A 57,671-nucleotide genomic window follows, 5' to 3' on the forward strand; every position below is an offset into this window, starting at 1 on the left:
GAGAAGCTGCTCGCCGTTGCGCAGCAGCAGGATCAGCTCGATCCGTGACTGCGCGGCGACCATCCGCGCGATCGGCGCGGGTCGGGGATCGGGGCTGAACTGGCCGGGCTCGAATCGACCCGAGGTGGTGCTGCGGCCCGTGGTGCCGTCTGTGCGGGTCATCCGCGCAATTCCCGTCCGGTGAGGTCGAGGAAGACGTCCTCGAGGCTGCGGGTCTCGACACGCAGGTCGGTGGCCAGCACGTTGATCCGTGCGCACCAGGCGGTGACCGCGGCGAGGACCTGCGGGGTGACGGCACCGGCGACGAGGTAGGTGCCGGGGTTGACCTCGCTGCAGACGTATCCCTCGGCCAGGATCGACTCGAGCAGCGTGAGATCGAGGCCGCGCGGCGCACGGAACCGCAGTTCGTTCTCCGCGCCCCGGCTGGTGACCTCCTCGGGGGTGCCGTGCGCGACGATCTCACCGCGGTCGATGATCACGAGATCGTCGGCGAGCTGTTCGGCCTCGTCCATGAGATGCGTGGTGAGCAGAACCGAGACGCCGTCCTTGCGGAGCCGATCGATCAACTCCCACACCAGGATCCGCGCCGCGGCGTCGAGCCCCGCGGTCGGCTCGTCGAGGAAGACGAGCTCGGGGCGGCCGACCAGCGCGCACGCGAGGGCCAACCGCTGCTGCTGGCCGCCCGACAGGCGCCGATACGGTGTGCGCTGGGCGTCGACGAGACCGAGCGTGCGCATCAACCAGTCCGGGTCGATCGGGTTGGCCGAGTAGGCCGCACAGAGCCGCAACATCTCGCCCGCCCGGGCGCCGGGGTAGGCGCCGCCACCCTGCAGCATCACGCCGATCCGCGTGCGCAGGCGGTCGTTGTCGGCGACCGGGTCGAGGCCGAGGACGCGCACCTCGCCGGAGTCGGCGACGCCGAACCCCTCGCAGATCTCGACGGTGGTGGTCTTGCCCGCGCCGTTGGGGCCCAGGAGGGCGAGAACATGCCCGCGATGGAGTTCGAGGTCGAGTCCGTTGACCGCGGTGACGTCGCCGTAGCGCTTGACCAGCCCCCGGACCTGCAGAGCCGGTGCGTCGCCGGCGGTGATCCCGGACACCCCCGACGAGGGGGCGAGCGGGGGGTGCGGCGGACTCTTCACAGGGCCAACACTATTCGTCGGCCACCCGTGGCCGCCAAACGGACTCTCGAGGGTGACCGCGCGATCCGGCTCAGGAGACGCGCTCCGCGGCGGGCGTCGAGGCGCGGGCGGTGGGATTCGCGGTGTCGTCCGGGGCCGGGGGGTCGACCGGCGGTGGGGTCGGTCGCTCGTCACGCCGTCGTCGTTGCCACGGCATCTTCTCGAAGAACAGCGCCGTGAGCACCGCGGTCAGCAACACCGAGGCGATGATCGCCTCGGCGAGTTGGAAGCCGCGCGTCCCCGCGCCGGTCGGGAGCACCACGACCGCGATGATGGCCGACACCGCGATGGCCGCGATGCGGAACCAGCGGCCGGTCGCCCACGCCGCGAGCGGAATGATCGCCCACAGCAGGTACCAGGCCTGCACGAACGGGAAGAACAGCACGAACGTCGCCATGGCGATACCGAGGGCGCCGATGGGGTGGAGTCGGCCGGCGAGTGCGGCGAGGAGCCACCGCACGATGAACAGCCCGGCGATGAGCTGACCGACGGGACGTGCGACGTCGAGCATCGCCTGGGTGTGGTCACCGAGACCGACGAGGACCCCGACGCGACCACCGGTCACCGACAGCAGGGTGGGCATCGACATCCACGAACGCACCACGTCGCCGGTGCTCAGCGTGGAGGTCCAGCCGAAACCGAGGCCGGTGCCCAGACAGATCGACACGACGACGGCGGCGAGGATCGATGCGAGGACGCCTGCGGAGGCGGCCAGCGCCCAGAAGGGCCGGCGCGATCGTTGCCACCATTCGGCTCGCGGCGCATGACGCAGCGCGGGCAGCGTCGCACCCCAGCGGCGGGCCAGCGCGATGCCGACGAATCCGAACGCGAGCATCGAGGAGATCTTCACCATCGACGAGGCGGCCATGGTCGCCGAACCGGCGATGAGCAGCCATCCGGTGGCCGACGGCAACCACGTCCCGGCGCGGCGGAGGCGGTGCGGGCTGTCGATCGCGCGGAAGCACAGTTCGATGCCCGCCAACATGAGACCGAGCATCAGGGCCTCGTTGTGGATGCCGCCGACCAGATGCAGGATCAGGAGCGGGTTCATGGCGCCCAGCCACAGGGCGGCGACCGGCGACACCCCGCAGCGCCGCGCGAGACGGGGGAGCGCCCACACGATCAGCGCGACACCGGCCAGGGCGATGATGCGGTGTCCGAGGATGGCCGCCGACAGGTTGTCGCCGACGATGCCGGTGATGCCCTTGCCCAGCCAGAGGAACAACGGTCCGTAGGGCGCCGGGGTGTCGCGCCACAGGTTCGGCACCGACCGCGTCAGCACGTCGCCCACCCCCAGTCCGCGGACGGGACTCACCACGTAGGGGTCCATGCCGCGGTAGGCGATCGCGCTCTGGGCGAGGTAGGAGTAGATGTCCTTGCTGAGCATCGGCGGCGCGAGCACGATCGGGGCGATCCAGACCAGCAGGGTGCGGTCGGCCTGTCGACGGGTCATGCGGCGTTGCGGGGCGGTGCCCCCGACGACCTCGACGGTGAGCCGACCGACGGCGAACCGGCCCAGCATCAGCCAGGCGAGCACGAGCACGATGGTCCCGCCGATGGACAGGGTCAGCGCGGTGGTCCACATGCGCGACGGCAGCGACAGCAGTCGCATCCCGGCGATGGGGTTCTGGAGCACGGGCAGGGCGCCGGTACCCAACGATCCGACGAGGATGAGGATGGATCCGACGGCGCCGAACAGTCGGATCCGGAGCAGGGTGCGACTCTCGACGGGGTCGAGGCCACCCACCTCGGGCTCGGCGCCGTGCAGCCGGGCCATGGTGACGCCGTAGTCGCCGGTGGTGTCGCGATCGGGTTTCGTCGCCTTGGCGGGCCGACGCAGACCGAGGTATCCCGTGACCGTACGGAAGCGTTCGACCGCGGTCACCGCGAGACGCTCCCGACGGGGCGCAGCGGTGCCGTCGGGCGGCGACTGCGGTGTGGGATCGGGCACAAGTCCAGACTCTATCGGGCTTTCTCGATGCTCTCCGAAACCGCGCGTACTGCGGTGTTCGGCGCAGGTGGGGCCCTGGCCGGGCGCCCCCACGGCAGGCAAGGTAACCCTTGCTGGCGTGCCGTCGGCAATTAGGTGACACTTGTGTTGTGAAAACCACCGGGACAGCTGTCCCCGCACGCGACGACGAGGGGCACACGTCTGCTTCCTCGCCGGTGGGCGTCGTGCGCGACGGTGGTCCGGTCTCGGTCAGTTCCGACGGACAGACCCGGACCGCGGTCGTGTCGCTGCTGGTGGAACGCGGTCCGGCGACGGCGGGCGAGATCGGCGACGAACTGGGCATGAGCGCCGCCGGGGTCCGACGCCATCTCGATGCGCTGATCGCCGCGGGCGAGGTCCGGGCGACCACCGGCTCGGGTCGTCACGTCACCCGCGGACGGGGCCGTCCGGCCAAACAGTTCCAACTGACCGCGCACGGTCGCGGCAAGCTGCACCACTCCTACGACGACCTCGCCGGCGCAGCGATGCGCCGTCTCCGTGATCTCGGCGGCGACGCCGCGGTCCGCGAGTTCGCCGACGACCGGATCGACGCCGTCCTCGCCGGTGTCGAGACCGCCGCGGGCGCCGTGACCGACACACCCGATCCCGACGCGGTCGTCGAGACCGCCGAGCGGATAGCCTCGGCGCTGACCGAGGCGGGCTTCTCGGCCAACACGCGGCGTGTCGGTGCGGGTGTGCAGATCTGTCAGCACCACTGCCCGGTGGCGCACGTCGCCGCCGAGTTCCCCGAGCTCTGCGAGGCGGAGACCGCCCGCTTCACGCAGCTGCTCGGAACCCACGTCCAGCGCCTGGCGACCATCGCCAACGGCGACTGCGCGTGCACCACCCACGTCCCGCTGGCGGCGAACACCGCCCACCGGATCGACAGCCTGCCGCAGACCGACGCACAGCTCGCGTCGGCCACCGGCATCAACCGAGAGGACTCTCGATGACAGTCACCGATCCCCGCACGCCGGTCGCCCCGGCTCTGACGCAGGAAGAGACGATCGACTCGCTCGGTACCTACGGGTACGGCTGGTCGGACTCCGATGTGGCCGGTGCCAGCGCGCAGCGCGGCATCAACCCCGCGGTCGTCACCGACATCTCGTCGAAGAAGAGCGAGCCCGAGTGGATGCTCGCCGCCCGTCTCAAGGCGCTGCAGACCTTCGAGCGCAAGCCGATGCCGAACTGGGGCAGCGACCTCGACGGCATCGACTTCGACAACATCAAGTACTTCGTGCGCTCCAGCGAGAAGCAGGCCGCCACCTGGGACGACCTGCCCGCCGACATCAAGAACACCTACGACAAGCTCGGCATCCCCGAGGCGGAGAAGCAGCGTCTGGTCTCCGGTGTCGCCGCGCAGTACGAGTCCGAGGTCGTCTACCACTCGATCCGCGAGGACCTCGAGCAGCAGGGCGTGATTTTCCTCGACACCGATACCGCGCTCAAGGAGCACCCGGAGATCTTCCGCGAGTACTTCGGCTCGGTGATCCCCGCCGGCGACAACAAGTTCTCCGCGCTGAACACCGCAGTGTGGTCGGGTGGCTCGTTCATCTATGTGCCCAAGGGTGTCCATGTCGACATCCCGCTGCAGGCGTACTTCCGCATCAACACCGAGAACATGGGTCAGTTCGAGCGGACGCTGATCATCGTCGACGAGGACGCCTACGTCCACTACGTCGAGGGTTGTACCGCGCCGATCTACAAGACCGACTCGTTGCACTCCGCGGTCGTCGAGATCATCGTGAAGAAGGGTGGTCGCTGCCGCTACACGACCATCCAGAACTGGTCGAACAACGTCTACAACCTGGTGACCAAGCGCGCGAAGGCCGAGGCCGGCGCAACCATGGAGTGGGTCGACGGCAACATCGGCTCCAAGGTCACCATGAAGTACCCGGCGGTGTGGATGACCGGTGAATACGCCAAGGGCGAGGTCCTGTCGGTCGCGTTCGCCGGTCCCGGCCAGCACCAGGACACCGGTTCGAAGATGGTGCACCTCGCGCCGAACACCTCGAGCAACATCGTGTCGAAGTCGGTCGCCCGTGGCGGCGGTCGTGCGTCGTACCGCGGTCTGGTGCAGGTGAACAAGGGCGCGCACGGGAGCCGGTCGACGGTGAAGTGCGACGCGTTGCTCGTCGACACGATCAGCCGTAGCGACACCTACCCGTACGTCGACATCCGCGAGGACGACGTGACGATGGGACACGAGGCGACCGTCTCGAAGGTCAGCGACGACCAGTTGTTCTACCTGATGAGCCGCGGCATGACCGAGGACGAGGCCATGGCGATGGTGGTCCGCGGGTTCGTGGAGCCGATCGCGAAGGAACTCCCCATGGAGTACGCGCTCGAGCTCAACCGGCTCATCGAACTCCAGATGGAAGGATCTGTCGGTTGAGTCAGGCACAGACCCCCGGCGGTGTCGTCGACGCCGTCCGCGGTGAGAACCCGACGGGCATCGCACACCCGGTCACCAACAAGGGCGAGCTGTTCACGTCGTTCGACGTCGATGCGTTCGAGGTGCCCGGTTCGCGTGACGAGGCGTGGCGGTTCACCCCGTTCCGCCGTCTGCGCGGCCTGCACACGGGCGCGGCGGTCGCGACCGGCTCGGCCACCATCACCGTCGACGGTGTCGCCGACGGCGTCAGCGTCGACACCGTGGACCGCACCGACGACCGGCTCGGTCAGGGCGGCGTCCCGTTCGACCGCATCGCCGCCCAGGCCTACTCGTCGTTCGACACCGCGACCGTCATCACCGTCGCGAAGGACACCGAACTCGACGACCCGGTCACGGTGACCATCACCGGACCCGGCGTCGACGAGGTCGCCTACGGACACGTGCAGGTCCGGCTGGAGCGGTTCGCCCGCGCCGTGGTCGTCATCGACCAGAACGGCAGCGGCACCTACGCCGAGAACATCGAGTTCGTGGTCGCCGACGGTGCGCACCTGACCGTCGTGAACCTGCACGACTGGGCCGACGACACCGTGCACGTCGCCGCGCACCACGTGCGCCTGGGCCGCGACGCGACGATCCGTCACTTCGCGATCAGCCTCGGCGGCGACCTCGTCCGGCTGTCCCCGCTGGTGCACTACGACGGTCCCGGTGGCAACGCCGAGATGTGGGGCCTGTACTTCGCCGACGCCGGGCAGCACCTCGAACAGCGCCTGCTGGTCGACCACTCGCAGCCCCACTGCACGTCCCACGTCGTGTACAAGGGTGCGCTGCAGGGTGATTCGACCGACCGGGCGCGTGAGGCGCACACGGTCTGGATCGGTGACGTGCTGATCCGGGCCGCGGCCGAGGGTACCGAGACCTTCGAGGTCAACCGCAACCTGCTGCTCACCGACGGCGCACGCGCCGACTCGGTCCCCAACCTCGAGATCGAGACCGGCGAGATCGTCGGCGCGGGACACGCGAGCGCCACCGGGCGCTTCGACGACGAGCAGCTGTTCTATCTGCAGGCGCGCGGCATCCCCGAGGACCAGGCCCGCCGTCTCGTGGTGCGCGGCTTCTTCGGCGAGGTCATCGCGAAGATCGGCGTGCCCGAGATCCGCGAACGGCTCGAGAACGCCGTCGAGGCCGAGCTGCAGATCGCCGGCGCCTGACCGGTACCGGGCCCGACGTCGCGCCGCACGCGCACAACGACTCATCACCACATCACCCCAGAGGAACCTGATCACCGTGGCAACACTCGAAATCCGTGACCTGCACGTCGATGTCGCATCCAGCGACTCCGACGCCGAATCCATCCACATCCTCAAGGGTGTCGATCTCACCATCTCGTCGGGCGAGACCCACGCGATCATGGGCCCCAACGGGTCGGGCAAGTCGACGCTGTCGTACGCCATCGCCGGCCACCCCAAGTACGAGGTGACCCAGGGATCGATCACCCTCGACGGTGAGGACGTCCTCGCCATGACGGTCGACGAGCGCGCCCGCGCGGGACTGTTCCTCGCGATGCAGTACCCGGTCGAGGTGCCCGGTGTGTCGATGTCGAACTTCCTCCGCACCGCGGCGACCGCGGTCCGTGGCGAGGCGCCGAAGCTGCGGCACTGGGTCAAAGAGGTCAAGGAGTCGCTGAGCGAGCTCGAGATCGATCCGTCGTTCATCGAGCGATCGGTGAACGAGGGCTTCTCCGGCGGCGAGAAGAAGCGCCACGAGATCCTGCAGCTGGGCATGCTGAAGCCGAAGATCGCCATCCTCGACGAGACCGACTCCGGCCTCGACGTCGACGCGCTGCGCGTGGTGTCGGCCGGCGTCAACAGCTACCGGGAGCGCGAGAACGGCGGGGTGCTGCTGATCACGCACTACACGCGCATCCTGCGTTACATCAAGCCCGACTTCGTGCACGTGTTCGTCGCCGGCAAGGTCGTCGAATCCGGCGGTCCCGAGCTGGCCGACGCGCTCGAGGAGAACGGCTACGAGAAGTTCACCTCCGCACCCGCGCAGGCCTGATCCACCGCGAACCCCGACGGAGGTCATCGACGTGACGAGCACGGTCTCGACCGACACCCGCACCGCCCCGCTCGACGTGGCGGCCCTGCGCGCGGATTTCCCGATCCTCGGACGGACGGTCCGCGACTCCAAGCCGTTGATCTACCTCGACTCCGGGGCGACGTCGCAGCGGCCGGTGCAGGTGCTCGACGCCGAACGCGACTTCCTGGTGACCTGTAACGCCGCGGTGCATCGTGGCGCTCACCAGTTGGCCGAGGAGGCCACCGACGCCTACGAGGACGCCCGGGCGATCATCGCCGAGTTCGTCGGTGTCGGGGTCGACGAGATCGTGTTCACCAAGAACGCGACCGAGTCGATCAACCTCGTCGCCCACACCCTCGGCGACGACCGGTCGGCCGGGATCTTCGGCGGCAAGCCGCTCGGACCCGGCGACACGATCGTGGTCACCGAGCTCGAACACCACGCCAACCTCGTGCCGTGGCAGGAACTGTGTCGACGCACCGGGGCCACCCTGCGGTGGTACGGCGTCACCGATGAGGGCCGCATCGATCTCGACTCGCTCGAACTCGACGACACGGTGAAGGTGCTGGCGTTCACCCACCAGTCGAACGTGACCGGCGCCGTCGCCGACGTCGACGAGATGGTCCGGCGGGCTCGTGCCGTCGGTGCGCTCGTCGTGCTCGACGCCTGCCAGTCGGTGCCGCACATGGCGGTCGACTTCGCCGCCTCCGACGTCGACTTCGCCGCGTTCTCCGGACACAAGATGTTCGGACCCTCCGGGGTCGGTGTGCTCTACGGGAGAGCGTCTCTGCTGGACCAGCTCCCGCCGTTCATCACCGGCGGCTCGATGATCGAGACCGTGTCGATGGAGGTGTCGACCTACGCCGCGCCTCCGCAGCGGTTCGAGGCCGGCGTGCCCATGACCTCGCAGGTGGTCGGGCTCGGCGCCGCCGTGCGCTACCTGCAGACGATCGGCATGGGTGCGATCGCCGCACACGAACACCTTCTCGTCGAGCACACCCTCGACCGGTTCGCGTCGCTCGACGGCGTCCGCGTCATCGGTCCGACGTCGACCGACGAGCGCGGGGGAGCGGTGGCGTTCGTCGTCGACGGCATTCACGCGCATGATCTCGGTCAGGTGCTCGACGACGAGGGCGTCGCGATCCGGGTCGGCCACCACTGCGCGTGGCCGCTGCACAAGCGGTTCGGCGTGGCGGCGACGGCGCGTGCGTCGTTCGCGGCCTACAACACTCTCGCCGAGGTCGACGCGCTCGCGGAAGCGATCGTGACCGCCCAGCGTTTCTTCGGGGTGGAGGCGTCCGCATGAGAATGGAACAGATGTACCAGGAGGTGATCCTGGACCACTACAAACACCCGCACGGCCGCGGCCTGCGGGAACCGTTCGGCACCGAGGTGCATCACGTGAACCCGACGTGCGGCGACGAGATCACCCTGCGGGTCACCTTGTCCGACGACGCCGCCACGGTCACCGACATCTCCTACGACGGCCAGGGATGTTCGATCTCGCAGGCTGCGACGTCGGTGCTCTACGACCAGGTGGTCGGCATGAGCGTCGACGACGCGCTCGACACCGTCGCGGCGTTCAACGACATGATGACCTCGCGCGGCAAGTCCGACGGCGACGAGGACGTGATCGGCGACGGCATCGCCTTCGCCGGTGTGAGCAAGTACCCGGCGCGCGTGAAGTGCGCGCTGCTCGGCTGGCTGTCGTTCAAGGACGCTCTCGCACAAACGCTGGCACGGCAGTCCGCAGAAAGGAACTGACATGAGTGACACACAGACCCCCGCCGAGGTGACCACCTCGCTGCCGTCCATCGACGACGTCGAGGAGGCCATGCGCGACGTGGTCGACCCCGAACTCGGCATCAACGTCGTCGACCTCGGCCTGGTCTACGGCATCGACGTCGATTCCGACGCCAAGGCCAAGATCGACATGACCCTCACCTCGGCGGCGTGCCCCCTGACCGACGTGATCGAGGACCAGTCGCGTGCCGCCGTGGTCAGCAGCGGACTGTGCACCGAATTGGAGATCAACTGGGTCTGGCTGCCGCCGTGGGGACCGGACAAGATCACCGACGACGGGCGCGAACAGCTCCGGGCCCTGGGCTTCACCGTCTGACCCTGCTCGATCGGCGGTGGATCCTCACACCGGCCCCGAGCGGCCCGATCCTTCCCACGCGACGTCGGAACCGACTGCGACGTCGAACTCGGACACGTCTTCTGACGCCGACGCGCCCCCAGGTCTGAACGAGAGGCGCGCGCGCCGACGGCGACGGTGGCAGCAGCCGTCGACCCCGGAATCACGTGTCGACCGGTTGATCCGGGAGGCGCACGAGCGCGGCGATTTCGATGACCTGCCCGGACTGGGGAAGCCCCTCGATCTGCGCGGTCTCGACGACCCCGACTGGTGGGCCAAGCAGAAGATCCGCGACGAGGACCTCGACTCGACGACGCTGCTGCCGGCCGCGCTGCAGTTGCGACGCGAACGGCAGGAGTACCCGGAGTCGTTGCGCGACATCCGCGACGAGGAGGCCGTGCGCCGCATCCTCGTCGATTTCAACCGCAGGGTGAAGCACGAGCGACTGGCACCGTCGCTCGGTCCGGCGTCACGCATCGTCGTGTCCACCATCGACGTCGAGGACATGGTCGAGCGTTGGCGAGCGCTGCTGCGCCACAGGCATCGATGACGCTCCATCGGTGGCGGTCTAACAGTTGTAGTGGTAACAATGATTGTTATGACTACAAATGATTTACCGCAGAGCTTTCACCGTCCTCTCGACCGCATCCTGCTGATCGGCGCCTCCCGCGGCCTGGGTCTCGCCCTGGCCGACGAATGGTCGCGTCTCGGTCGGGAGGTGGTGGCCACCGTGCGCGGGACCGATCGCACACCGCTGCACGACCTGGCCGATCGCGACGACCGGTCGATCGAGATCGAGACCGTCGACATCACCGCGCCCGAGCAGATCGCCGCGCTGCACGAGCGTCTGTCGGATCGCACCTTCGACCTGGTCTTCGTCAACGCGGGCGTCACGAACTCCCCCGAGGGCACCGTCGCCGAGACGACCGACGAGGAGTTCGCGCGCGTGATGATCACCAACGCCCTGAGCCCCCTGCGGGTCGTCGAGACCCTGGCCGATCTGGTGGAGCGGGACGGCACGATCGGCGTCATGTCGTCCGGGCAGGGGAGCGTCACCAACAACGTGCACGGTGGCCACGAGGTCTACCGCGGGAGCAAGGCGGCCCTGAACACGTACATGCGCAGCTACGCGGCGCGCCATGGGGACGAGAAACGATCGCTGGTACTCATGGCCCCGGGGTGGGTCCAGACCGATCTCGGTGGCACCGACGCCCGCCTGACGGTCGACGAGTCCATCCCTAACGTCGTGCGGACGATCGACGCGCTCGCCGGGACACCCGGTCTGCGCTACGTCGACTACCTGGGGCGGACGGTGCCGTGGTGAACGACGACGTCACCGACGGCGAACGGGTGTGGTCGCTCATGTACCGCTACGTCGAGGCCCAGAATCGACGTGCCGAGCTCGCCGACACCCTCGGTTTCCGACTCGGAGGCGGCCGCGGCAAGGTGCTGTTCGGGCTGCGTGAGCACCCCATGACGCTGCGCGAACTCGCCGAGGCGAACAACGTCGACGCCCCCTACACGACGCTGATCGTCGACAAGCTCGAACGCCACGGGCTGGTCGAACGACGTCCGCACCCCGACGACAGACGGCGCAAGCTCGTCACGCTCACCGATGCGGGCCGGGCGGCCGTGGAGACGGCCGACGCGGTGCTGGCACGACCACCGGCCTCGGTGGCGGCACTGTCCGGCGACGAGCTCGACCACCTGGCCGGGCTCCTCAGCCGGCTCCTGGCCGCTGACAGCCCTCACGCGATCACGCACCAGGCCGCCACCGACCATCCGACCGCCGACGATCCGACCGCCGACGATCCGACCGCAGAAGACGACTAGTCACCACCGCGGCAGGGCGGTGGCTCCCCGCGCGACCCGCAGACCCAGGCGCGGCCTGGCGAACCACGCCATCGTCATCATCGCCGCCATCACCCCGGACAGGTCGTCGCGGCCGCTGAGATAGGCACGCTGCCGCTCGGGGGGCATCGCGAAGAACGCGTCGAAGAACGCGACCGTCGAGGGCCCGTCGAGCTGCAACAGCGCGTTGAGACCTCTGCGCCGCAGCGCGTGGACCCCTCGCGCACCGGTGGGCCACAGCGCCTCGCCCACATCGTGGCCGCCCACCAGTGCCTCGACGACGGTGTCGGTCCATCGCAGTGATGTCGCGACGCTGTAGCCCGTCGCGGGGTGCATCAGGCCACCCGCCGCGCCGTGCGTGGTGGGTCGGTGCTCCCAGGGCCGCGCACCCCCGGCGGTGAGGGCGAAGTGCACGCGCTCGATCGCGTCGTCGCTCTCGTACCTTCCGACGTCGACACCGGACCGGGCCAGTCGGCGGTGCAGCCGCGTGCGCAGGTCACCCACGCCGATCGCCGGGTCGCCGGCCAGACAGGTCTCCTCCACCAGGACGCGACCGGCCGAGACCGGCACGACGTAGAGAAAACTCGGTTGCCCACCCGCCCAACCGTGTTCCGAACGCCAGTCCATCAACACCGCGTGGTCGCCGTCGAGCAGCGGCTCCGCGGCGGTCGCGGGCAGGAACACGCCGTAGGCGGTCTGCGCGGGCCCCGCAGTGGACATCGCACCCCGGGCGTCGACCACCGTGGCCGCGACCACCGGGGGTCCGTCGGCGAGCTCGACGCGGTCGGCGGCGACGTGACCGGCGGTGCCGGCGACCACCGTGACGCCGTCCAGGGTGAGGGTGTCGACGAAGGTCTCCGAGAGCACCGAGTAGCCGCGGTCGATGCGGTGCCGGCCGGGGGAGTAGACCGCAATGGACGGCACGGCGTGCTCGACGGCACCGGGGTCGAGCCAGGTGGGCAGTTCGTCGGTCCACGCCGAATAGGTCGCCCGCCACGGCCGGTGCGGTGCACGATCGATCAGCGCGACATCGAGACCGGCGCGAGCGGCGCGATGGGCGAGGGCGCGGCCGGCCGCAGCGGCGCCGACGACGGCGAGATCGTGACGGCGCAACCGGGGGTCAGCCACCTGCGGCCAACATGCCCCCGTCGATACGGATCGTCTCACCGGTGATCCAGCTCGACTCGTCCCCGACGAGGAAGGCCGCGAGCGACGCCACGTCCTGCGGGACACCGAGACGGCGGAGCGGGTACCGGGAGGCGACGGCCTCCTCGTCGGCCGCGTAGAGGGCCTCGGCGAACCTCGTCTTGACCACGCTCGGCGCGATCGCGTTCACCCGGATGCCCGGACCGAGCTCGGCGGCGAGTTCCTCGGTGAGTCGGATGACCGCGGCCTTCGATGCGCCGTACGCCGCGATGACCCCGGTCGATCGCAGGCCCGCGGTGCTGGCGATGTTGACGATCGCGCCGCCGCGTTCACCCATCCCGGCCCGGTGGCACTCCTGGATGTACCCCAGCATCGCGACGACGTTCACGTCGAAGATCTTGCGTACCGCGTCGAGGTCGGCGTCCATGAGCGGGCCGTAGACCGGGTTGATGCCGGTGTTGTTGACGAGGATGTCGACCGTTCCGGTGTGCGCCGCCGCGGCGGCCACCGCCGCCGCGCGATCCTCGGCGGACCCGGAGTTGCCGACCGAGACGGTCACGGTGGCCCCGGGAACCTCGGCGCGGATCGACTCCGCCGCCGCCTCGAGTGCGTCGGCCTTGCGGGCGGTGATGGTGACCTCGGCCCCACGTCGGGCGAGCTCGGCCGCGATCGACAATCCGATACCCCGGCTCGCGCCGGTCACCAGGGCCGACTTCCCTGTCAGCGCCGGTCCGCCCGAGGGGGCTGCAGCGTCGTTTCCAGGGGTGGGGGATGTTGATCCGGTCACATCGGCAACCGTAGTCGAGCCTGTGAGCTCCCACCGCCGACGACGGTGGGAAAAGAGGCGCTGAACACCGCGTAAAGTCAGTCGACGTGATCACGGCAACCGACCTCGAGGTACGCGCGGGCGTCCGCACGCTCCTCAGCGTCCCGGGACCGGGGATCCGCATCCAGCCCGGCGACCGCATAGGCCTCGTCGGGCGCAACGGCGCCGGCAAGACGACGACACTGCGCGTGCTCGCGGGCGAGGGCGAGCCCTATGCGGGCTCGGTCAGCGTCATCGGCGAGATCGGCTACCTCCCCCAGGACCCCAAGGAGGGGGACCTGTCGATGTTGGCCAAGGATCGCGTGCTGTCCGCTCGTGGACTCGACACGCTGTTGCGTGATCTGGAGAAGCAGCAGGCGTTGATGGCCGAGGTGGCCGATCCGGACGCCCTCGACCGGGCGGTACGCAGGTACGGCGAGCTCGAGGATCGGTTCTCCTCGCTCGGCGGGTATGTCGCCGAGTCGGAGGCGGCACGGATCTGCAACAGCCTGAGCCTGCCCGACCGCGTACTCGAACAACCGCTGCGCACGCTCTCCGGTGGTCAGCGCCGACGGATCGAGTTGGCGCGCATCCTGTTCGCGGCGTCCGACGGCAGTGGCGGGAAATCGAACACCACCCTGCTGCTCGACGAGCCGACCAACCACCTCGACGCCGATTCGATCGCGTGGCTGCGGCAGTTCCTGCACAACCACGAGGGCGGACTGGTGGTCATCAGCCACGATGTCGACCTGCTGGCCGATGTCGTCAACCGTGTGTGGTTCCTCGACGCCGTGCGCAGCGAGGTCGACGTCTACAACATGACGTGGAAAAAGTACCTCGACGCCCGCGCGACCGACGAGCAGCGCCGCAAGCGTGAACGCGCGAACGCCGAGAAGAAGGCCGGGGCCCTGCGTGTGCAGGCCGCGAAGATGGGCGCCAAGGCGACCAAGGCTGTGGCCGCGCAGAACATGCTCAAGCGCGCCGACAAGATGATGAACGAGCTCGACGCCGAGCGGGTGTCGGACAAGACGGCGAAGATCCGCTTCCCGGAGCCCGCGGCGTGCGGCAAGACGCCTCTGATGGCGTCGGGGTTGACGAAGATCTACGGCTCGCTGGAGATCTTCACCGGTGTCGACCTCGCCATCGACAAGGGATCACGCGTGGTCATCCTCGGCCTGAACGGCGCGGGCAAGACCACGCTGCTGCGGCTGCTGGCCGGCGTCGAGAAGCCCGACACCGGGTCCCTCGAACCGGGGTTCGGCCTCAAGATCGGCTACTTCGCCCAGGAACACGACACCCTCGACGACCGGGCGTCGGTGTGGGAGAACATCCGCCACGCCGCCCCCGACGCAGGCGAGCAGGACCTGCGCGGTCTCCTCGGTGCGTTCATGTTCACCGGCCCGCAGCTCGAGCAGCCCGCCGGCACCCTCTCCGGTGGCGAGAAGACCCGTCTGGCGTTGGCCGGGCTGGTCTCCTCGGCCGCCAACGTGCTTCTCCTCGACGAGCCGACCAACAACCTCGACCCGATCTCGCGTGAGCAGGTCCTCGACGCCCTGCGCACCTATGCCGGGGCCGTGGTGCTGGTGACGCACGACCCCGGTGCCGCCGCGGCGCTGGAGCCCGAGCGGGTCATCCTGCTACCCGACGGCACCGAGGACCACTGGTCCGACGAGTACCAGGAGCTCATCGAGCTCGCCTGATGACACTGTGCGGAGATGAGCTCCTCCGCGGTGTCACAGAGCTCATCGAGCTCGCTTGATGACACTGTGCGGAGATGAGCTCCTCCGCGATGTCACAGAGCTCATCGAGCTCGCCTGAACCTCTTACTTGTACAGCTTGGTGAGTTCCCGCTTGACCAGTTTCCCGGTGGGCGTGCGTGGGAGTTCGTCGACAAAATCGATGGTGCGCGGCGCCTTGTAGGCCGCGAGCGACGCCCGGGTGAACTCGATGAGCTCCTCGGCGAGGGCATCGGAGGGTTCCACCCCGCGTTCGAGTTCGACGCAGGCCTTCACCTCTTCACCGAACTCGTCGTTGGGTACGCCGATCACCGCGACGTCGAACACAGCGGGGTGACCGATGAGCACGTTCTCGGCCTCCTGCGGATAGATGTTCACGCCACCGGAGATGATCATGAACGCCTTGCGGTCGGTCAGGTACAGGAATCCGTCGTCGTCGACGTGTCCGACGTCGCCGGTGGTGGCCCACAGGGGGTGCTCGGGATGCTGTGCGGCACGGGTCTTGTCGGGGTCGTTGTGGTACTCGAACGCCTGCGCCTCGCGTTCGAAATACACCGTGCCGGTCTCACCGACGGGCAGGTCGGCGCCGTCGTCGCTGCACACATGGATGACGCCGAGGAGTGGCTTGCCGACCGAACCCGGGTGTGCGAGAGCCTGTTCGCTGTTGATGAAGGTGGCACCGACGGCCTCGGTGGAGGAGTAGTACTCCTCGATCACCGGCCCCCACCACGCGATCATGGCCTGCTTGATGTGCACCGGGCACGGCGCAGCGGCGTGGATGGCGACCTTCATCGACGAGACGTCGTACTTCTCGCGCACCTCGGCGGGCAGCTTCAGCATGCGCACGAACATGGTGGGCACCCACTGGCTGTGGGTCGCGCGGTACTCGTCGATCAGCGACAACGCCGTCTCGGCGTCGAACCGGTCCATCACCACCACCGTGCCGCCGACCGACTGGGTCATCCCGCAATACCGCAGCGGCGCAGCGTGATACAGCGGCGCCGGCGAGAGATAGACGGTCGAGGCGTCGAAGCCGTACATCGGGGCGAAGATCGCGGTGTAGATGTCGGGGACCTCGTCGACCTGCCCCTCGGGGAGCGGCGGCCGGATGCCCTTGGGGCGACCCGTGGTCCCCGAGGAGTAGAGCATGTCGTGGCCGCGCGGCTGATCGGTCGGCGTGGTGGACGACGCCGCGGCGAGGACCTCGTCGTAGTCCTCGAAGCCCTCGAGTCCGCCCCAGGCGATGCGGTGGCGAATCGAGGCCACCGCGCCGCTGTCGGCCACGGAGTCGGCACACGCCGACGACGCGAAGAGCACCTGCGCACCGCAGTCGTCGAGGATGAAGTTGGTCTCCGCAGCGGTGAGGTGGTTGTTGACCGGGGTGATGTAGAGCCCGGAACGCAGTGCGGCCCAGTACACCTCGAACACACGAAGGTCGTTGTCGGAGACCAGGGCGATGCAGTCGCCGCGGCGCAACCCGAGTCCGTGGAGATGGTTGGCGAGCCGGGTGGACCGGTCGTCCAGCTCGGCGTAGGTCAGCTGCTGTCCGGTCGACGGCATGATCGCCGCCAGTGCGTCAGGGGTGGTCGCTGCGAACACTCCAGGGAACATCGAGGGCCTTCCGATCAGAGACGACCGAGCGATCACTCGGTGACCCCGATGGTAACGATCGATCCGCCCCGCCGGGGGCAAAGTAAGTGAACTTACGTTTCGGGCACAAACGCGGTCATCGGTTCCGGGACCGCCCCTCGTGGGGGAAGAACTGCCGCCGTAGCCCACCCCACCACAGGCCGGTGAGCACGAAGAGGACGAGGGCGAGCACCCACAGCCACGTCGTCCCCGTGATCAACCCGACGAACAGCAGAACCGCGGCGATCGCCGTCGCGCCGTAGCCGATCGCTATGCCGGGGCCGAACCGGTACTCCTGAGCCATCATGGCCGTGACGTTAGCCGAGGCCATCAGCGCGCACCGTGGATTGGCGGGGGAGAACCGGCCCACTCTCCAGCGCATCTCACGTGTGGTTCCACAGGCGTTCGTAGTAGGAGATCCGCCTCTCATCAGGTTCAAGTCCGTATGCCTCGATGAGGCGATGACGCCACCCCGGCCCGTAGTTCCATTCGGTGCTCGCGGCCGCGACGGCGAGATCTGCCCAGCGATCGGCGGTTCCGAGCGACCCGAGGTCGACGTGCCCGGCCGGCGTCCCGTCCGACGCCAGAATGGAGTTCGGAGTGCACGCGTCACCATGGCAGACGACGAGTCGGTCGACGCTCGGAGGATCGTCGAGGTCCTCAGGGAGCGTGAGGCCGCGCGCGCGAGCCTGCTCGAGTCGTTCCCTCACGCCCCACGCCCAACCACACTGGGCCACCGGTAGCGCGTCGTGCATCTGCCGCAGACCACGCCCCACGGCGGGTACCGCCACCTCGGGCGAGCCGATCCATTCAGGGGCGACCGCGCTCCGCCCGTCGAGCGCCTCGGTGACGACCCATTCGGCGTCGGCCGTCGACCCGTGGTCGAGCACGCGCGGTACGACGACGAATGCCCTCGCCCACGCCAGCTTGGCGACCTCGTCTGCCACCGAGACCTCGCGGTTCCACGGCTGCCACTTCAGGAACCGACGCGGTAGGTTGCCGGCGAGTTCGTAGGTCGTGCCACCGATTCCGTTGCGCCACACCGGAGTGATCGAGGCCCCGTCCGCGATCGCCACCACCGTCCCGGGGACGGGGCGATCCGGTACTGCGGCGGTCACGACGTCAGCCTGCGGTGCCCCGCCGCACCGACTCCTCGACCAGGTCGAGGACGGCGTGGAGATCGTCGGTGTCGCGACCCGACGCCAGACGCGTGATCATCCCGTCGAGCACCAGGTCGAGGTAGGCGACGATCGTCGCGGTCGGCACGTCGTCACGCAACCGACCCGCGCTGCGCTGGCGTTCGAGGCGGGCGAGGGTGGCGGTCTCGAGATCGGCCGAACGCTCGAGCCACTCCGACCGGAACGCCGGATCGGTCCGCAGCTTGCGGGCGATCTCCAGGCGGGTACCGAGCCAGTCGAACTCCTCGGGGTGGTCGAGCATGTCGCGCATCACCTGCACGAGCCCCTGATCGGCGGCGACATCGGCCATCCGCTCGTCGTCCTCGTGGGCGAGCGCGAGGAACAGTGCCTCTTTGTCCCGGAAGTGGTGGAAGATCGCGCCGCGCGAGAGCTCGGTCGCCTCCTCCAACCTCCGGACCGTCGCACCGTCGTAGCCGTACTCGGCGAAACACCTCCGCGCGCCGGCGAGGATCTCGCGACGGCGGGCGGCCAGATGGTCCTCACTGACCTTCGGCACGAGACGACCCCCTGTGTCGACGGTGGTGGACAGGTACGGGTGGGACGGGAACGGGGGGATACGACACACCCGGTGGATCCGGCGTGTGCCGAACCCACCGGGCGTGGACGTACATCGAGAACCGGTCGGGTCAGTTCTTGATCATGTTGCGGAGCACGTACTGCAGGATGCCGCCGTTGCGGTAGTAGTCCGCCTCGCCGGGGGTGTCGATGCGCACGACCGCGTCGAACTCGACGGTCGAGCCGTCGGTCTTGGTCGCGACGACCTTGACCGTCGACGGGACGCCACCGTTGTTGAGCTCTTCGATACCGGTGATGTCGAAGGTCTCGGTGCCGTCGAGCTTCAGCGACCCGTGCGACTCGCCCTCGGGGAATTGCAGCGGGATGACGCCCATGCCGATGAGGTTCGAGCGGTGGATGCGCTCGAAGCTCTCGGTGATGACCGCCTTGACACCCAGCAGGCTGGTGCCCTTGGCCGCCCAGTCACGCGACGACCCGGTGCCGTACTCCTTGCCGCCGAGCACCACGAGCGGGGTGCCCTGCGCGGCGTAGTTCTGAGCGGCGTCGTAGATGAACGACTGCGGGGCGTCGTCCTGGGTGAAGTCACGGGTGTATCCACCCGAGACACCGTCGAGCAGCTGGTTCTGCAACCGGATGTTGCCGAATGTCGAGCGGATCATCACCTCGTGGTTGCCGCGACGGGCACCCAGCGAGTTGTAGTCCTTGCGCTCGACCCCGTTGGCGTCGAGGTACTGCCCGGCAGGGGTGCCCGGCTTGATCGTCGAGGCGGGGGAGATGTGGTCGGTGGTGACCGAGTCGCCCAGCTTCGCGAGCACGCGTGCGCCCGTGATGTCCTTCACTGGAGCCGGCTCGCGCTCCATGCCGTCGAAGTACGGAGGCTTGCGCACGTAGGTGGACTTCTCGTCCCACTCGAACGTCTTGCCGTCCGGGGTGGGCAGCCCGCGCCACCGCTCGTCGCCCTTGAACACGTCGGCGTAGTCGGCCGCGTACTGCTCCGGCGAGATCGACTCGGCGATCGTCTTCTCGATCTCCTCACCCGAGGGCCAGATGTCCTTGAGGAAGACGTCGTTGCCGTCGGTGTCCTGACCCAGCGGATCGGACTCGAAGTCGAAGTCCATCGTGCCGGCGATCGCGTAGGCGATGACCAACGGCGGGGACGCCAGGTAGTTCATCTTGACGTCCTGGTTGATGCGGCCCTCGAAGTTGCGGTTGCCCGACAGCACCGCGGTCGCGGTGAGGTCGTTCTCGTTGATCGCCTTCGAGATCTCCTCGGGCAGCGGGCCCGAGTTGCCGATGCACGTGGTGCAGCCGTAGCCGACGAGGAAGAAGCCGAGCTTCTCCAGGTACGGCCACAGGCCGGCCTTCTCGTAGTACCCGGTGACGACCTGCGAACCGGGCGCCATCGACGTCTTCACCCACGGCTTGCTGGTGAGACCCTTCTCGACCGCGTTGCGGGCGAGAAGCGCGGCACCGAGCATCACCGACGGGTTGGAGGTGTTGGTGCAGCTGGTGATCGACGCGATCGACACGATGCCGTGGTCGAGCACCATCTTGCCGCGCTCGGTGGACTCGACCAGGACCGGCGAGGACGGACGACCCTCGGCACCCTTGGCCGCGCTGGGGATGGAATCGTCCTCGGCCCACTGCAGCTTCACGGTGCCGCCCTCGGCGCCACCGCCCGATGCGGGGCCGCCCTCCGACGACATCCGCGCCTTCTCGCCGTTCTTCTGCGGCTCCTTCTCACCGTCCACGTAGTTGTGGATGTCCTTGCGGAAGGCGTTCTTCGCGTCCCACAGCTCGATGCGGTCCTGCGGACGCTTCGGGCCGGCGATCGACGGGACGACGTTCGCGAGGTCGAGCTCGAGGTACTCGGAGTACACCGGCTCCTTCTCCCCGTCGTGCCACATGCCCTGTTCCTTGGCGTAGGCCTCGACGAGTGCGAGCTGCTCCTCGCTGCGACCGGTGAGACGCAGGTACTTCACCGTCTCCTCGTCGATCGGGAACATCGCGCAGGTGGAGCCGAACTCGGGGCTCATGTTGCCGATGGTGGCGCGGTTGGCCAGCGGCACCGCGGCGACACCCTTGCCGTAGAACTCGACGAACTTGCCGACGACGCCGTGCTTGCGCAGCATCTCGGTGATGGTCAGCACCACGTCGGTCGCGGTGACGCCCGGCTTCGTCTCGCCCGACAGCTTGAAGCCGACGACGCGGGGGATGAGCATCGAGATGGGCTGGCCGAGCATGGCCGCCTCGGCCTCGATGCCGCCGACGCCCCAGCCCAGGACGCCCAGACCGTTCTCCATGGTGGTGTGCGAGTCGGTGCCGACGCAGGTGTCGGGGTAGGCCTGCCCGTTGCGGACCATGATCGAGCGGGCGAGGTGCTCGATGTTGACCTGGTGGACGATGCCGGTGCCCGGGGGGACGACCTTGAAGTCGTCGAACGCGCCCTGGCCCCAGCGGAGGAACTGGTAGCGCTCCTCGTTGCGCTGGTACTCGATGTCGACGTTGCGCTCGAACGCCTGGGCGTTGCCGAAGGCCTCGATGATGACCGAGTGGTCGATGACCATCTCGGCGGGTGCGAGGGGGTTGACCTTGTCAGGGTCGCCGCCGAGTTCCTGCACGGCCTCACGCATGGTGGCCAGGTCGACGATGCAGGGCACGCCGGTGAAGTCCTGCATGATCACGCGCGCAGGGGTGAACTGGATCTCGACGCTCGGGTCGGCGGAGGGGTCCCATCCGGCGATCGCCTGGATGTGGTCCTTGGTGATGTTGGCGCCGTCCTCGGTACGCAGCAGGTTCTCGGCGAGGACCTTGAGGGCGTAGGGGAGTTTGTCGACGCCGTGGACCGCGCTCAGTCGGAAGATCTCGTAGGAGTTCTCACCGACCTCCAGCGTTCCCTTGGCACCGAATGAATCAATTGACGAGCTCACAGAACACTCCACTCTCGCTTCGGTCGGCTGGGCGTGGCCGACGACTTGCCGCCGGCGGGCTGGCCGACGCTGTATGCGGGGCATCGGTCACACGAACCCCGATGCGTGCCGCCAGTCTAGCAGTACGCGCGTACTGGTTGAATCGATCCCGGTGAAAACTCGGCGCGTTCGGGTGAACAGCGGGTGTGGGTGTCACCGAGCGGGTGACCCAGCGCGTCTTGATTGTGTCGTACTGTGCCTGTTGATGTGAGCCTGTTGCACCGGGCTCGACCGGTCAGCTCTGAAGGGAACGACACGCCATGGCCCCGACCTCGCTCCCGTGGCACCAGACAAGCCCGGCCCACGAAGGTCCACTGCAGACGGTGACCGGGCTCCACGCGATCGTTCCCGACGACGTCGACCTGGGCGCCATCGAACGCGGCCTGGCCGACGACCACGTCGACGCACCGGCCGAGGACACCGCCGGTCTGCGCCAGGTCGTGACGAAGGCGCAGTCGGAGGGCCACGACATGTATTTCGTGGTGCTCACCGAGGCGCAGCCACGCTTCACCTACTACCGCGACATCGCGACGGCGCTGCAGGAGAAGACCGGCGGCACCGTCATCGTCTTCGGCCCCAACACCATCGGTTCGGCGTCCGACGACTTCAGCCGCGTCCAACTCGAGCAGGCCCAGGACAACCTGAACGTCTCGAACCCGACCGTGGGGGCCAACCAGATCCTCGACCGGATGACCGATCAGACCCAGGTCCCGTGGACGGTCGTCACCGTGCTGCTCGTGGTGGTCGTCGCGATCGGCGCCGTCGCCGCCCGGATCCTCGGCCGTCGCCGGTCGACGCGGTCGCAGACAAGCCCCGCGCCCGCCGCGTCGACGCCGGGGGACTCCGCCGAACCGAAGGCCTCGACCCCCGACGCCTGAACCGGGCGCCGGGCGCGTCTGATTCGTCCGTTCGCACGCATCGCGCCACGCATCACGACGCTCCCCGTCGCCTCGCGACGAAATGACACCTCTGTGATTCCCGAAATGCTCTCGTGATGAGCACCAGTTCACGGCATATCCGCAGGTAATCACCCCATTGTAATTTGTGACTCATGTTTCACTCGGGACGATTGTGGCGTACGGTTCGAGCTGTCATTGATGGTGTTGATGGGGAAGTTGACATCTTTCGTGACGCAAGTTCGCGGTCGTGATCGGAGTTTCCGACTGGAGTCCGGCGCCTTCTCGGGGCGTCGGCCGGCGACCGCACGTCAGTTCTGCGAGGGAGTCATCTGTGAGGCGACGTTCCGCATCGGGCTGCCGATCACGTACGCAGTGGTCGAGCCCGCGCCGCCCGTCACACGCTGCTCGGGATCGTCGGGGTCCCGCCGCTCACGTGTTCGGTCTGTCCGCATCGGGGGTACGACTGCTGTCGGCCCTCGTCCTGTCGACCCTCGTGGCCATCGGCCTCCTGGGGTCCGGGGCGGCCACCGCCGCGCCCGGGGTCGACGCCCCACGCGGCCCCACCGGCATCGCGGCGCTCATCAACCAGATCGCCGACACCGATCAACACCTCGCCGACCTCGACGCCTCGGTGGCACTCAAACGTGAGTCGGTCAACCGCACCCTCGTCGACCTGCAGAACGCCCGCGATCAGGAACGTCTCGCGTCGCTCGCGGTCACGGGATCGAAGGACGCCCTGAGCCGCGCCGACGGCGCGATCGCGCAGGCGCAGAAGGGTTTCGACGACTTCGTCCGCGACCTGTACCGCCAGGGCAGCAACCAGGCGTCGATCGCCAACGTGCTGTCGGCCGCCGACCCCGGCTCCGTGCTCGACCGTGCCGGGGTGATCGATCAGCTCACCCGCGACCAGCAGGCGACGATCGAGAAGCTGAAGGTCGCGCGCAACGAGAAGGCCAACCGGGTCGCCACGGCCACCGCGACACGTCGCCAGGCGGCGTTGGCGACGTCGACCGCCGCACAACGCAAGGACGACGCGCTCGGCGCGATCGCCCAGGCGATGGCCGCGGTGAAGTCCGAATCGGCGAAGAAGGCGTCGCTGGCCGCCGCCCGCGACGAGGCGCAGCGTCAACTCGACGCACTGCGCGGACGCGCCGCCGTGCCGGCTCAGAACGGCGCAGCACCGGCGCAGGCCGGAGCCGCCGCCCCGACACCCGAGGGTGTCGCCGCGGTCGTCCCCGGACGTCAGGACGCCGCCGCTCCGCTGCCCGGGCGTGTCCCGGCCGCGGCCGACCCGTTGCAGGCCGCCATCGCCACCGCCGCGCAGTCGGCGTTCCAGGTGGCCGCCCAGGCCGCGGCGAAGCTCGCCGTCGACGCCGCTCAGCAGGTCCTCGCCTCGGTGGTCGCGTCGATCCAGCGACCGCACACCGACCTCGACGGAACCGATCAGGGCACCACGACCTCGCCCGGCACCGGCGGGGCCACCTCGATCACCCCCGGGGTCACCGGTTCGGCCGCGGTCGAGATCGTCGTCAACCGTGCGCTCTCGCAACTCGGCGTCACCTACGCCTGGGGCGGTGGCAACGCGAACGGACCCACCAAGGGCATCCGTGACGGCGGTGTGGCCGACAGCTACGGCGACTACAACAAGAGCGGTTTCGACTGCTCGGGCCTGATGATCTACGCCTTCGCGGGCATCGGGATCTCGCTGCCGCACTACACCGGTTACCAGTACACCTCGGGTCCGCATTTCCCGCTGTCGCAGATGCAGCGTGGGGACATGATCTTCTACGGCCCCAACGCCAGCCAGCACGTCGCGCTCTACCTCGGCAACAACCAGATGGTGGAGGCGCCGCAGTCGGGCAGCGTCGTCAAGATCTCGCCGTTGCGCACCAGCGGGGCGATGCCGTCGGTAGTCCGACTGACCGGGTAGCACCTCCCTCGCACGTGTGGTGGCCGGGTCCCGCTCGCGGGTACGGCTACTCTCGGTGAGGTCAAACTCGACGCACCGGCGGCAATCGGAGGATCTCGCGTGGCGCAAACGCACGACGGCAGTGATCGGCAGAACGGTGACGGGAGCGGCTCGGCCCTCACCGAGTCCGACGTGAAGCTGCTCGAGCGCACGATGTTCGAGGTCAAGCGCGTCATCGTCGGTCAGGACCAGCTCATCGAGCGGATCCTCGTCGGCCTGCTCGCCCGCGGACACATCCTGCTCGAGGGTGTCCCCGGCGTCGCCAAGACCCTCGCCGTCGAGACCTTCGCCCGCGTCATCGGCGGCAGTTTCTCGCGCGTCCAGTTCACGCCCGACCTCGTCCCGACCGACCTCATCGGCACCCGCATCTACCGCCAGGGCAAGGAGGAGTTCGACACCGAGCTCGGCCCGGTGGTCGCGAACTTCCTGCTCGCCGACGAGATCAACCGCGCCCCGGCGAAGGTGCAGTCGGCGCTGCTCGAGGTCATGGCCGAACGGCACCTGTCCATCGGCGGCGTCACCTACCCCATGCCCGATCCGTTCCTCGTGATGGCGACCCAGAACCCGATCGAGAACGAGGGCGTCTACCCGCTCCCCGAAGCGCAGCGCGACCGGTTCCTGTTCAAGGTCCTCGTCGACTACCCCTCGGTCGAGGAGGAGCGCGAGATCGTCTACCGGATGGGCAACGTACCGCCGAGTGCGAACGCCGTCCTCGACCCCGAGTCGACCGTGCGACTGCAGCGCGTCGCGGCCAACGTGTTCGTCCACCACGCGCTCGTCGACTACGTCGTCCGCGTGATCACCGCGACCCGCCGTCCGGAGACCGTCGGACTGACCGACGTCGCGAACTGGCTGTCCTACGGCGCCTCGCCGCGCGCCACGCTGGGCATCGTCGCCGCCGCGCGCGCCCTGGCCCTGGTGCGAGGACGCGACTACGTGATCCCGCAGGATGTCGTCGAGATCATCCCCGACGTCCTGCGCCACCGGCTGGTCCTGAGCTACGACGCCCTGGCCGACGAGGTCGACGCCGACCAGGTGATCGCCCGCGTGCTGCAGACCGTCGGGCTGCCGCAGGTGTCGGCCCAGCCCACCGGTCCCGGACCCGTTGGTGGACAGCCGAACCCGCGCCAGCAGGGTCAGCCGGCACCCCAGCAGCCGATGCCCGCCCAGGCGGTCGGCAACCCCGGTGGACAGCCCGCGCCGCACCAGGCCCCGCCCGGGCCGGGCCCGTACGGTCAGCAGGATCCGCGGGCCACCGGTGGGTACCCGGCGCCGACCCACGGTCGCACCGACGCCGCCGATGGCCGACGCTGACCGTCTGCCGTCGTTCGGCGCGGGCACTCTCGACGACCCGACCCTGACCGCGGCTCTGAAGACCCTCGAGATCACCGTCCGACGCAAACTCGACGGCGTGCTCCAGGGCGATCACCTCGGGCTCATCCCCGGTCCGGGGTCCGAGCCCGGCGAGGCGCGGATGTATCAGCCCGGCGACGACGTCCGGCGGATGGACTGGTCGGTCACCGCGCGGACCACGCACGCCCACGTCCGACAGATGGTCGCCGACCGCGAACTCGAGACCTGGCTCGTCGTCGACATGTCGGCGAGTCTCGATTTCGGCACGGTCAACGGCACCAAACGTGATCTCGCCGTCGCGGCCTGCTCGGCGATCACCCACCTCACCCTCGGGGGCGGCAACAGGATCGGTGCGATCGTCGCCACCGGCGACCAGATCGTGCGGATCCCCGCTCGCGGCGGCCGTGCGCACGCGCTGAACCTCCTCAAGACCATCGCGACCACCCACCGCGCCTCCGACGGCGTGCGCGGGGATCTCGACGCCGCGATCGAGGCCCTGCGGCGCCCCGAGCGACGCCGCGGGCTGGCCGTCGTCGTCAGCGACTTCCTCGGCCCGATCGACTGGGCCCGACCGCTGCGCGCCGTCGGCGGCCACCACGAGGTGCTGGGCGTGGAGGTCCTCGACCCGCGCGACATGGAACTGCCCGACGTCGGTGAGATCGTGCTGCGAGACGCCGAGAGCGGCCAGGTGCGTGAGCTGACGGTCACCGACAGGATCCGCGACGACTTCGCCCGCGCGGCGCGCGCCCACTCCGACGAGGTCCATCGCACGTTGCGCACCTGCGGCGCACCGACTCTCGCACTGCGGACCGACCGCGACTGGATCGCCGACGTGGTCCGGTTCGTGGTGCGTCGCCGCCGGGGCCTGGGCGCCGGGACGGGGCGCTGACATGGTCGATCTCGCCACCCCGTGGTGGTTGCTGCTGGCGCTGGTCGTCGTGGCACTCGCCGCCGGCTACGTCTACATGCAGCGGCGACGGCACAGTCGCGCCATCCGTTTCGCCAACCTCGACCTCCTCGACTCGGTGGTGCCGCCGCAGCGCAACCGCCTGCGGCACGCACCGATAGCGGTGCTGCTCGTCGGGTTGCTGCTGCTCACCATCGCGCTCGCCGGGCCGCAGGCCGACCGCAAGATCCCCCGCAACAAGGCGACGGTGATCCTCGTGATCGACGTGTCGCGGTCGATGAACGCCACCGATGTCGCGCCGACACGTATCGAGGCCGCCCAGCAGGCGGCGAAGAAGTTCGCCGACGACCTCACCGACGGCATCAACCTCGGGCTGATCTCCTACGCGGGCACCGCCGCCACGCTGGTCTCGCCGACACCGGACCACAACGCCACCAAGGAAGCGGTCGACAAACTGCAGCTCGCCGACAAGACGGCGACCGGCGAGGGCATCTTCGCCGCGATCCAGCAGATCAAGACCCTCAACGCCGTCCTCGGCGGCGACACCGGCGCACCACCGGCCCGGATCGTCCTCGAGTCCGACGGCAAGGAGACCGTGCCCGACGACCCCGACGACCCGCGAGGCGCCTTCACCGCGGCCCGCAAGGCGAAGGAGGAGAAGATCCCGGTCAACACCATCTCCTTCGGAACCCGGACCGGCACCGTCGATCTCGAGGGCGACCGCATCCCGGTGCCCGTCGACGACGACTCACTCAACCGCATCGCGAACCTCTCCGGCGGCGAGTTCTTCACCGCGTCGAGTCTCGACGAGCTGACCAGTGTCTACGACACCCTGCAGCAGCAGATCGGCTTCGAGACGCGACGCGGTGACAACTCGCGCCCGTGGGTCATCGCGGGCACGATCCTGGTGCTGATCGCCGCGATCGGTGCGATCGCGATGAACCGGCGCCTGCCATGAGCACGGAGTCCGCGCGCCGGTTGTCCGCCGCCCGCGCCCGGCCGATAGGTTGACCGTCATGGCAGACACCTCCACCACGACAGAGACTGCGACGACCTCGACCGAGACGACCGCCACGGGGAATCCCTCCGCCGGACCGGAGAAGGTCTCCCGTTCGGTCCTCGTCACCGGCGGGAACCGGGGGATCGGACTGGCGATCGCCCAGCGCCTCGCCGCCGACGGCCACAAGGTCGCCGTCACCCACCGCGGCTCGGGAGCGCCCGAGGGCCTCTTCGGCGTCGTGTGCGACGTGACCGACGCCGACTCGATCACCGCGGCGTTCGCCGAGGTCGAGAAGCATCAGGGACCGGTGGAGGTGCTGGTGTCGAACGCCGGCGTCACCGACGACACCCTGCTGATGCGGATGAGCGAGGAGCAGTTCTCGAAGGTCATCGACGCCAACCTCACCGGCTCGTTCCGGGTGGCGAAGGCGGCGTGTCGGTCGATGCTGCGGAAGCGATTCGGGCGGTTCATCTTCATCGGCTCGGTGGTCGCCACCATGGGTACGCCGGGACAGATCAACTACGCGTCGTCGAAGGCCGGTCTCATCGGCATGGCGCGGTCGCTCACCCGCGAGCTCGGTTCGCGGTCGATCACCGCCAACGTCGTCGCGCCGGGCTTCATCGACACCGACATGACCGCCGAGCTGCCGCAGGAGTACCAGGATCAGGCGCTCAAGCTGATCCCGGCACAGCGGATGGGCCGTACCGACGAGGTCGCGGCGGTGGTCAGCTGGCTCGCCTCCGACGACTCCTCGTACGTCTCCGGCGCCGTCATCCCGGTCGACGGCGGCCTCGGCATGGGGCACTGAACGCCGACATCAGCACCACCGAACCACTTTCCATCGCATCCGACGACCTAGGAGTTCACACGTGAGCGGACTGCTCGAGGGCAAGACCATCCTGATCACCGGCATCATCACTGACTCGTCGATCGCGTTCCACGCCGCGGCCATGGCGCAGGGGCAGGGCGCGAAGGTGATCATCACCGGCATCCCGCAGCGCCTGCGTCTCATCGACCGCATCGCCAAGCGACTCCCGCAGGAGGTGCCCCCGGCGATCGGTCTCGACATCACCGACGAGGAGAACCTGGGCGAACTCGCCGACAAGGTGCGCGAACTCGCACCGGAGGGCGTCGACGGCGTCCTGCACTCGATCGCCATGGCGCCCAAGAACCTCATGGGTCCCGACGCGGTGCCGTTCCTCGACGCCCCCGGCCCCGATGCCGCGAAATCCTTCGAGATCTCGGCGTGGAGCTACGCGTCGCTGGCGCGCGCGGTCCTGCCGGTGATGAACGAGGGCGGGTCGATCGTCGGGATGGACTTCGATCCCCGCACGGCCATGCCGTACTACAACTGGATGGGTGTCGCGAAGGCCGCGCTCGAGGCGGTCAACCGGTACGTGGCGCGAGAGGTGGGCGAGGCCAAGCGGATCCGGTCGAACCTCGTCGCCGCCGGACCCATCAAGACCCTGGCCGCCAAGGCGATCGCGGGTACCGCGACCGACGACGCCAAGCAGCTCAACATGCTCAACGAGTACTGGGACGGCGCGTCGCCGATCGGCTGGAACGTCGACGACCCGACGGTGGTCGCGAAATCGATCTGCGCCCTGCTCTCAGACTGGTTGCCGGGTACCACCGGGTCGATCGTCTACGTCGACGGCGGTGCGAGCCACAACACCTGGTTCCCCGAGGGTTTCACCGGTTCATGACCGCCGCAGCCGGCACGCCGTTCGACGCCGTCCTCCTGCTGTCGTTCGGCGGGCCCGACGGTCCCGATGACGTCCGACCGTTCCTGGAGAACGTCACCCGGGGCCGCGGGGTGCCGCCCGAGCGGCTCGACGCGGTGGCCGAGCACTACTTCCACTTCGGTGGCGTGTCACCGATCAATGCGCTCAACCTCGACATCATCGACCGTCTGCGGGCCGCGCTGGCGGCGGCGGAGATCGATCTGCCGGTGTTCTTCGGCAACCGCAACTGGCACCCGATGGTGGAGGACACCGTCGCCGACCTCTACGCCGCGGGCCACCGTCATGTGCTGGTGTTCCCGACGTCGGCGTGGGGCGGGTACTCGGGCTGCGCGCAGTACCACGAGGACATCGCGCGGGCGCTCGAGTCGCTGGCCGCCGCCACACCGGGACTGGCCGACGACCCGATCACGCTTCGCAAGCTCCCGCACTACTGGGACAGACCGGAGATGACCAGCGCGTGCGCCGACGCCATCACCGACGCCCGCACCCGACTGCCCGCCGAGCTCCGCGACGAGGCGCGCCTGGTGTTCACCGCCCACTCGATCCCGGTGTCGGCCGACGTCGCCGCCGGCCCGCCGGAACTCGGCGGACACCTCTACAGCCGGCAGGTCACCGCCGCGTCGGAGAAGGCTGCCGCCGCAGCCGGTTTCGCCGCACACGACGTCGTGTGGCAGTCCCGGTCGGGCCCGCCGCAGATCCCGTGGCTCGAACCCGACATCTGCGATCACCTCGAGGCGATCGCGGCCGACGGTGCCGCGGCCGCGATCGTGTGCCCGATCGGCTTCGTCTCCGACCACCTCGAGGTGGTGTGGGACCTCGACACCGAGGCGGTCGAGACGGCCGGCGAGGTCGGGATCGCCCTGGCGCGTGCGGGCACCGTCGGGACCGACGACCGCTACATCGACATGATCGTCACGCTGATCACTGATCAGCTCGAGGGGCAGACCACCGACGCAGCCGGGCTCGGGTGCACCGACAACGGGGCCCGCTGTGCCGTCGGATGCTGTGCGTCGCAGCGACCGTCACGACCCAGCTGAGGCACTCGGGGCGGTCGGGTGACACGTCAGTGCGGTGAGCGCTCCAGCTCCGCGATGATCGTGTTGACCGCGGTCATCCGGGCCACCCGGGTCAGCGACCGCAGGCGTTCGAGGGCGGCGTCCACGCTCTCCTGACTGCCCGCGGTCATGCCCACCGCGGGCGTGCGCTCGCCGACGAGGGTGACGATGGCCGCGACCTGGGTCGCCTGGTCCATCACGCGCATGATGCGGTCACCCGCCTCCGGGGGCAGTTCCACCCGGTCGACGTCGACGAGCGTCGTCAGACGGGTCCGCAGATCGCTCGCCGACCGTGACCCCGGGTCGATGGTGTCGAGGGTCGCGAACAGTTCCGCCGCGTCGCGAACCGCCTGCCGCAGCTCGTATTCGACGTCTCCGAGACTCTCCACGGGGCCGCTGCGCACCTCGCCGAGATGGTGCGCGGTCCACGACAGCGACCCGGGCGCCACCGCCCGCACGACGATGCCGACGGCCTCGTCGCCGACACCGGTCCACAGGACCAGGACCGCGCGCGCCTCGAGGGCCACCGCCAGGGCATCGGGGGCGGTGATCCCACACGTGTCGCCGGCCGCCGGCATGAGCAGGCGGATGCGATCGGCGGTACGGATCGCCCGCAGGAGGGCCCCGGTGCCCGACTCGGCCGCTCCCACGCCGATGGTGGCCGCCGCGTCGGCATCGGCAGCGGCGACCCGGTGACCGGGGGCGACGTCGGCCAGGGTGTCGACGATGTCGTCGGGGGAGCGGCGGCCGCGGCGCCACAGGGCGCCGGACGTGGCGAGGCCGGTCAGCGCCCGCAGGCTGCCGACCCGGGGATCGTGGGTGGTGTCGGTCATCCCCGCCACGATAGCGCTCGGCGGCGACACCGGTCGCGCCGAAGCCGCGCCCGGATACGGCCCGCTCCCGGCGTGGCACGACCCATTCCGGGGCGGCGAAATCTAGCGTCGACCCCGTGCACAGCAACGCTTCCGGGGACCGCTACGGGTCCGACGTCCTCGCCGGGGGACGGAGTCGCCGGCCGGCCGCCCCCACCGTGGCCGCCGAGAGGGACCTCGTCGTGGAGGACGCGGCGACCGGCTTCTGCGGGGCCGTCGTCGGCATCGAACGCGGCAACGACGTCGACCACGTGCGCCTCGAGGACCGCGGTGGGCGGACCCGCTTGTTCGGCATGTGGCCCGCGGCCTTCCTCATCGACGGCGCCCCGGTCACGCTCACCCGCCCGACGGTCGCGGCGCCGACCACCCGGGCGCGGACGGCGTCGGGCTCTGTCGCCGCCCCCACACAGCGGGCCCGCACCGCCCGGGCGAGTCGCCTGTTCGTCGAGGGTGTGCACGACGCGGCCCTGGTCGAACGGATCTGGGGCGACGACCTGCGCGCCGAGGGGATCGTCGTGGTCAGCCTCGACGGTCTCGACAACCTCGAGGAGGTCCTCGCCGAGTTCGGTCCGGCACCGCACCGCCGTGCCGGGGTGCTCGTCGACCACCTCGTCGCGCACTCCAAGGAGAGCCGACTCACCCGGAGCGTCGGACCGCATGTGCTGGTGTGCGGTCACCCGTTCATCGACGTGTGGGAGGCGGTCAAACCCGAACGCCTGCGCATCGAGTCATGGCCGTCGGTGCCACGGTCGGAGGAGTGGAAAGCCGGTGTCTGCGCCCGACTGGGTTGGGGGACACCGCAGGACGGGTGGCGTCGGGTCTACGCCGCGGTCCGTGACTTCCGCGACGTCCGGGTGGAGTTGCTACGCAGCGTCGAGGAGCTCATCGACTTCGTCACCGCGATCCCCGAGTAGATCGCACCTCCGGCGGACAGGGGGCGGATCTGCGATCCGGCGGCTCGTACGAGCGTTCTGGCAGTATGGGGTCATGTCCGCGCTCCTGTGGTTGGCCGCGGCACTGATCCTGGTCGGTGCCGAAGCGCTGAGCGGTGAGCTGGTGCTGCTGATGCTCGCCGGCGGCGCCCTCGCGGCGTCGGGCGTGGCGCTGTTCGACCTGCCGCTGGTGGTCGACGGCATCGTGTTCGCGGGGGTGTCGGTCCTGCTGCTCGGCGCGGTGCGTCCCGTGGCGAAGAGGCACCTGATGCGGCGACCGATGTTGGCCACCAATGCCGAGGCGTTGCAGGGGAAGACGGCGACGGTGGTCGCCACCGTCGACGGGCACGGCGGTCAGGTGAAGCTCGACGGTTCGGTGTGGTCGGCGCGTGCGCTCCACGAATCAGACGTGTTCGAATCCGGCCAGGACGTCATGGTCATGCAGATCGACGGGGCGACCGCGGTCGTCTGGAAAGGCTAGGTGCGCAATGGTTGTCGGACTCGTGGTCGTGGTGGTGCTGGTTCTGCTGGCATTCGTCATCCTCTTCCGGTCGGTTGCCCTCATCCCGCAGGCCGAGGCGGCGGTGATCGAGCGACTCGGTCGGTACACCAAGACGGTGTCGGGTCAGCTCACGCTGCTGGTGCCGTTCGTCGACCGGATCCGGGCCCGAGTGGATCTGCGTGAGCAGGTGGTGTCGTTCCCGCCGCAGCCGGTGATCACCGAGGACAACCTGACCCTGTCGATCGACACGGTCGTCTACTTCCAGGTGACCGTTCCCCAGTCGGCGGTCTACGAGATCAACAACTACATCATCGGCGTCGAGCAGCTCGCGACCACGACCCTGCGCAACGTCGTCGGTGGCATGACGCTCGAGGAGACGCTGACCTCACGTGACTCGATCAACGCGCAGCTGCGCGGAGTGCTCGACGAGGCCACCGGACGCTGGGGCCTGCGGGTCGCCCGCGTGGAGCTCAAGAGCATCATGCCGCCGCCGTCGATCCAGGAGTCGATGGAGAAGCAGATGAAGGCCGACCGTGAGAAGCGCGCGATGATCCTGACCGCGGAGGGCCAACGGGAGTCCTCGATCAAGACCGCGGAGGGCAACAAGCAGAGCCAGATCCTCTCGGCCGAGGGCGCCAAGCAGGCCGCCATCCTCGCCGCCGAGGCGGATCGTCAGTCGCGGATCCTCAGCGCGCAGGGCGAGCGCGCCGCCCAGTACCTGTACGCCCAGGGTGAGGCGAAGTCGATCGAGAAGGTGTTCGCCGCGATCAAGGCGGGCAAGCCGACCCCGGAACTGCTGGCCTACCAGTACCTGCAGAAGTTGCCGGAGATGGCTGCGGGCGAGGGCAACTCGGTGTGGGTCGTGCCGTCGGACTTCGGTTCCGCGCTGCAGGGTTTCGCCAAATCGTTCGGCGCGCAGGGCGACGACGGCGTGTTCCGCTACGAGTCGTCGGACACCGACGAGGCGCCGGTGGTCGACGACTCCGACGTCGAGGACTGGTTCGACCTCGCGTCGGACCCGAAGGTGGCGCAGGCCGTCGCCGAGGCCGAGGCGGTGGCCCGCAAGCCGGTCGCCGAACCACTCACGTCGCGCTCGCAGTCGAACGCACCGGAGACCGTGCTCGGGGGCCGCGATCGTGGCTACCCCGATGCCGACCAGGACGAGATCGGTCCCGGCACCGGGTCATAGCGCGCACAGCGACCGTTCGGCCTGCACCGACGCCACGGTCTGCAGCGGCGTCAGAGCACGCTCGGCGACGGTGCGCAACGTCGCCGACGCCACGTCGGCCAGGCATGCCGGGTCGCGCGGGTCGTGACCGACGACGCGGGCGACGATGTCGGTCGTCAGGTCACTGATCCGTCGGCGGGTTGACGACAGGTCCGTGTCGGCACGCGGCGCGGTCCACGGGGCCGCACGCCACCCGGCGAAGAGTCCCCGTTGCACCGTCTTGCTCGCCTCGATCTGATCGCGGACCACCGCGCGTACCCGATCTGCCGTTGCGGGCGACGCGCCCGCCACCGCTGCGTCGATGACGGCCCGTTCACGCGCCGGGTCGTCGATCGCGCTGTGGGTCACCCATTTCGACCGCGCCACCGCATCGGCGAGCAGCAGACGGTCGACGACGGGTGCCACGATGGCGCCCGCCCCGGGTGTGGACGTCATGGGCAGGGATGTCGTCGGTGTGGATGTCGTCGATGTCGATGTCGTCGGGGCCGCCGACGCGGCGGCCGCGGGAACCGACGCCGCGAGGGTCGTCACGACGAGCGCCAGGACGAGCCGTGCGCGAGAGGTCATGGTGGACAGGGTAATCCGTTGTGTCCCACGCCGATCGGCCATGCCTGATGTCAGTACAGGGCGAGGTGCGCGGTGCCGGCGACGGCCAGCGCCCACAGGACCGATCCGAATGTGCCGATGATGAACTGCTCACCGGCGTGCGCGGCCCGGATCTCCGGGTAGCGTGCGAGTCCCTTGACCGCGAGGACGACGGCGATCCCCTCGGGCCACCCGGTGAGGACCGCGGCGGCGACGGCCGTGCGCTCGAGAACCCCGATGAGGCGTCCACCGCGCAGCGGGGTCGTCACGGTCGTCGAGGCGGGGACGCTGTCGTCGGGGTCGGTGCTGTCGGGATCGGTGTCGTCGAGGTCCGGGCGATCGGGATCGGGGTCCGGTTGTCGGTCGTCCTCTGCCCGCACGATGTCGAACAGCAGGGGCACGAGGGCCACGGCACCGGTTGCCGCCGCCGTCACGCCCAGCACGAGAACCATCCCGCGCGCGAACCCGGTGGCCGGGTCGGTCTGCGCGGCCGCGATCGCGGCGACGATCACCCCGATGACGCCGAGGCCGACGGCGATGCGTCGCGCGACGAGAGATCGGAGACCGAGGAGCTGGGGGACCGGGGCGAGGGTCGAGACCACGAGGGCCGCGATGACCAGGCCGATCACGACGCGACATCCCGTCGGGGATCGACGCGCTCGACGAGGCGGATCGCGGTGCGCCGACCGGCTGCCTCTGCCTGCCATCCGGCGACCGCGAGGCGTTGTGACACCGCCTGTTTGCTCACGGCGAGCGCGTCGGCGGCCTCGCTCTGCGATCGACCGGCCCGCATCTGCTCGACCGCCGCACGACCCTCCGGCGATCGACGTGCGACGAGGACGGCGAGAAGGCTGAGCACGGCGGCCGCGTCGGCAGCGGTGTCGCTGTCGGGTCCGCGTACACACACCGACCCCGGCGCGTGCTTGGCGAGGGTCACCGCCTCGCGCGCCGCCTCGAAGGCCGGGCCCCGACCGGCGCGGGTGACGTCGGGCAACGGTTCCTCGACGGCGCCGGCGCCGATGCCGATGCTCCAGGTGCCGAGTTCTGCGAGCACGAGGGTGATGTCGACGACCGTGGAGGCCTCGGCGATCACGGCCTGGACCTCGTCACCGGCGGTGCGATCGAATGAGCGGACCACGGGTGTGTCGGTGAACCGCGCCAGCAGATCGGGCACACGGTCGCGCTCGCGGCGGCTTCGTCGCTGGTCGACGGTCATCACGAACATGCGTCAAGTCTGCGTAGTTGACCAGGCCATGTCAAGCCTTGAAGCTTTACGGACGTGGTGTCGCCGTCTTGTCGTCAATCCCTGAGGCTTGATTATCGTTGGACAAGGGTTCGGGCTTGTCTGGTGTCGCGACCGGCAGTCGCGCGTCGAGCGCCATACCCACCAGTCCCAGGCAGACGCCGGCCACAGACACAAAGAGACCCCACGGATTCGCACCACCACCGATCACGCTGCCGAGGATCACGATCGACACGGTGCCGGGCAGGATGCCGACCACCGTCGCGGCCACGAAGGGGAGCAGCCGTACCGCCGACAACCCGGCGCAGTAGTTGATGATCGAGAACGGCACAGGTGCGATCATCCGCAACGACCCGACGGCCAACCATCCGCGGCGTTCGAGGCGCGTATTGACCGCGGTCACGGCCGGGTGGGTGAGGCGCGCGGCGACCGTCTCTCGACCGAGTGCCCGGACCAGCAGGAATGCCCCGGTCGCGCTCGCGGTGCTGGCGACGACGGCGACAGCGAGGCCGAGCACCGGACCGAACAGGACGCCGGAGGCCAGGGTGAAGATCGTCCGCGGGATCGGCGCCACGCAGACGACGGCGTGGACGACGAGGAAGAGGATGACGAAACCGGGTCCGATGGACGACGACCACTGACGGAACTGATCGACATCGGGCAGACCGACGACAGTCGCGGTGATCGCGGCAGCGACGAAGACCACACCCACCGCACCGAGTCGCCACCACCGGCGAAGAGCTCCGACCACGGTGTTTCACCGTACCCGTCACCTCGCCGCGACCTCCCGACCGAGCGTTCACACGGGTGTGACCGCCGTCTCACCGGCGGATGCGGTAAATACACAGGAGGCCACCTCACCGTGCGGTGGCGTCGACCACGGCCGACGCCACCGCACGGTGACCGACCGCCGCTACGATCACACCCACCGGGGATCGACCGGGGACGAGGAGTTCCACACGTGGTTCAGAGCTCAGGAGATCAGGCGTCATCGACCGCCGACGCCCCGGACGCCGCCCGCGCCGCCTGGGAGCAGGCCGTCGCCGGGGTACTGGCGAAGGCACGTCGCGTCGATCCGTCGGAGATCACCCAGCCGGCGTCGGCACTGCTGGCCACCACCACCTACGACGACATTCTCGTCGACCCGCTCTACGATCCCTCCACCGAGACACCCGAGCCCACCCTGCCCGGCCGGTTCCCTTTCGTCCGCGGTCGGGACGCCGCCCGCGACGTCACGCGCGGCTGGCACGTCACCGCCGTCTACGGAGGCGCGGGAACCGACCCCGCCGAGGTCAACACGGCCATCCTCGACGGACTGACCACCGGGGTCAGCGCGCTGTGGTGGAGCCCGAGCACCGATGATCCCGCCGCCGATCTCACCCGCGCCCTCGACGGGGTGCTCCTCGACCTCGCGCCGCTGACCGTGCGCGCCGGCGCCGACACCGCGGCGGTCGGTTCGGCGCTGTTCGCCCTGCTCGACGCCCGACCCGACGGTGCCGACCCGACGACCACCCACATCGGCCTCGGGGCCGACCCGCTGACCGCGCGGTTCGTCGGGACCGACGCCGCGTCGGTCCCCGACACCCTGTCCCTGGCGGCCGCCGCGGCCGCGCGTGCCGAACCGATCCGGGCGATCTGCGTCGACGGCACGGTGTTCCACGACGCCGGCGCGTCGGAGGCACAGGAGATCGGTGCAGCGGTGGCCGCCGGGATCGAGTACCTGCGACTGGCCACCGAGAGCGGGATGACGGTCGCCGACGCCCTCGACCAGATCTCCTTCCGCATCGCCGCCACCGACGCCCAGTTCGAGACGATCGCCAAGTTCCGTGCGGCCCGCCGCGTGTGGGCGCGCGTGGCGCAGGTCGTCGGGGCACCCGAGCACGGCGGCGCCCCCCAGCACGGCGTCACGTCGTCGGCGATGATGACCCAGCGCGACCCGTGGGTGAACCTCCTGCGCACCACGCTCGGTGCGTTCGGAGCCGGTGTCGGCGGCGCCGACCAGGTGACGGTGCTCCCGTTCGACGCCGCCCTGCCCCCCGACGCCCTCGGGGTCTCACGCACCTTCGCCGAACGCATGGCCCGCAACACCCAACTGCTGCTGCTCGAGGAATCACACCTGGGGCGGGTACTCGACCCCGCGGCCGGATCGTGGTTCGTCGAGGACCTCACCGATCGGATGGCGCAGGCGGCCTGGGAGGTGCTGCAGCGGATCGACGCGGCCGGCGGGTACACCGCGGCGCTCGACTCCGGATCGCTGGCCGAGGAGATCGCCGCGACACGCGCGCGGCGCGACGACGACATCGCCCACCGCCGCTTCGCCGTGACCGGCGTGACCGAGTTCCCGAACCTCGCCGAGAAGCCGCTTCCGGCCGACCGCGTCGCCCCCACCGCGGCCCGCTACGGCGAGGCCTTCGAGCAGTTGCGCGACCGGTCCGACGCCCACCTCGCCGCCACCGGCGAGCGCCCGTCGGTGTTCCTCGCACCGCTGGGCACCGTGGCGGAGTACAACGCGCGCACCACGTTCGCCGCGAACCTCATGGCCGCGGGCGGCATCGCGGCCATGGACCCCGGACCCACCGACGATCTCGCCGAGGCGGCACGGTCGGCCGGGGCGACGGTCGCCGTCGTCTGCGGCACCGACAAGCGCTACGCCACCGAGGCACTCGACGCGATCGCCTCACTGCGGTCGGCCGGGGTGACCCGGGTGCTGCTGGCCGGGCCCCGACAAGCCCTCGCCGGCACCGCGGCCGCCGACGACGAGTCGCTCGGTCCCGACGGCCACCTGACCCTCGGGGTCGACGCGGTGGCCGTCCTCACCGACCTGCTCGACATGCTCACATCGCAGGGAGCCCCCGCATGACGACCTCACCCGACACAGCACAAAAGACCCGACCCGGCATCGGCAGCTTCGCCGAGATCTCCCTCGTCGACCCCGGCGCGGTAGCGTCCGATGCCGCCGAGGTCGGGCGCGGCGACCTCGACGCGCTCGCCGAATCCGGCGCCGCGGCCAACGGATACACCGTCGAGCAGGTGACGTGGTCGACCCCCGAGGGCATCGACGTACGCCCGGTGTACGGACGCACCGACCGCGACGAGGCCGTCGCCGAGGGCTTCCCGATCGACACCTATCCCGGCACCGCACCGTTCCTGCGCGGGCCGTACCCGACGATGTACGTCAACCAGCCGTGGACGATCCGCCAGTACGCCGGGTTCTCCACCGCCGCGGAGTCCAACGCGTTCTACCGACGCAACCTCGCCGCCGGCCAGAAGGGTCTGTCGGTCGCGTTCGACCTCGCCACCCACCGCGGCTACGACTCCGACCACCCACGCGTGGAGGGCGACGTCGGCATGGCCGGGGTCGCGATCGACTCGATCCTCGACATGCGTGAGCTGTTCGACGGGATCGACCTCGGCTCGGTGTCGGTGTCGATGACCATGAACGGCGCCGTGCTGCCGATCCTCGCGCTCTACGTCGCCGCGGCGCAGGAGCAGGGGGTGGCGCCGGAGAAGCTGGCGGGGACCATCCAGAACGACATCCTCAAAGAGTTCATGGTCCGCAACACCTACATCTATCCGCCGAAGCCCTCCATGCGGATCATCTCCGACATCTTCGCCTACACCAGCGAGCGGATGCCGAAGTACAACTCGATCTCCATCTCGGGCTACCACATCCAGGAGGCCGGGGCCACAGCCGATCTCGAGCTCGCCTACACCCTCGCCGACGGGGTGGAGTACATCCGGGCCGGACTCGCCGCGGGCATGGACATCGACACCTTCGCCCCGCGCCTGTCGTTCTTCTGGGGCATCGGCATGAACTTCTTCATGGAGGTCGCCAAACTCCGTGCCGCCAGGCTCATCTGGAGCGAACTGGTCGCCCAGTTCGAGCCGAAGAACCCGAAATCGCGGTCACTGCGCACACATTCGCAGACCTCGGGGTGGTCGCTCACCGCGCAGGACCCGTTCAACAACGTCGCGCGGACGTGTATCGAGGCGATGGCGGCCACGCAGGGCCACACCCAGTCGCTGCACACCAACGCACTGGACGAGGCGCTGGCGCTCCCGACCGACTTCTCCGCACGAATCGCGCGCAACACCCAGCTGCTGCTGCAGCAGGAATCCGGCACCACCCGTCCCATCGACCCGTGGGGCGGCTCGTACTACCTCGAATGGCTCACCCACCGACTCGCCGAGCGGGCCCGCGCGCACATCGCCGAGGTCGAGGAGGCCGGCGGCATGGCCCAGGCCATCGACGAGGGCATCCCGAAGCTGCGTATCGAAGAGGCCGCCGCCCGCACCCAGGCGCGGATCGACTCGGGCCGTCAGCCCGTGATCGGCATCAACAAGTACGCCGTCGACTCCGATCAGGAGGTCGAGGTCCTCAAGGTCGAGAACAGCCGCGTCCGCGCCGAGCAGCTCGAGAAGCTGGCGTCGCTGCGGGCGTCGCGGGACTCCGACGCCGTCACCGCGGCCCTGGCGAACCTGACCCGCGCCGCCGAGGCGACTGGCACGTCGACCGAGGGTGGGCCCGGCACCGACGGAGGCGCCGAGAACAACCTCATGGCGCTGGCCATCGAGGCGGCGCGGCACAAGGCGACGGTGGGCGAGATCTCCGAGGCGTTGGAGAAGGTCTACGGTCGGCACCAGGCGGAGATCAAGACCATCAGCGGGGTGTACCGACATGAGGCCGGGCAGGTGAGCAACATCGATGCCGCGATCGCCATCGTGAGCGAGTTCGCCGAGGCCGAGGGCCGACGCCCCCGTGTGCTGATCGCGAAGATGGGCCAGGACGGCCACGACCGTGGTCAGAAGGTGATCGCCACCGCGTTCGCCGACCTCGGCTTCGACGTCGACGTGGGCCCGCTGTTCCAGACGCCGGACGAGGTGGCCCGGCAGGCCGCCGACAACGACGTCCATGTCGTCGGGGTCAGCTCGCTCGCCGCGGGACACCTGACACTCGTCCCGGCGCTGCGGTCCGCGCTCGCCGCGGTCGGTCGCGAGGACATCATGATCGTCGTCGGCGGCGTCATCCCGCCCGGCGACTTCGACGAGTTGTACGCGGCCGGTGCGACGGCGATCTTCCCGCCCGGCACCGTGATCGCCGACAGCGCGGTCGAACTGGTCACCAAGCTCGCCGCTCAGCTCGGTCTCGACCTGCCGGGTGCGGCGGCCGCCGGATGACCGACCGGGACGGCCCCCCGCCGCGCTGATGCCTCCCGTACCCATCGATCCCGCGACGCTCGCCGACGACATCCGGGCCGATCGTCGTCCGCAGCTCGCCCGGGCCATCACCCTGGTGGAGTCGACCCGCGCCGACCACCGTGCGCTCGCGCAGGAACTGCTGCTGGAGCTGACGCCCGATGCCGGCCGCTCGTACCGCGTCGGGATCACGGGCGTTCCCGGCGTCGGCAAGTCGACGACGATCGAGGCGCTCGGCATGTATCTCATCGAGCAGGGGCACAAGGTCGCGGTGCTCGCCGTCGACCCGTCGTCGACCCGTACCGGTGGCTCCATCCTCGGCGACAAGACCCGGATGGGACAGCTGTCGGTGCACCCGCAGGCCTACATCCGGCCGTCGCCGACCTCGGGCACGCTCGGCGGTGTCGCCAAGGCGACGCGGGAGACGATCGTCCTGCTCGAGGCGGCCGGTTTCGACGTCGTCCTCGTCGAGACGGTCGGGGTGGGGCAGTCCGAGGTCACCGTCGCGAACATGGTCGACAGCTTCTGTTTCCTGACCCTCGCGCGCACCGGGGACTCGCTGCAGGGCATCAAGAAGGGCGTCCTCGAACTCGCCGACATCGTGGTGGTCAACAAGGCCGACGGCAAGCACGAACGTGAGGCACGGTCGGCGGCGCGGGAACTCGGTGGGGCACTGCGGCTCCTCTACCCGCACGATGCGCTGTGGCTCCCGCCGGTCCTCACGATGAGCGCACTGGAGAACACCGGCGTGCGGGAGTTCTGGGACACCGTCTGCCGTCACCGCGAGGTGTTGGCCGACGCGGGCCGGTTCGAGTCGCGGCGGGCCCAACAGCAGGTCGACTGGATGTGGGCGATGGTCACCGACGCGCTCATGCACCGTCTCGGGACCGATCCCACGGTGCGCGCCACCCGTGCCCGCGTCGAGGCGCAGGTGCGCGACGGGTCGTTGACCCCTGCGCTGGCCGCGCTGGAGATCGTCACCGCCTTCGACGACCGCGGCTGACCGGGCCCGCTCTGGGCGCCGGACGCGTACGTTTCGGCGACATTACGGCTGTGAGCACCAGGCAGCGCGGCGTTGTTCTGGGCGCAACCACCACGCAATTCCTCACCCGTGTACTGGATTCCGAGATCGAGACCCGGACCAGATCCACTCGGATCCAACCCACGACGAGGAACCATCATGACGACCATCGCAGGAGTGTCCGCGAATTTCACCCGCGACCTCGACCAGAACTACTCCCTCATCGAGACGATGGTCGCCCAGGCGCGGGAGCGGGGCGTCGATTTCCTCGTGTTCCCCGAGGCCGCGATCGGCGGCTATCTCTCCTCGCTGGGCAACCACGGTGACACGGTGAAGAACACCGCCCGGTCCCTGCCGCCGGCCATCACCCTCGACGGCCCGGAGATCCGCCGGGTCCGGCAGATCGTCGGCGACATGGTCGTCGCGATCGGCTTCTGCGAACTCGGGTCCGCACCCGACGGCACCGGCGAGGTCCGCTACAACGCGGCCGCCGTGCTCGACGGCACACAGGTGTACGGCAGCTACCGCAAGGTGCATCAGCCGCTGGGGGAGAACATGTCGTACTCCGCCGGCGACCACTACGGGGTCTTCGACACCCCGATCGGGCGGGTGGGGCTCCAGATCTGTTACGACAAGGCATTTCCCGAGGCCGCACGCACCATGGCCCTCGACGGCGCGGAGATCATCGCGAGCCTGTCGGCGTGGCCGGCCGCCCGCACTGCCACCGCGGAGAACCTGCAGGACGACCGCTGGACCCATCGGTTCAACCTCTTCGACCAGGCCCGCGCCCTGGACAACCAGGTCTTCTGGATCGCCTCGAACCAGTCCGGGACGTTCGGTTCGCTGCGCTACGTCGGCAACGCCAAGGTCGTCGACCCCGGCGGCAACATCCTCGCCACCACCCTCCTCGGCAGCGGGATGGCCGTCGCCGAGGTCGACATCGACGAGACCTTCCGCGCGATGCGCGGCGGGATGTTCCACCTGCGCGACCGGCGCCCCGACGTGTACGGCGCACTCACCGACACCGACCACACCGCGGCATGGAAGGAACTGGCCCGTGCCTGAGATGACCTTCGATGTCCGCTGGCCCGACGGCAGCGTCGACCGCTGCTACTCACCGAGCCTGGTGATGCACGATCACCTGACCGACGGTGCGAGCTACACCGTCGACGACTTCGTGAGCCGATCGGTCTCGGCGTTGGACACCGCCTCCGAACGGGTGCGGGCCAAGTACGGTTTCGCCTGCACCTCGGCGATGGCGACCAGCGAGCAGATCGTCTCCCGCTCAGCGCGTTTCGCCGGTGACGCGGTCGTCACGGTCGCGCAGATGCACCCCCCGCTCGACACCCCGGATACCGCCGGCCGTCGATCGCAGGGTGTGTCATGACGACCGCCGCCCGCGTCGAGCGCGATCCGCGGCAACCACCCGAGCAGATCCCCGTCGCGATCATCGGCGGCGGACAGGCCGGCCTCTCGGTCAGTTGGCATCTCTCCGACCGCGGCGTCGACCACGTCGTCATCGAGGCGCAGACGCCGATGCACCAGTGGGCCGACACCCGCTGGGACAACTTCACCCTGGTCACCCCGAACTGGCACTGCCGGCTACCGGGATACGCCTACGACGGCACCGACCCCGACGGGTTCATGACCCGCGACGAGGTCGTCGACTGGCTCGCCGGATGGCTGGAGACCTTCGCACCGCCCTTGATCACCCACACCCGGGTGACGCGGTTGGCGCACGGAGCCGACGGTGGTTTCGAGCTGACACTGGAGTCGGCGGGCGAGATCACCACACTGTCGTGCGAGGAGGTGGTGATCGCGACCGGCGGCTACCCGATCCCAGTGGTCCCGCCCTTCGCCGGATCGATCGATACCGCTGTGCACCAGATGCATTCCGAGGAGTACCGCAACGCCGGCGAACTACCGCCCGGCGCGGTCCTGGTCGTCGGGTCGGGTCAGTCCGGTGCGCAGATCGCCGAGGACCTCCACCTCGAGGGCCGCGAGGTCCACCTCGCGATCGGCAACGCACCCCGGGTCGCGCGCTTCTACCGCGGCCGTGACGCCATGACCTGGCTGGCCGACATGGGCCTCTACGACGTCCCGGCCCGGCAGTACCCGGGTGGCGCCGCGGCGCGGGAGAAGACCAACCACTACGTCACCGGTCGCGACGGAGGCCGCGACGTCGACCTGCGCGCCTTCGCGCGCGAGGGTATGGGGCTCTACGGCACCCTCGTCGACGGTCAGGGGAGCACGCTGCGCTTCGCACCCACGCTCACCGCATCGCTCGACGCCGCCGACGCCGTCTACAACTCCATCTGTCGCGACATCGACGCCCACATCGACCGCACCGGCGTCGATGCCCCACCGCCGTCTCGCTACACGCCCGTCTGGGAGCCCGACGCCGATCCCACCGAACTCGATCTCGCCGCCGCCGGCGTCACCACCATCATCTGGGCCATCGGGTACCGGCCCGACTACCGGTGGATCGAGGCCAGCGCCTTCGACGGCGGCGGGCGACCCATGCAGACGCGTGGGATCACCGCCGTCGACGGCCTCAGCTTCATCGGACTGCCGTGGATGCACACGTGGGGTTCGGGGCGGTTCCTCGGCATCGATCGCGACGCCGGCCACGTCGCCGACGTCATCGCCGACCGGACGGCCGGTCGCGGTGGACCGCTACGCCTGGCGGTCGGTCGGTGACCGGCCAGCGCGGACGATGACGGCCAGAACCCGGACGACAGGGAGGACGCGATGACGGAGAAGTCCATCGGCCGACTGATCTCCGATCGCGCCGCCGATCATCCCGATCGCGTGCTGATCACCGACCACCACACCGGCGAGCGTGTGACGGCATCCGAGCTCGACCGGCGCAGCAATCGTCTGTCGCGGGTCTTCGCGGGGCTCGGCGTCGGCACCGACGACCTCGTCACCGTCGCCCTGCCCACCTCGGTCGAGTTCGTCGTGACGTGTGCGGCGATCTGGAAGTGCGGGGCGACACCGCAGCCCCTCGCACCCGACCTGCGACCGGCCGAACGATCCGCCGTGGAGGCCGTTGCGCGGCCCGCGCTCGTCGTCGGCGCGCCACCGGTCGACGACACCGTCCCGTGGTGGCCGACCTGCGCCGTCCCGCCGACGTCGGTGCCGGACGGTCGGGTCGAGGATCGGTGGGCTGCGAGCTGGAAGGCTCCGACGTCCTCGGGGAGCACCGGGACCCCGAAGGTGGTGCAGGCGACCGCGCCCGCACGTTTCGATCCCGACGCCGCGACCCCTGCGTTCCTGCCACGATCGGCGGTCGCACTGGTGACCGGACCGATGTGGCACTCGGCGACCTTCACCTACGCCCTGCGCGGCGTGATGACCGACCACAGCCTGGTCCTCGCCGACCCGCTCGACGTCGCCACCCTGCCGGCGATCGTCGCCGAGCACGGGGTGACGTGGATGATGCTCACTCCCAGCCAGATCCATCGCCTCTTCCGGTCCGACGCCGCCCGGCGGTCGGGCGCCGATCTCGACTCGCTCGAGACCGTCCTCCACCTGGGCGCACCCTGTCCCGAGGCCGACAAGCGCGCGCTCATCGACCTGGTGGGTCCGCAGCGGGTGGTGGAGATCTACGCCGGCAGCGAGTCCAACGGCATCACCATGATCGACGGCGTCGACTGGCTGCGCCATCCCGGCAGTGTCGGACGGCCGCTCGGCGACACCGAGCTGTGCATCCGACGCGACGACGGCAGTCGCGCCGACACGGGCGAGATCGGCGAGATCTGGATGCGTCGATCCGGGGGATCGCGCTACCGCTACCTCGGGGCCGACTCCCACCGCGACGAACAGGGATGGGACACCCTCGGCGACATCGGTGTGGTCGACGAGGGCGGGTGGCTCCACGTCGTGGACCGCCGAACGCATGTGGTGACCTGCGCAGGCACCGACCTGTATCCCGCCCGACTGGAGCAGGGCATCGTCGGACACCCGGCCGTCCGCGAGGCCGTGGTCTACGGGTCGCGCACGGCCGACGGCGAATCGCGGCTGTGTGCGGTGGTCGACATCGGTGACGCGCAGGTCGGCCGACACAGCATCGAGAGCTTCACCCGCGCGCAGCTCGCCGCGCACTGCGCCACCGGACCGATCACCGTGCGCCGTGCGCCGATACGCAACGCCGCCGGCAAGGTGCGCCGCTCGTCCCTGCCCGAGACGGTCGGCGCCGGGGCGATCGGCGAAACCTGATCGCAACGCGGGATCGATTGCGTAACAACGCGTTGTTCCATGCACAACCAGCCGGAAACGGCCCCCGTATGTACTCGACATCGAACCAGTCGGGACAACCGCAGAGATGACACCTTCCGTCATCTCCTCACCTCCAGGAGGACCCATGTCCGAGATCGACGACCAGATCGCCGAGAACATCGCGAAGTCTCTCGCCGAGATCCCGCACCCCTCACTTCCCAAGGGGTCGAACATCTACGGCTCGACGAAGCTGTTCCCCGACTACCAGGCCGAGGACGGGGAGACCTACTTCACCCTCGTACACGGCATCGCCCACGAGTCGTCGGTGAGCTTCGTCGCCGTCCTGCAGGCCACCCGGGCACTGCGCAAGGGGTTCGAGTCGGCCATCTACTTCTACGGTCCCGGCGCCATGAACTGTTCGGCGACACGCGGGTTCCCGACCACCGGCGACTCCGGCTTCCCGGGTGAGCAGAACATCAACGGCTCGCTGGAGACGTTCATCGCCGAGGGCGGGACGGTCTACTGCTGCCGCTTCGGTCTGGCGCTGCACGGCGGGCGCGAGGAGGACCTGATCGAGGGTGTCATCCCCGCCCACCCCCTCGACGTGCAGGACGCGCTCATCCATTACGCACGCAAGGGCGCCATCATCAACTCGACGTACATGGTCTAGGAGACGGACATGTCGGTATCCACGCGCGTCGATCTCGCCCTGCTCGGATTCCGGGGCGACGCCCCGGTCACCCGGTCACCCGGCGCCGGACCCAGCGACGACGGACATCTCGTCATCGACGGACTCAGTGCCGCGATCCCGCGCAACCCGTTGAGCCCGTTCGTGTTCGACGGGGACAGGGTGCTGCTCGACGGCGTGGACACCGGCCTGGACGTCTCGGCGGTCGACCGTCCGCGGTTCTACGATCTGCAGACCGCAGACGGGGTCGCCTACGAGAAGCTGGCTAAGCTGCACGGGCGGGACGTCCTGGCGACCACGGTGGTGCAGACCTGCATCCGCTACGGCGAGGACCAACGATGCCGCTTCTGCTCGATCGAGGAGTCGCTGCGGTCGGGGGCCACGGTCGCGGTGAAGAAGCCGCACGAGCTGGCCGAGGTCGCCGAGGCCGCGGTCCGGCTCGACGGTGTGCGGCAGATGGTGATGACCACCGGCACCTCGGCCGGCAGCGACCGCGGCGCCCGACATCTCGCGCGGTGTGTGCGTGCGGTGCGTGCGGCGGTACCCGATCTCCCGATCCAGGTGCAGTGCGAGCCGCCCGCGGATCTCGGCACCATCACCGAACTCCACGAGGCCGGCGCCCGGTCGATCGGCATCCACGTCGAGTCGCTCGACGACGACGTCCGACGGCGGTGGATGCCGGGCAAGGCCACCGTCGCACTCTCCGAATACCGGGCGGCGTGGGCGGAGGCGGTGCGCGTCTTCGGGCGCAACCAGGTCTCGACCTACCTGATCGTCGGTCTCGGCGAGGACCCCGATGAGATGGTCGCCGGGGCGCGCGAGCTCATCGACGCCGGCGTCTACCCGTTCGTCGTGCCGTTCCGCCCGCATCCCGGCACCCTCGCCGTGGACGTCGACGGCGCCCGTGCACCCGATGCCGCTGTCCTGGAAAAGGTCTCGCGGGGCGTCGCCGAACACCTACGCCTGTCCGGGATGAGCGGCGCCGACCAGAACGCGGGCTGCGCCGCCTGCGGCGCGTGCAGCATCCTGCCGAACGTCGGCGGCTGACATGCGTCCACCGACCGCCGAGATGTCGATCCTCTCCGGGCTGCCGCGGGGTCTCGACGCCACACGGGTCGGCTTCCTCATCACCCCCGCGACGTCATCCGCGCACCACGACGCCTACCGAAAAATGCGCCGCGAGGCGTTCGTCGACGAGCAGAAGGTGTTCTCGGGCAGCGACATCGACGACGTCGACGACGACCCGCGCACCCTCGTGCTCGTGGCCGTCACCCCCGAGGGAACCGTGGTCGGCGGGGTGCGCCTCGCGCCACAGCACGGGTGGGGGATCGACCACAGATCAGGGATCGACACAGCCGACATCGGGTGGTGGACCGGGAGCCGCCTCGTCGTCGACCGGTCACGCCACGACGTCGGCATCGGTCCGGCGCTGGTGCGCGCGGCGTGCGCACATGCCTCCGAACGCGGGGTACTGCGTTTCGAGGCGACCGTGCAGCGACCGCACCGCCGGATGTTCGCCCACCTCGGTTGGGATGACGTCGGTGTCTGCGAGATCGGCGGCCGACCCCACGTCCGGATGCGGTGGGATCCGCGGCGCATCGAGCGGGTCGCCGAGCGGACCAAGTCGTTCCTCGCCGAGGCCCTGGCACCGTTCCGACAGCAACCGGGCGGGCTGGGTCCGGCCGGTTTCACCGGCGACGACGGCGTACCCGTTCCCGGCAGCGACATCGTCGCCGCCTGCGACGCCATCCTCCCGTCGATGGTGGACCGCGACCCCGAATGGGCCGGCTGGTGTTCGGTGTTGGTCAACCTCAACGATCTCGCCGCTATGGGGGCCACACCGACCGGTCTCCTCGATGCCGTCGGCGCCACCACACGGTCCCAACTGACCCGGATCGTGCGGGGTATGGCCGGTGCCGCCTCCGCGTGGGGTGTGCCGGTCCTCGGGGGCCACACCCAGCTCGGGGTGCCCGCCTCCCTGTCGGTGACCGCACTGGGCACCACCCGACGACCCGTCCCGGCCGGCGGCGCCGATGTCGGCGACCACCTCCGGGTCACCGTCGACGTCAGTGGCGGATGGCGACCCGGATACCACGGCGGGCAATGGGACTCGACGAGCACACGCGCCCCGCACGACCTCCGCGCGATGAACGCGATGGTGCGTGATCTCTCCCCGCGCGCGGCGAAGGACGTCAGCATGGCGGGGATCGCGGGCACCACCGGGATGCTGGCCGAGGCGTGCGGGACCGGTGCGGAGATCGACGTCGCCGCCGTTCCCCGTCCGGGCGGGGTCGACATGGGATCCTGGCTGACGTGCTTCCCAGGATTCGCGATGCTCACCGCCGACCGCGCGGGTACCGCGGCGCCCACGGGACTGCCGAGGGATGTCGAGACCGCGGTGTGCGGACGGCTGACCGCGACCCCCGGTGTGCGCCTGCGCTGGCCGGACGGTGTGACCACGACCGCGGTGAACTCGGGGGTCACCGGACTGGGTCGCGCGTGACCCCCGATCACCCGGGTGGGCGCTGATGGCGCCGATCACCATCGGTGCGGTCGCCGCACACTTCGGTCGCGACCTCGAGCGCAGTGTCGCGAAGGTGGTCGGGATCATCGAGTCCGCGCGCCGCGACGGCGTCGATCTCCTGGTGTTCCCCGACGCCAGCCTGGGCGGGTACATCGGTGACCTGCGCAGTCCCGACCTCACCGAACTGCCGCCGGTGCTCGCCACCGACGGACCCGAGATCGCCGCGATCATCGCCGCGGCCGGCGACATGACCGTGTGTGTCGGGTACGCCGAGGTCTCCGACGACGGACCAGACGCCGCACGCAGCGGGTACAACTCTGCGGTCTGTGTCAGCGGCGACGGCATCCTCGGTACCCATCGCAAGGTGCACCAACCCGCGGGGGAGTCGATCGCCTACACCGCCGGCGATCGGTTCACGGCCTTCGACACCCCCGTCGGGCGGATGGGCATGCTCATCGACTACGACAAGACCTTCCCCGAGGCCGCCCGTGCCGTCGCCGTCGACGGGGCGCATGTCATCGCCGCGTTGTCGGCGTGGCCTGCGAGCGTCACCGACCGCGCGTCACGGCTGCCCGCTGACCGCCAGTCGCGCCTGTTCGATCTCTACGACGCCGCCCGTGCGGCGGAGAACCAGGTTGTCCTGGTGTCGTCGAACCAGACCGGCGTGATGGGGTCGCTGCGGTTCCTCGGCCAGGCGAAGATCGTCGGTCCCGGTGGCGAGATCCTCGCCACGACCCGATCGAAGGGCGGTATGGCCACGGTGACGATGGATGTCGAGACCGAGATCACCCGCGCGCGCAAGGTGTTGCACCATCTCGCCGAACGGCGACCCGACACCTACGTTCCCGCGGCACCGACCGTCGCGGGGCCGGTTGCGGCGCCGCAGACGTTGCCCACGAGCTAGGGAGGAGCCCCGTGCACATCGCCCTGGTCACCTACTCCACCAAGCCGCGCGGCGGGGTCGTCCACACCCTGAACCTCGCCGAGGCGCTCGTCGACGCGGGCGCGCAGGTGACGGTGTGGTCCTTGGCCCGCGCCGGCGACCGCGGCTTCTTCCGCGCCGTCGATCCACGGGTCCACGTGCGGCTCATCGACTTCCCGACCGTCGACGGTGAGACCGTCACCGAGCGGATCGTCCGGTCCATCGACACCATGCGTCGCGCCTTCACCCCCGACGACCACGACATCGTGCACGCCCAGGACTGCATCAGCGCGAACGCCGTGGGTCGGTGCATCCGCACCGTGCACCACCTCGACACCTTCACCACCCCGGTGCTCGCGGACTGCCACGAGAAGGCGATCGCGGAGCCCTACGCCCACATCTGCGTGTCGGCGGCGGTGGCGGCGGAGGTGACCGCGGGCTGGGGTCTAAACCCGACCGTGATCGCCAACGGCGTCGACGCCGAGCGGTTCGCCGCAGCCGCGACCGACACCCCCGCGGCCACCGCCGGGCGCGATCGGTGGCGCGACCGACTCGGCCGCCACATCCTCGCCGTCGGCGGCATCGAGCCCCGCAAGGGCAGCATCGACCTCCTCGAAGCGTATGCGCTGCTACAGATCTCGCACCCCGACGTCGCGCTGGTGTTCGCGGGCGGTGAGACGCTCTTCGATTACCGCGAGTACCGCGAGGCGTTCGACCGACGTCGCGCCGAACTCGCGGTCGCACCGGTCGTGCTGGGCACTGTCGACGAGCACGAACTCCCCGCGCTCGTCGCCTCGGCCGAGGTGTTCGCGTTCCCGTCGGTGAAGGAGGGGTTCGGACTCGCCGCGATGGAGGCACTCGCCGCCGGTCGTCCGGTCGTCACCCGCGATCTGCCGGTGCTCCGAGAGGTGTTCGGCGACACCGTCGGATACGCCGCCACCGTCGAGGAGCTGGCCCGGGAGTTGGACGAGGCGATCACCTCCCAGCCCGACCGCACCGACACCGACCGCGCCGACGCGGGCCGCGCCCTCGCGCAGTCGATGACCTGGGAGACCGCCGCGGCTCGACATCTCGAGTTCTACGCCGCGCACCCCCGCCCGGTCCACTCCCGTCCTGCTCAGCGCACCTGAGCGGCGAGTCCGGCGATCCGATCGATCAGATCGTCGAAGAAGCCATCGGGGTCGGTCGCGGTCGCGATGGCGGCGTTGGGATCCCGCCCCCACATGCCGCGCTCGTCGGCGACGGTGGTGCCGCGTGTCAGGGTGCCGACGAGTTCGACGTCGACCACGGCGGGGCGGGTGGTGGCCACCGTGGGGTCGAGGGCGACGGCGGCGGCGAACGGGTCGTGCATGTGGGCGATGTAGCCCTCGTCGTGATCGGCGTGGAACTCGAAGTAGAACCGGATCGCGTCGACGAGGTGACGCACCACCCGGTTGTCGGCCACCGAGCGCAGACCACGCTCGTCGGTCACCGAGGGTTGTTCCACCGGGGCGCTGCCCGCCTGCGCGGCCAGACGACCCAGGTGATCGGGGGTCATCACGATCGTCTCGGTGAGGTCGAGGGGACAGATGACGGGGGCAGGTGCGCCGTCGCGTCCGAAGGCGGCGAACACCCGTTGCGCGGCCTCGGGATCGACGGCGACGTTCCACTCCGAGGTCGGTGTCGTGTTGCCGGGGTGGTGAAACGTTCCGCCCATCACGACGAGTCGTCGCAGACGCGATGGCAGTTCGGGGTCGCGCTCGATGGCCAGCGCGAGGTTGGTCAGCGGCCCGGTGACCAGTCCGACGACCTCGCCGGGGCGCTCCGCGGTGATCTCGATCCAGGCGTCGGCGGCCGATCGCGACGACGGTGCACGGGGTGCGGGCGGCAGGTCGGCGTAGCCGATGCCCAGGGGACCGTGGGTGTCCTCGGTCGTCATCAGCTCCGCGACCAACGGCGCCGACGCGCCGAGACAGACCTCGATGTCGTCGCGGTCGCACAGCTCGAGCCAGGCGAGGTTGTTGGCGCACACCACGTCCGCGGGCACGTTGCCGGCCGTGGAGAGGACGGCGAGGAGGTCGGCGTCGGGATGGGACAGCAGGTACAGCAACGCCAGGGAGTCGTCGATGCCGGTGTCGCAGTCGAACACGATGGGGTGCACGGTCACCCGCGCACACTATCCGCCGTGTGTGTCGACGGCGTCGAGGAGGACGTCGCGGGTGAGTTCGAGCTGGCCGAGATGTTGGGCGAGCTCGCGCAGGATGTGCAGGACGATCCACTGCGGCGTCGCCTCGGCGATGTCGGCGGTGCGGGTCGACCCGCGTACGTCGCGGTCGCGGACCCCCTCGGTGACGGCGATGTGCAGCCAGTCGCCGACGCGTGTCCGCACGTCGTCGACGGCGTCACACAGGGCCGCGGTGGTGCCGGTGGCGTGGAACTCGGCGGCGCGGTCACGGGGGATCTGCTCGCCACCGATGACACTGCCGGCCCAGAACTTCGTCAGCTCGACGCAGTGGAACACGATCGCGTACGGCGAATTCGTCTGCGGCAGCGGCGGGGTCGTGTTCACGAGGCCGTCGCCGAGGTCGGCGACGATCGTCCGCATCGACACCAACGTCTCGTCGATGATCGTCGCCGCGGCCGCGTGCAGGGGATCGGTCACCACGGGTACCGCTCGAAGTCCTTGAGGAAGCAGCCGTAGAGGTCGATCCCGTTCTCGCCGTCGACGATCGGGTGGTACACCCGCGCCGCGCCGTCGACGAGATCGAGGGGCGCACGGAAACCCTCGTCGGCCAGACGCATCTTCGACTCGTGCGGACGCTCGTCGGTGATCCACCCGGTGTCGACCGCGGTCACCAGGATGCCGTCGTCGAACAACTCCCCGGCGCTGGTGCGGGTCAACATGTTCAGGGCCGCTTTCGCCATGTTCGTGTGCGGATGTCCCGGCCCCTTGTAGCCGCGCGAGAAGATGCCCTCCATCGCCGACACGTTGACCACGTACTTGCGTCGGGCGGGTGAGGCCCGCAGCGCAGGGGTGAGGCGAGACAGCAGGATGAACGGCGCCACGCTGTTGCACAGTTGGACCTCGAGGAGTTCGAGCGGGTCGACGTGGTCGACCGACGCGACCCAGCTGTTGGAGCTCACCAGGTCGGGGAGCAGTCCACCGGCGTCGACGGCCGTGCCGTCGGCGATGCGCGCCGGTGATGCCGAGCCGGCCGTCATCGCCAGGGCCGCCAACGATTCCGCGGCCGCGTCGGAACTCGACCCGCCGGCGAGGGCGTTGGGGTGCAGCTCCGAGCTGTCGCCCATCATGAGGGCGGGGATGGCCGCCGCGGCGCCGCGCAGGGGAGCGGCCTCGGCGTCGACGAGGGAGCGGTACGACCCCGGCGACCGACGGACGGTCTGCGCGGCGTTGTTGACCAGGATGTCGAGGTGGCCACGCGCGGCGACCGAATCGGCCAGGGCCACCACCTGCGCCGGGTCACGCAGATCGATGCCGACGATGGTGAGTCGGTGCAGCCAGTCGTCGGCGTCGGTCTGCCGTGCGAACCGGCGGGCGGCGTCGCGGGGGAACCGCGTGGTGATGGTCAGCTCGGCGCCGTCGCGGAGCAGCATCAGCGCGATGTACATGCCGATCTTGGCGCGTCCCCCGGTCAGCAGCGCGCGGCGGCCGCGCAGATCGGTGCGCTGGTTGCGGCGTGCGCGGTTGTCCGCGGCGCAGTCCGGACACAGTTGATGGTGAAACGCGTTGACCTCGGTGTACTCGGTCTTGCAGATGTAGCAGGCCTGAGGACGGATGAGGTGCCCGGCCACACCGGTGCCGTCACCGGACAGACCGATACCGGCGGTCTCGTCGTCGATGCGATCGGCCGACCCGGTGGCGGTGGCGCCCAACACGGCACGGTCGGCGGCGAGGCGCTCGGCGTGACGCGCCTTCTTCTTCGACCGTTTGGCGAGCTTGAACATGTGGGCCACCGCGCGCTGCACCTCGATCGAGTCGGGATGCCCCGTGTCCATGGTCGCCACCTGATCGAGGACACGCCGGACCGTGGCCATGTCGGCAGGATCGATCGGTGAGGTCACGGGAGGCCAGTGTAGAGAGACCGTGCGTCCGGCACGAACCGTCTCGACACCGCCCGGCTGTGCTAGAAGGGTGGCGTGACCGACACGCGCTCCGCGGACCCGATCGCCGGCCCTCACCTCTGCGTCATGGGCGTCAGCGGAGTGGGGAAGACGACCATCGCCCAGGGCCTCGCCGAGCGGCTGCACCGTCCGTTCGGCGATGCCGACGACCTCCATCCGGCGGCGAACATCGAGAAGATGGCGAACGGACATCCCCTCACCGACGCCGACCGGGCGCCGTGGCTCGACGCGGTCGTCGCGTGGCTCGACGACCACGACGGTGACGGTGACGGTGACGGGGAGACCACCGTGTTCGCCTGTTCGGCGCTGCGCCGTGCGTACCGGGACCGGATCGCCCGGGCACGGGCCGGGGTCGTCTTCGTGCACCTGACCGCGCCCACCGACGAACTGCGGCGTCGCCTCGAGGGGCGCACGGGGCACTACATGAAGGTGACCATGTTGGAGTCGCAGCTCGCGACGCTGGAGGACCTCGAGCCCGACGAACGGGGTGTGAGCGTCGAGACGGCGGGGTCGGTCGACGACACGATCGATGCCGTGGAGAAGGCCTTGCGAGAGATGGTGCCGTGAGACCGGCGAGAACCGAAAGAGTGTGTCCGGAGGGGGACTTGAACCCCCACGTCCGTTAATAGGACACTAGCACCTCAAGCTAGCGCGTCTGCCATTCCGCCACCCGGACATGTACGGGCGATGACGCCCATGTGAGTGCCGGACTACGTTAACCGACCCGATCGTCGGATCCCAAATCCCCACTCCACCGAGGCGCCCGCGGGCGGGTGACAGGATGGTTCCCGTGACCGACAACCCCGCATCCGACGCCCCCGGTTCCGAGACGTCCGACCCCGGCGGTCCGAGGGCGACCGACGAGGTCGTCGACCTCGTGAGCCGACTCATCCGGTTCGACACCAGCAACACCGGCGATCTCGCGACCACGGTCGGCGAGGAGGAGTGCGCGCGGTGGGTCGCACAGCAGCTCGCCGATGTCGGATACGAGACGGAGTACGTCGAGTCCGGCCAACCGGGTCGCGGCAACGTCTTCGCCCGCCTGCCCGGCGCCGACCGCGAACGCGGGACCCTGCTCCTGCACACCCACCTCGACGTGGTCCCCGCGCGACCCGAGGACTGGAGCGTGCACCCGTTCTCGGGGTCGGTGAAAGACGGATACGTGTGGGGCCGCGGCGCGATCGACATGAAGGACATGGTCGGGATGGCGCTGGCGCTGGCGCGGCAATTCCGTCGCGACGGCACCGTGCCGCCGCGCGACATCGTGTTCGCGTTCCTCGCCGACGAGGAGGCCGGTGGCAAGTGGGGATCGCACTGGCTCGTCGAGAACCGGCCGGATCTGTTCGAGGGCATCACCGAGGCCGTCGGTGAGGTCGGCGGCTACTCGCTCACCGTCGACACCCCGGACGGCTCCACCAAGCGGCTCTACCTGGTGGAGACGGCGGAGAAGGGCATCGCGTGGATGAAGTTGACCGCGACCGCCACCGCCGGCCACGGGTCGTTCCTGCACGAGAACAACGCCGTCACGATCCTCGCCGAGGCGGTCGCGAAGCTGGGCCGCCACACCTTCCCGCTCGTGATGACCGAATCGGTGTCGGAGTTCCTGGCCGCGGTCAGCGAGGAGTCGACGCTGCAGCTCGACGCCACGTCCCCGGACCTCGAGACGACGCTGTTCAAGCTCGGGTCGATCGCGCGGATCGTGGGCGCCACGCTGCGTGACACCGCGAACCCGACGATGCTCGACGCCGGGTACAAGGCCAACGTGATCCCGCAGACCGCCACCGCGGTCGTCGACTGCCGCGTACTACCGGGCCGCCAGGCGCAGTTCGAGGCCGAGGTCGACGAACTGATCGGTCCCGACGTGACGCGGGAGTGGGTGACCAAGCTCGACTCCTACGAGACGACCTTCGACGGCGACCTCGTGGACGCCATGAACGACGCGATCCTGGCGTTCGATCCCGATGGGCGGACGGTGCCGTACATGCTCTCCGGCGGCACCGATGCGAAGGCGTTCGCCAAACTCGGTATCCGGTGTTTCGGGTTCGCCCCACTGCAGCTCCCGCCGGATCTCGATTTCGCGGCACTGTTCCACGGCGTGGACGAGCGCGTGCCGGTCGACGGCCTGCTGTTCGGCACCCGCGTCCTCGAGCACTTCCTGCTGCACAGCTGACCGGCGGGGAACACGTACACGGTTCCCGGGCGTTGGACTGCCACGATGCGCCCGCCCGGGTGCACGTGATCTCGAAAGGATGTGCGCAACACCCATGTCGAGCTACAACCCGTACGACGCCCTGCCCGACCTCCCGACGTTCACCGTCACCTCGGAGAGCTTCGCCGACGGCGAGGCCTTCGCGCAGCCGCAGGTCAGCGGCATCATGGGCGCCGGGGGAGACGACGCCTCACCGCAGGTGAGCTGGTCGGGATTCCCCGAGGGCACCAAGAGCTTCGCGGTCACCGTCTACGACCCCGACGCACCGACCGCGTCGGGCTTCTGGCACTGGGCCGTCGCCGACATCCCGGTGTCGACCACCTCGCTTCCCGAGGGCGCCGGTGACGAGAACGGCAGCGGTCTCCCGGTGGGAGCGGTCACCCTTGCCGGTGACGCCTCGGCGAAGCGCTTCATCGGCGCCGCACCGCCGCCCGGGCACGGTCCGCACCGCTACTTCCTCGTCGTCCATGCCGTCGACGTCGAGTCGCTGGGCCTGCCCGAGGACGCGACACCTGCGTTCCTGGGGTTCAACCTGTTCAGCCACGCCATCGGGCGCGCGGTCATCCACGCGACCTACGAGCAGGCTGCCGAGGACTGACACACACAAACCTGGCGGTCATCGTGCGACGAACGCCCCTCACGCAGCTGCGTGGGGGGCGTTCTCGCTTCCCACCGCCTCGCGCAACGACGAGAAGCCCTGCGCGCGAAGGCGTTGCGCGATCCCGTCGTGGATGTCGCGCACCCACATGGGACCGCCGTAGATGAAACCCGTGTACCCCTGGACGAGGGACGCCCCGGCGCAGATCCGCTCCCACGCCTGCTCGGGGGTCTCGATACCGCCCACC

Annotated in this window: 56 protein-coding genes and 1 tRNA gene (2 of these 57 cut by a window edge); 37 read left to right on the forward strand and 20 right to left on the reverse strand. The window is 69.6% G+C overall.

Translation table 11 applies throughout. The features are described from left to right. From TU34_RS09845 to mptB, 3 genes are all read right to left on the reverse strand, one after another. Positions 1 to 162, reverse strand: the beginning of a protein-coding gene (locus TU34_RS09845; protein WP_045822702.1) for an ABC transporter permease. It extends 648 nt beyond the left edge of the window; the window shows 162 of its 810 coding nt (coding positions 1-162); the start codon lies at positions 160 to 162; the stop codon falls past the left edge of the window. Then, complete coding sequence (locus tag TU34_RS09850; RefSeq protein WP_045822758.1) at positions 159 to 1,100, reverse strand: ABC transporter ATP-binding protein; 942 nt, start codon at positions 1,098 to 1,100, stop codon at positions 159 to 161. Before TU34_RS09850 ends, TU34_RS09845 begins: the two co-directional genes overlap by 4 nt. Positions 1,101 to 1,212: 112 nt before the next feature. Beyond that, complete coding sequence (gene mptB, locus TU34_RS09855; protein ID WP_082080121.1) at positions 1,213 to 3,066, reverse strand: polyprenol phosphomannose-dependent alpha 1,6 mannosyltransferase MptB; 1,854 nt, start codon at positions 3,064 to 3,066, stop codon at positions 1,213 to 1,215. A 215-nt stretch (positions 3,067 to 3,281) separates the two neighbouring features. Here mptB and TU34_RS09860 point away from each other — a divergent pair, with 215 nt between their 5' ends. The 10 genes from TU34_RS09860 to TU34_RS09905 all read left to right on the forward strand — a co-directional run bounded on the left by TU34_RS09860 (position 3,282) and on the right by TU34_RS09905 (position 11,615). Then, positions 3,282 to 4,124: a helix-turn-helix transcriptional regulator gene (locus TU34_RS09860; protein WP_082080106.1), complete on the forward strand. Its 843-nt coding sequence runs from the start codon at positions 3,282 to 3,284 to the stop codon at positions 4,122 to 4,124. Next, positions 4,121 to 5,566 carry a Fe-S cluster assembly protein SufB gene (sufB, locus tag TU34_RS09865; protein ID WP_045822704.1) on the forward strand — a complete coding sequence of 482 codons (1,446 nt, stop codon included), beginning with the start codon at positions 4,121 to 4,123 and terminating at the stop codon, positions 5,564 to 5,566. The genes TU34_RS09860 and sufB overlap by 4 nt, the downstream gene beginning before the upstream one ends. Positions 5,567 to 5,625: 59 nt before the next feature. After that, positions 5,626 to 6,774 (forward strand): Fe-S cluster assembly protein SufD, encoded by a 1,149-nt coding sequence (gene sufD, locus TU34_RS09870; RefSeq protein ID WP_045822760.1) that lies wholly within the window; start codon positions 5,626 to 5,628, stop codon positions 6,772 to 6,774. 76 nt (positions 6,775 to 6,850) lie between these two features. Continuing rightward, entirely contained in the window at positions 6,851 to 7,624 is a 774-nt protein-coding gene (gene sufC / locus TU34_RS09875; protein ID WP_045822705.1) for a Fe-S cluster assembly ATPase SufC, read from the forward strand. A gap of 31 nt (positions 7,625 to 7,655) precedes the next feature. After that, on the forward strand, positions 7,656 to 8,951 hold the full coding sequence (locus TU34_RS09880) for a SufS family cysteine desulfurase (RefSeq protein WP_045822706.1): 1,296 nt from the start codon (positions 7,656 to 7,658) through the stop codon (positions 8,949 to 8,951). Then, entirely contained in the window at positions 8,948 to 9,409 is a 462-nt protein-coding gene (sufU, locus tag TU34_RS09885; protein WP_045822707.1) for a Fe-S cluster assembly sulfur transfer protein SufU, read from the forward strand. The genes TU34_RS09880 and sufU overlap by 4 nt, the downstream gene beginning before the upstream one ends. A gap of 1 nt (position 9,410) precedes the next feature. Beyond that, positions 9,411 to 9,764, forward strand: coding sequence for a metal-sulfur cluster assembly factor (locus TU34_RS09890; RefSeq protein ID WP_045822708.1), 354 nt, complete (start codon positions 9,411 to 9,413; stop codon positions 9,762 to 9,764). Positions 9,765 to 9,888: 124 nt separating this feature from the next. After that, positions 9,889 to 10,332, forward strand: coding sequence for a DnaJ family domain-containing protein (locus TU34_RS09895; RefSeq protein WP_045822761.1), 444 nt, complete (start codon positions 9,889 to 9,891; stop codon positions 10,330 to 10,332). A 48-nt stretch (positions 10,333 to 10,380) separates the two neighbouring features. After that, complete coding sequence (locus tag TU34_RS09900; RefSeq protein WP_045822709.1) at positions 10,381 to 11,106, forward strand: SDR family oxidoreductase; 726 nt, start codon at positions 10,381 to 10,383, stop codon at positions 11,104 to 11,106. Beyond that, complete coding sequence (locus tag TU34_RS09905; protein ID WP_203225436.1) at positions 11,103 to 11,615, forward strand: MarR family winged helix-turn-helix transcriptional regulator; 513 nt, start codon at positions 11,103 to 11,105, stop codon at positions 11,613 to 11,615. Before TU34_RS09900 ends, TU34_RS09905 begins: the two co-directional genes overlap by 4 nt. Here TU34_RS09905 and TU34_RS09910 read toward each other — a convergent pair whose 3' ends face one another. Next, positions 11,616 to 12,761, reverse strand: a complete 1,146-nt coding sequence (locus TU34_RS09910) for a lycopene cyclase family protein (RefSeq protein WP_045822710.1) — start codon at positions 12,759 to 12,761, stop codon at positions 11,616 to 11,618. It abuts the gene before it with no gap. After that, the gene (locus TU34_RS09915; RefSeq protein ID WP_045822763.1) at positions 12,754 to 13,503 is read right to left on the reverse strand and encodes an SDR family oxidoreductase; all 750 of its coding nucleotides are present in this window, start codon (positions 13,501 to 13,503) and stop codon (positions 12,754 to 12,756) included. The genes TU34_RS09910 and TU34_RS09915 overlap by 8 nt, the downstream gene beginning before the upstream one ends. A gap of 149 nt (positions 13,504 to 13,652) precedes the next feature. Here TU34_RS09915 and TU34_RS09920 point away from each other — a divergent pair, with 149 nt between their 5' ends. After that, the gene (locus TU34_RS09920; protein WP_045822711.1) at positions 13,653 to 15,284 is read left to right on the forward strand and encodes an ABC-F family ATP-binding cassette domain-containing protein; all 1,632 of its coding nucleotides are present in this window, start codon (positions 13,653 to 13,655) and stop codon (positions 15,282 to 15,284) included. A 123-nt stretch (positions 15,285 to 15,407) separates the two neighbouring features. Here TU34_RS09920 and TU34_RS09925 read toward each other — a convergent pair whose 3' ends face one another. The 5 genes from TU34_RS09925 to TU34_RS09945 form a co-directional block, all read right to left on the reverse strand. Further along, entirely contained in the window at positions 15,408 to 16,931 is a 1,524-nt protein-coding gene (locus TU34_RS09925) for an AMP-binding protein (protein WP_045822764.1), read from the reverse strand. 115 nt (positions 16,932 to 17,046) lie between these two features. After that, entirely contained in the window at positions 17,047 to 17,280 is a 234-nt protein-coding gene (locus tag TU34_RS09930; RefSeq protein WP_150116474.1) for a hypothetical protein, read from the reverse strand. A gap of 52 nt (positions 17,281 to 17,332) precedes the next feature. Continuing rightward, positions 17,333 to 18,067 carry an aminoglycoside 3'-phosphotransferase gene (locus tag TU34_RS09935; protein WP_045822713.1) on the reverse strand — a complete coding sequence of 245 codons (735 nt, stop codon included), beginning with the start codon at positions 18,065 to 18,067 and terminating at the stop codon, positions 17,333 to 17,335. Between the two features lie 4 nt (positions 18,068 to 18,071). Further along, a complete protein-coding gene (locus tag TU34_RS09940) occupies positions 18,072 to 18,644 on the reverse strand; it encodes a TetR/AcrR family transcriptional regulator (RefSeq protein WP_045822714.1) in 573 nt (190 codons plus the stop codon). A gap of 130 nt (positions 18,645 to 18,774) precedes the next feature. Next, positions 18,775 to 21,594 carry an aconitate hydratase gene (locus TU34_RS09945; RefSeq protein ID WP_045822715.1) on the reverse strand — a complete coding sequence of 940 codons (2,820 nt, stop codon included), beginning with the start codon at positions 21,592 to 21,594 and terminating at the stop codon, positions 18,775 to 18,777. A gap of 362 nt (positions 21,595 to 21,956) precedes the next feature. Between TU34_RS09945 and TU34_RS09950 the strand changes: the two genes are divergently transcribed. The 8 genes from TU34_RS09950 (at position 21,957) to TU34_RS09985 (ending at position 30,543) form a co-directional block, all read left to right on the forward strand. Continuing rightward, positions 21,957 to 22,511, forward strand: a complete 555-nt coding sequence (locus TU34_RS09950) for an Rv1476 family membrane protein (protein ID WP_052688851.1) — start codon at positions 21,957 to 21,959, stop codon at positions 22,509 to 22,511. Positions 22,512 to 22,965: 454 nt separating this feature from the next. After that, the gene (locus tag TU34_RS09955; protein WP_045822716.1) at positions 22,966 to 24,462 is read left to right on the forward strand and encodes an NlpC/P60 family protein; all 1,497 of its coding nucleotides are present in this window, start codon (positions 22,966 to 22,968) and stop codon (positions 24,460 to 24,462) included. A gap of 99 nt (positions 24,463 to 24,561) precedes the next feature. Beyond that, complete coding sequence (locus TU34_RS09960; protein WP_045822717.1) at positions 24,562 to 25,815, forward strand: AAA family ATPase; 1,254 nt, start codon at positions 24,562 to 24,564, stop codon at positions 25,813 to 25,815. Beyond that, complete coding sequence (locus TU34_RS09965) at positions 25,802 to 26,743, forward strand: DUF58 domain-containing protein (RefSeq protein WP_045822718.1); 942 nt, start codon at positions 25,802 to 25,804, stop codon at positions 26,741 to 26,743. Before TU34_RS09960 ends, TU34_RS09965 begins: the two co-directional genes overlap by 14 nt. A 1-nt stretch (position 26,744) precedes the next feature. Further along, a complete protein-coding gene (locus TU34_RS09970; protein ID WP_045822719.1) occupies positions 26,745 to 27,719 on the forward strand; it encodes a VWA domain-containing protein in 975 nt (324 codons plus the stop codon). A gap of 58 nt (positions 27,720 to 27,777) precedes the next feature. Next, a complete protein-coding gene (gene fabG1, locus TU34_RS09975) occupies positions 27,778 to 28,569 on the forward strand; it encodes a 3-oxoacyl-ACP reductase FabG1 (RefSeq protein ID WP_082080110.1) in 792 nt (263 codons plus the stop codon). 61 nt (positions 28,570 to 28,630) lie between these two features. Beyond that, positions 28,631 to 29,467: an NADH-dependent enoyl-ACP reductase InhA gene (gene inhA, locus TU34_RS09980; protein WP_045822720.1), complete on the forward strand. Its 837-nt coding sequence runs from the start codon at positions 28,631 to 28,633 to the stop codon at positions 29,465 to 29,467. Beyond that, positions 29,464 to 30,543 carry a ferrochelatase gene (locus TU34_RS09985; protein ID WP_045822721.1) on the forward strand — a complete coding sequence of 360 codons (1,080 nt, stop codon included), beginning with the start codon at positions 29,464 to 29,466 and terminating at the stop codon, positions 30,541 to 30,543. Before inhA ends, TU34_RS09985 begins: the two co-directional genes overlap by 4 nt. Before the next feature lie 26 nt (positions 30,544 to 30,569). On the opposite strand, the gene TU34_RS22335 is transcribed toward TU34_RS09985, so the two are convergent. After that, a complete protein-coding gene (locus TU34_RS22335; protein ID WP_052688846.1) occupies positions 30,570 to 31,394 on the reverse strand; it encodes a hypothetical protein in 825 nt (274 codons plus the stop codon). A 116-nt stretch (positions 31,395 to 31,510) separates the two neighbouring features. Between TU34_RS22335 and TU34_RS09995 the strand changes: the two genes are divergently transcribed. The 3 genes from TU34_RS09995 to TU34_RS10005 all read left to right on the forward strand — a co-directional run bounded on the left by TU34_RS09995 (position 31,511) and on the right by TU34_RS10005 (position 34,056). After that, a complete protein-coding gene (locus TU34_RS09995; protein WP_045822722.1) occupies positions 31,511 to 32,347 on the forward strand; it encodes a DUF3097 domain-containing protein in 837 nt (278 codons plus the stop codon). 73 nt (positions 32,348 to 32,420) lie between these two features. Continuing rightward, positions 32,421 to 32,846, forward strand: coding sequence for an NfeD family protein (locus tag TU34_RS10000; protein WP_045822723.1), 426 nt, complete (start codon positions 32,421 to 32,423; stop codon positions 32,844 to 32,846). Positions 32,847 to 32,853: 7 nt separating this feature from the next. Continuing rightward, complete coding sequence (locus tag TU34_RS10005) at positions 32,854 to 34,056, forward strand: SPFH domain-containing protein (RefSeq protein WP_045822724.1); 1,203 nt, start codon at positions 32,854 to 32,856, stop codon at positions 34,054 to 34,056. Here TU34_RS10005 and aroQ read toward each other — a convergent pair. Genes aroQ through TU34_RS10025 form a run of 4 tightly spaced genes read right to left on the reverse strand, consistent with a single transcriptional unit; the run spans position 34,051 to position 36,674 of the window. After that, positions 34,051 to 34,662: a gamma subclass chorismate mutase AroQ gene (gene aroQ / locus TU34_RS10010; RefSeq protein WP_052688847.1), complete on the reverse strand. Its 612-nt coding sequence runs from the start codon at positions 34,660 to 34,662 to the stop codon at positions 34,051 to 34,053. The genes TU34_RS10005 and aroQ overlap by 6 nt on opposite strands. Before the next feature lie 50 nt (positions 34,663 to 34,712). Beyond that, positions 34,713 to 35,309, reverse strand: coding sequence for a hypothetical protein (locus tag TU34_RS22680; RefSeq protein WP_045822725.1), 597 nt, complete (start codon positions 35,307 to 35,309; stop codon positions 34,713 to 34,715). Then, positions 35,306 to 35,905, reverse strand: a complete 600-nt coding sequence (locus TU34_RS10020; protein ID WP_045822726.1) for a hypothetical protein — start codon at positions 35,903 to 35,905, stop codon at positions 35,306 to 35,308. The genes TU34_RS22680 and TU34_RS10020 overlap by 4 nt, the downstream gene beginning before the upstream one ends. A gap of 46 nt (positions 35,906 to 35,951) precedes the next feature. Further along, complete coding sequence (locus tag TU34_RS10025; RefSeq protein ID WP_045822727.1) at positions 35,952 to 36,674, reverse strand: TVP38/TMEM64 family protein; 723 nt, start codon at positions 36,672 to 36,674, stop codon at positions 35,952 to 35,954. A gap of 210 nt (positions 36,675 to 36,884) precedes the next feature. Between TU34_RS10025 and TU34_RS10030 the strand changes: the two genes are divergently transcribed. From TU34_RS10030 to TU34_RS10085, 12 genes are all read left to right on the forward strand, one after another. Then, entirely contained in the window at positions 36,885 to 38,783 is a 1,899-nt protein-coding gene (locus tag TU34_RS10030; RefSeq protein WP_045822728.1) for a methylmalonyl-CoA mutase family protein, read from the forward strand. Beyond that, positions 38,780 to 41,101 carry a methylmalonyl-CoA mutase gene (gene scpA / locus TU34_RS10035; RefSeq protein WP_045822729.1) on the forward strand — a complete coding sequence of 774 codons (2,322 nt, stop codon included), beginning with the start codon at positions 38,780 to 38,782 and terminating at the stop codon, positions 41,099 to 41,101. Before TU34_RS10030 ends, scpA begins: the two co-directional genes overlap by 4 nt. 28 nt (positions 41,102 to 41,129) lie before the next feature. Further along, positions 41,130 to 42,122 (forward strand): methylmalonyl Co-A mutase-associated GTPase MeaB, encoded by a 993-nt coding sequence (meaB, locus tag TU34_RS10040; RefSeq protein WP_045822730.1) that lies wholly within the window; start codon positions 41,130 to 41,132, stop codon positions 42,120 to 42,122. A gap of 177 nt (positions 42,123 to 42,299) precedes the next feature. Continuing rightward, complete coding sequence (locus TU34_RS10045) at positions 42,300 to 43,205, forward strand: carbon-nitrogen hydrolase family protein (protein WP_045822731.1); 906 nt, start codon at positions 42,300 to 42,302, stop codon at positions 43,203 to 43,205. Further along, a complete protein-coding gene (locus TU34_RS10050) occupies positions 43,198 to 43,527 on the forward strand; it encodes an MSMEG_0570 family nitrogen starvation response protein (RefSeq protein WP_045822732.1) in 330 nt (109 codons plus the stop codon). Before TU34_RS10045 ends, TU34_RS10050 begins: the two co-directional genes overlap by 8 nt. Beyond that, complete coding sequence (locus tag TU34_RS10055) at positions 43,524 to 44,840, forward strand: MSMEG_0569 family flavin-dependent oxidoreductase (protein WP_045822733.1); 1,317 nt, start codon at positions 43,524 to 43,526, stop codon at positions 44,838 to 44,840. The genes TU34_RS10050 and TU34_RS10055 overlap by 4 nt, the downstream gene beginning before the upstream one ends. Positions 44,841 to 44,891: 51 nt before the next feature. Next, the gene (locus TU34_RS10060) at positions 44,892 to 46,361 is read left to right on the forward strand and encodes an AMP-binding protein (RefSeq protein ID WP_045822734.1); all 1,470 of its coding nucleotides are present in this window, start codon (positions 44,892 to 44,894) and stop codon (positions 46,359 to 46,361) included. Positions 46,362 to 46,506: 145 nt separating this feature from the next. Then, positions 46,507 to 47,031, forward strand: a complete 525-nt coding sequence (locus tag TU34_RS10065; protein WP_045822735.1) for an MSMEG_0572/Sll0783 family nitrogen starvation response protein — start codon at positions 46,507 to 46,509, stop codon at positions 47,029 to 47,031. 9 nt (positions 47,032 to 47,040) lie between these two features. Next, positions 47,041 to 48,096: an MSMEG_0568 family radical SAM protein gene (locus TU34_RS10070; protein ID WP_045822736.1), complete on the forward strand. Its 1,056-nt coding sequence runs from the start codon at positions 47,041 to 47,043 to the stop codon at positions 48,094 to 48,096. A gap of 1 nt (position 48,097) precedes the next feature. Further along, positions 48,098 to 49,552 (forward strand): MSMEG_0567/sll0787 family protein, encoded by a 1,455-nt coding sequence (locus TU34_RS10075; RefSeq protein ID WP_052688848.1) that lies wholly within the window; start codon positions 48,098 to 48,100, stop codon positions 49,550 to 49,552. Positions 49,553 to 49,577: 25 nt separating this feature from the next. Beyond that, the gene (locus TU34_RS10080) at positions 49,578 to 50,477 is read left to right on the forward strand and encodes a carbon-nitrogen hydrolase family protein (protein ID WP_045822737.1); all 900 of its coding nucleotides are present in this window, start codon (positions 49,578 to 49,580) and stop codon (positions 50,475 to 50,477) included. A gap of 11 nt (positions 50,478 to 50,488) precedes the next feature. Then, positions 50,489 to 51,625, forward strand: coding sequence for an MSMEG_0565 family glycosyltransferase (locus TU34_RS10085; RefSeq protein ID WP_045822738.1), 1,137 nt, complete (start codon positions 50,489 to 50,491; stop codon positions 51,623 to 51,625). Here TU34_RS10085 and TU34_RS10090 read toward each other — a convergent pair. Genes TU34_RS10090 through TU34_RS10100 form a run of 3 tightly spaced genes read right to left on the reverse strand, consistent with a single transcriptional unit; the run spans position 51,613 to position 54,530 of the window. Beyond that, complete coding sequence (locus tag TU34_RS10090; protein WP_052688849.1) at positions 51,613 to 52,641, reverse strand: nucleoside hydrolase; 1,029 nt, start codon at positions 52,639 to 52,641, stop codon at positions 51,613 to 51,615. The two genes, TU34_RS10085 and TU34_RS10090, sit on opposite strands and share 13 nt — an antisense overlap. 9 nt (positions 52,642 to 52,650) lie before the next feature. Next, positions 52,651 to 53,139, reverse strand: coding sequence for a mycothiol transferase (locus tag TU34_RS10095; RefSeq protein WP_052688850.1), 489 nt, complete (start codon positions 53,137 to 53,139; stop codon positions 52,651 to 52,653). Then, positions 53,133 to 54,530, reverse strand: coding sequence for an SDR family NAD(P)-dependent oxidoreductase (locus tag TU34_RS10100; RefSeq protein ID WP_045822739.1), 1,398 nt, complete (start codon positions 54,528 to 54,530; stop codon positions 53,133 to 53,135). The genes TU34_RS10095 and TU34_RS10100 overlap by 7 nt, the downstream gene beginning before the upstream one ends. A 102-nt stretch (positions 54,531 to 54,632) precedes the next feature. On the opposite strand from TU34_RS10100, the gene TU34_RS10105 reads away from it, so the two are divergent. Beyond that, a complete protein-coding gene (locus TU34_RS10105) occupies positions 54,633 to 55,184 on the forward strand; it encodes a gluconokinase (protein ID WP_338062995.1) in 552 nt (183 codons plus the stop codon). Between the two features lie 23 nt (positions 55,185 to 55,207). Here TU34_RS10105 and TU34_RS10110 read toward each other — a convergent pair. Continuing rightward, positions 55,208 to 55,293: transfer RNA gene (locus TU34_RS10110), tRNA-Leu, on the reverse strand. A gap of 105 nt (positions 55,294 to 55,398) precedes the next feature. On the opposite strand from TU34_RS10110, the gene TU34_RS10115 reads away from it, so the two are divergent. Both TU34_RS10115 and TU34_RS10120 read left to right on the forward strand, forming a co-directional pair. Further along, the gene (locus TU34_RS10115) at positions 55,399 to 56,787 is read left to right on the forward strand and encodes a M20/M25/M40 family metallo-hydrolase (protein WP_082080113.1); all 1,389 of its coding nucleotides are present in this window, start codon (positions 55,399 to 55,401) and stop codon (positions 56,785 to 56,787) included. Between the two features lie 94 nt (positions 56,788 to 56,881). Beyond that, on the forward strand, positions 56,882 to 57,424 hold the full coding sequence (locus TU34_RS10120; RefSeq protein WP_045822741.1) for a YbhB/YbcL family Raf kinase inhibitor-like protein: 543 nt from the start codon (positions 56,882 to 56,884) through the stop codon (positions 57,422 to 57,424). Positions 57,425 to 57,463: 39 nt separating this feature from the next. On the opposite strand, the gene TU34_RS10125 is transcribed toward TU34_RS10120, so the two are convergent. Beyond that, a protein-coding gene (locus TU34_RS10125) for a quinone-dependent dihydroorotate dehydrogenase (protein WP_045822742.1) crosses the window boundary here: on the reverse strand, positions 57,464 to 57,671 show its end. Its footprint extends 908 nt past the window's final position; the window shows 208 of its 1,116 coding nt (coding positions 909-1,116); its start codon lies beyond the right edge, outside the window — the gene reads right to left on this strand; it ends in the stop codon at positions 57,464 to 57,466.

This window comes from Williamsia herbipolensis (assembly GCF_000964005.1).
In the GTDB taxonomy this organism is placed as follows: domain Bacteria; phylum Actinomycetota; class Actinomycetes; order Mycobacteriales; family Mycobacteriaceae; genus Williamsia_A; species Williamsia_A herbipolensis.

What these genes read in the sequence shown, in the direction of transcription:
- TU34_RS09970 (WP_045822719.1), top strand. Translation starts at nt 26,745, where the DNA reads ATGGTCGATCTCGCCACCCCGTGGTGGTTGCTGCTGGCGCTGGTCGTC.
- TU34_RS10115 (WP_082080113.1), top strand. Translation starts at nt 55,399, where the DNA reads ATGGTTCCCGTGACCGACAACCCCGCATCCGACGCCCCCGGTTCCGAG.
- TU34_RS10020 (WP_045822726.1), bottom strand. Translation starts at nt 35,905, where the DNA reads ATGTTCGTGATGACCGTCGACCAGCGACGAAGCCGCCGCGAGCGCGAC.
- sufU (WP_045822707.1), top strand. Translation starts at nt 8,948, where the DNA reads ATGAGAATGGAACAGATGTACCAGGAGGTGATCCTGGACCACTACAAA.
- TU34_RS10070 (WP_045822736.1), top strand. Translation starts at nt 47,041, where the DNA reads ATGTCGGTATCCACGCGCGTCGATCTCGCCCTGCTCGGATTCCGGGGC.
- TU34_RS10100 (WP_045822739.1), bottom strand. Translation starts at nt 54,530, where the DNA reads ATGGCCACGGTCCGGCGTGTCCTCGATCAGGTGGCGACCATGGACACG.
- TU34_RS22335 (WP_052688846.1), bottom strand. Translation starts at nt 31,394, where the DNA reads ATGACCGACACCACCCACGATCCCCGGGTCGGCAGCCTGCGGGCGCTG.
- TU34_RS09890 (WP_045822708.1), top strand. Translation starts at nt 9,411, where the DNA reads ATGAGTGACACACAGACCCCCGCCGAGGTGACCACCTCGCTGCCGTCC.
- TU34_RS10065 (WP_045822735.1), top strand. Translation starts at nt 46,507, where the DNA reads ATGTCCGAGATCGACGACCAGATCGCCGAGAACATCGCGAAGTCTCTC.
- aroQ (WP_052688847.1), bottom strand. Translation starts at nt 34,662, where the DNA reads ATGACCTCTCGCGCACGGCTCGTCCTGGCGCTCGTCGTGACGACCCTC.
- TU34_RS09985 (WP_045822721.1), top strand. Translation starts at nt 29,464, where the DNA reads ATGACCGCCGCAGCCGGCACGCCGTTCGACGCCGTCCTCCTGCTGTCG.
- sufB (WP_045822704.1), top strand. Translation starts at nt 4,121, where the DNA reads ATGACAGTCACCGATCCCCGCACGCCGGTCGCCCCGGCTCTGACGCAG.
- TU34_RS10080 (WP_045822737.1), top strand. Translation starts at nt 49,578, where the DNA reads ATGGCGCCGATCACCATCGGTGCGGTCGCCGCACACTTCGGTCGCGAC.
- fabG1 (WP_082080110.1), top strand. Translation starts at nt 27,778, where the DNA reads ATGGCAGACACCTCCACCACGACAGAGACTGCGACGACCTCGACCGAG.
- TU34_RS10055 (WP_045822733.1), top strand. Translation starts at nt 43,524, where the DNA reads ATGACGACCGCCGCCCGCGTCGAGCGCGATCCGCGGCAACCACCCGAG.
- TU34_RS10120 (WP_045822741.1), top strand. Translation starts at nt 56,882, where the DNA reads ATGTCGAGCTACAACCCGTACGACGCCCTGCCCGACCTCCCGACGTTC.
- TU34_RS09900 (WP_045822709.1), top strand. Translation starts at nt 10,381, where the DNA reads ATGACTACAAATGATTTACCGCAGAGCTTTCACCGTCCTCTCGACCGC.
- TU34_RS10000 (WP_045822723.1), top strand. Translation starts at nt 32,421, where the DNA reads ATGTCCGCGCTCCTGTGGTTGGCCGCGGCACTGATCCTGGTCGGTGCC.
- TU34_RS10045 (WP_045822731.1), top strand. Translation starts at nt 42,300, where the DNA reads ATGACGACCATCGCAGGAGTGTCCGCGAATTTCACCCGCGACCTCGAC.
- TU34_RS09965 (WP_045822718.1), top strand. Translation starts at nt 25,802, where the DNA reads ATGGCCGACGCTGACCGTCTGCCGTCGTTCGGCGCGGGCACTCTCGAC.
- meaB (WP_045822730.1), top strand. Translation starts at nt 41,130, where the DNA reads ATGCCTCCCGTACCCATCGATCCCGCGACGCTCGCCGACGACATCCGG.
- TU34_RS10060 (WP_045822734.1), top strand. Translation starts at nt 44,892, where the DNA reads ATGACGGAGAAGTCCATCGGCCGACTGATCTCCGATCGCGCCGCCGAT.
- TU34_RS10075 (WP_052688848.1), top strand. Translation starts at nt 48,098, where the DNA reads ATGCGTCCACCGACCGCCGAGATGTCGATCCTCTCCGGGCTGCCGCGG.
- TU34_RS09925 (WP_045822764.1), bottom strand. Translation starts at nt 16,931, where the DNA reads ATGTTCCCTGGAGTGTTCGCAGCGACCACCCCTGACGCACTGGCGGCG.
- TU34_RS09930 (WP_150116474.1), bottom strand. Translation starts at nt 17,280, where the DNA reads ATGGCCTCGGCTAACGTCACGGCCATGATGGCTCAGGAGTACCGGTTC.
- scpA (WP_045822729.1), top strand. Translation starts at nt 38,780, where the DNA reads ATGACGACCTCACCCGACACAGCACAAAAGACCCGACCCGGCATCGGC.
- TU34_RS10005 (WP_045822724.1), top strand. Translation starts at nt 32,854, where the DNA reads ATGGTTGTCGGACTCGTGGTCGTGGTGGTGCTGGTTCTGCTGGCATTC.